The organism is Pseudomonas sp. ME-P-057, assembly GCF_030208975.1.
Taxonomy (GTDB): domain Bacteria; phylum Pseudomonadota; class Gammaproteobacteria; order Pseudomonadales; family Pseudomonadaceae; genus Aquipseudomonas; species Aquipseudomonas lutea.
The window spans coordinates 1-43,563 of record NZ_JARVSX010000052.1; the positions used below are offsets into that span (position 1 = coordinate 1).

The 43,563-nt window shown below is 63.3% G+C and carries 26 protein-coding genes; 15 read left to right on the forward strand and 11 right to left on the reverse strand.

The features are described 5' to 3' along the window. Positions 1-254: 254 nt before the first annotated feature. A complete protein-coding gene (locus QRN48_RS25510) occupies positions 255-746 on the reverse strand; it encodes a helix-turn-helix domain-containing protein (RefSeq protein ID WP_191943960.1) in 492 nt (163 codons plus the stop codon). A 617-nt stretch (positions 747-1,363) separates the two neighbouring features. Here QRN48_RS25510 and QRN48_RS24395 point away from each other — a divergent pair. The 4 genes from QRN48_RS24395 (at position 1,364) to QRN48_RS24410 (ending at position 19,368) form a co-directional block, all read left to right on the forward strand. Further along, entirely contained in the window at positions 1,364-14,491 is a 13,128-nt protein-coding gene (locus tag QRN48_RS24395) for a BapA/Bap/LapF family large adhesin (RefSeq protein ID WP_285353909.1), read from the forward strand. A 106-nt stretch (positions 14,492-14,597) separates the two neighbouring features. Beyond that, on the forward strand, positions 14,598-16,001 hold the full coding sequence (locus tag QRN48_RS24400) for a TolC family outer membrane protein (RefSeq protein ID WP_285353941.1): 1,404 nt from the start codon (positions 14,598-14,600) through the stop codon (positions 15,999-16,001). Next, positions 15,998-18,163: a type I secretion system permease/ATPase gene (locus QRN48_RS24405; RefSeq protein WP_285353911.1), complete on the forward strand. Its 2,166-nt coding sequence runs from the start codon at positions 15,998-16,000 to the stop codon at positions 18,161-18,163. The genes QRN48_RS24400 and QRN48_RS24405 overlap by 4 nt, the downstream gene beginning before the upstream one ends. Continuing rightward, entirely contained in the window at positions 18,160-19,368 is a 1,209-nt protein-coding gene (locus QRN48_RS24410) for a beta-barrel domain-containing protein (RefSeq protein ID WP_285353913.1), read from the forward strand. Before QRN48_RS24405 ends, QRN48_RS24410 begins: the two co-directional genes overlap by 4 nt. On the opposite strand, the gene QRN48_RS24415 is transcribed toward QRN48_RS24410, so the two are convergent. After that, positions 19,369-19,965 (reverse strand): trypsin-like peptidase domain-containing protein, encoded by a 597-nt coding sequence (locus QRN48_RS24415; protein ID WP_191943956.1) that lies wholly within the window; start codon positions 19,963-19,965, stop codon positions 19,369-19,371. 394 nt (positions 19,966-20,359) lie between these two features. Between QRN48_RS24415 and proP the strand changes: the two genes are divergently transcribed. From proP to QRN48_RS24430, 3 genes are all read left to right on the forward strand, one after another. Next, a complete protein-coding gene (gene proP, locus QRN48_RS24420; protein WP_037012863.1) occupies positions 20,360-21,862 on the forward strand; it encodes a glycine betaine/L-proline transporter ProP in 1,503 nt (500 codons plus the stop codon). Between the two features lie 94 nt (positions 21,863-21,956). Then, entirely contained in the window at positions 21,957-22,631 is a 675-nt protein-coding gene (locus QRN48_RS24425; RefSeq protein ID WP_191943955.1) for an HAD family hydrolase, read from the forward strand. Positions 22,632-22,722: 91 nt separating this feature from the next. Next, on the forward strand, positions 22,723-23,742 hold the full coding sequence (locus tag QRN48_RS24430; protein ID WP_285353917.1) for a UV damage endonuclease UvsE: 1,020 nt from the start codon (positions 22,723-22,725) through the stop codon (positions 23,740-23,742). A gap of 95 nt (positions 23,743-23,837) precedes the next feature. On the opposite strand, the gene QRN48_RS24435 is transcribed toward QRN48_RS24430, so the two are convergent. Together QRN48_RS24435 and QRN48_RS24440 are read right to left on the reverse strand one after the other, a co-directional pair. Beyond that, positions 23,838-24,962, reverse strand: a complete 1,125-nt coding sequence (locus QRN48_RS24435; RefSeq protein WP_285353919.1) for an alkene reductase — start codon at positions 24,960-24,962, stop codon at positions 23,838-23,840. 1,069 nt (positions 24,963-26,031) lie between these two features. After that, on the reverse strand, positions 26,032-27,633 hold the full coding sequence (locus QRN48_RS24440; protein WP_285353921.1) for a lactate dehydrogenase: 1,602 nt from the start codon (positions 27,631-27,633) through the stop codon (positions 26,032-26,034). A 238-nt stretch (positions 27,634-27,871) separates the two neighbouring features. Between QRN48_RS24440 and QRN48_RS24445 the strand changes: the two genes are divergently transcribed. Together QRN48_RS24445 and tspO are read left to right on the forward strand one after the other, a co-directional pair. Further along, a complete protein-coding gene (locus QRN48_RS24445; RefSeq protein ID WP_037009936.1) occupies positions 27,872-28,120 on the forward strand; it encodes a hypothetical protein in 249 nt (82 codons plus the stop codon). Positions 28,121-28,213: 93 nt separating this feature from the next. Next, complete coding sequence (tspO, locus tag QRN48_RS24450) at positions 28,214-28,654, forward strand: tryptophan-rich sensory protein TspO (RefSeq protein ID WP_037009934.1); 441 nt, start codon at positions 28,214-28,216, stop codon at positions 28,652-28,654. A gap of 6 nt (positions 28,655-28,660) precedes the next feature. Here the strand turns inward: tspO and QRN48_RS24455 are convergent, their stop codons facing one another. Next, complete coding sequence (locus QRN48_RS24455) at positions 28,661-29,866, reverse strand: MFS transporter (RefSeq protein WP_285353925.1); 1,206 nt, start codon at positions 29,864-29,866, stop codon at positions 28,661-28,663. 105 nt (positions 29,867-29,971) lie between these two features. Here QRN48_RS24455 and QRN48_RS24460 point away from each other — a divergent pair, with 105 nt between their 5' ends. Then, entirely contained in the window at positions 29,972-30,520 is a 549-nt protein-coding gene (locus tag QRN48_RS24460; protein ID WP_037009931.1) for a TetR/AcrR family transcriptional regulator, read from the forward strand. Positions 30,521-30,651: 131 nt separating this feature from the next. Beyond that, positions 30,652-31,941: a leucine-rich repeat-containing protein kinase family protein gene (locus tag QRN48_RS24465; protein ID WP_285353928.1), complete on the forward strand. Its 1,290-nt coding sequence runs from the start codon at positions 30,652-30,654 to the stop codon at positions 31,939-31,941. Between the two features lie 557 nt (positions 31,942-32,498). Here the strand turns inward: QRN48_RS24465 and QRN48_RS24470 are convergent. From QRN48_RS24470 to QRN48_RS24495, 6 genes are all read right to left on the reverse strand, one after another. After that, positions 32,499-33,203: a YebC/PmpR family DNA-binding transcriptional regulator gene (locus tag QRN48_RS24470; protein ID WP_037009927.1), complete on the reverse strand. Its 705-nt coding sequence runs from the start codon at positions 33,201-33,203 to the stop codon at positions 32,499-32,501. A gap of 266 nt (positions 33,204-33,469) precedes the next feature. After that, on the reverse strand, positions 33,470-34,243 hold the full coding sequence (locus tag QRN48_RS24475; protein ID WP_285353930.1) for an enoyl-CoA hydratase: 774 nt from the start codon (positions 34,241-34,243) through the stop codon (positions 33,470-33,472). 85 nt (positions 34,244-34,328) lie between these two features. Further along, entirely contained in the window at positions 34,329-35,540 is a 1,212-nt protein-coding gene (locus tag QRN48_RS24480) for an acetyl-CoA C-acyltransferase (RefSeq protein WP_191943947.1), read from the reverse strand. Between the two features lie 16 nt (positions 35,541-35,556). Continuing rightward, positions 35,557-36,324 carry an SDR family NAD(P)-dependent oxidoreductase gene (locus QRN48_RS24485; protein ID WP_285353932.1) on the reverse strand — a complete coding sequence of 256 codons (768 nt, stop codon included), beginning with the start codon at positions 36,322-36,324 and terminating at the stop codon, positions 35,557-35,559. Between the two features lie 145 nt (positions 36,325-36,469). Beyond that, on the reverse strand, positions 36,470-37,864 hold the full coding sequence (locus tag QRN48_RS24490) for a DHA2 family efflux MFS transporter permease subunit (RefSeq protein WP_285353934.1): 1,395 nt from the start codon (positions 37,862-37,864) through the stop codon (positions 36,470-36,472). Positions 37,865-38,056: 192 nt separating this feature from the next. After that, on the reverse strand, positions 38,057-38,944 hold the full coding sequence (locus tag QRN48_RS24495) for a DMT family transporter (protein ID WP_285353936.1): 888 nt from the start codon (positions 38,942-38,944) through the stop codon (positions 38,057-38,059). Between the two features lie 219 nt (positions 38,945-39,163). Between QRN48_RS24495 and QRN48_RS24500 the strand changes: the two genes are divergently transcribed. From QRN48_RS24500 to QRN48_RS24515, 4 genes are all read left to right on the forward strand, one after another. Then, positions 39,164-40,075, forward strand: coding sequence for a LysR family transcriptional regulator (locus QRN48_RS24500; RefSeq protein WP_191943943.1), 912 nt, complete (start codon positions 39,164-39,166; stop codon positions 40,073-40,075). Positions 40,076-40,145: 70 nt separating this feature from the next. Further along, entirely contained in the window at positions 40,146-41,054 is a 909-nt protein-coding gene (locus tag QRN48_RS24505) for a LysR family transcriptional regulator (protein ID WP_285353938.1), read from the forward strand. 131 nt (positions 41,055-41,185) lie between these two features. Continuing rightward, positions 41,186-41,464, forward strand: a complete 279-nt coding sequence (locus QRN48_RS24510; RefSeq protein ID WP_191943941.1) for a DUF2790 domain-containing protein — start codon at positions 41,186-41,188, stop codon at positions 41,462-41,464. A gap of 133 nt (positions 41,465-41,597) precedes the next feature. Then, positions 41,598-42,362, forward strand: a complete 765-nt coding sequence (locus QRN48_RS24515; protein WP_191943940.1) for a 2-keto-4-pentenoate hydratase — start codon at positions 41,598-41,600, stop codon at positions 42,360-42,362. Positions 42,363-43,563 lie beyond the last annotated feature (1,201 nt).

A 43,563-nucleotide genomic window follows, 5' to 3' on the forward strand; every position in this document is an offset into this window, starting at 1 on the left:
GCAGCGGCATCATCGTTGCCTGACACACCGCATCGCGGGCAAGCGCGCTCCTACAAAAGCTGGCATGAGCATGCAGTGGTGACGGACACGAAAATCCGTAGGAGCCGGCTTGCTGGCGAACGCGATTCCCCTCGCGACATCACCCGCCCCTGACCACCCGCTGTCTCGGCACGTCAACACCCTCAGGTTTTCGTGCAACTTGCGATCCAGGCTGGCGCAAGACCGCTGTGCGCCGGGAGCACACGGCTGCCAGGTCAAACGCTGTGTTGCACCTTCATCATTGCCAGCCCGATGAAGCGTCGCGAGTCTTCCTGAAAGTCCCTCACCTGCGCGGCGAACTGTTCCTCGCGGTTGTCTGGCGGGCGCGTGCCGAAACAGGTCGCAACGTCGGCGATGACTTGCGTGGTGTGATTCAGACTTTGATGCAGCGTTCCCAGAATGCCGACCGCGTTGCGGTTCGAGACAAGCACTTCGCCATGGCTGCCGGCCAACAAGCGCCCCACGCGGGATGGCTCCCGGGGTTCGTAGCCTTGCGGATCAGCCCGAACCGCCCCGCCGGAAAACAGGTAATGCATGTCCACTCCCGCATCACACACCCGCTGCAGATAATCCGCCTTGGGGGAACGATGACCGCTCTCGTAGTGGCTCTGCGCGTTGGGTTCGACACCGCCGATGCGGGCGAACGCAATCTGCGTCAGGCCCAACCGTTTGCGTTCTTTTCTCAATCGCGATCCAAGGGGTTCCATGGGCAAACTCCTGCTGAATTCACGCCACACGATGGACCGGTGGGTGCAATGGGGGGCTGGAGTGCGAGCTTCCTGAACTAGCGAAACAGCCTCGTACGGTAGGGGGCACTACCTTACAGCGTTTAAATACGGCGCGAGCAGGTATTTACCGAACCCGAGCAACGTACTTTCTCGCCTTTTGTTCTCGCGAAATCATTGCGAGCGCTAAAAATCTCTTGGCAGCGCATGGCGTGCCGGGCATTCACATGAATGTGCCGGTTTATAACGCAAAGAGCCCGATGCCATTCGTCGGGACCGGCTTAATTCAAAGGGTCAACGCAAACGTTTTCCCCCCGATCGAATGTGTTTGCGCAAACGCCCCGACGACCGGTAGATCCCTATCTAAGTTAGTTTTTAAATAACGAAATCAGCGAGTTGCCATCCCCTATTTCCGCCATCTGCATATCCGTCAAACAATATTCCGTTGATATTGGGTGGATCCAATCTAAATTAATGGCAAACGGCTTCCACTCATAAGAACGAAATGCACCTGACTGGGAAGCCGAAGTCAGGCGGCTGGTATGACACGCCACTCACCGCGTTGTTGTAGTGCTAAAAGCGAAGAAAGGGACTGTCACATGGACAATATCGTTGTAGCCAATAAAGCAACCTCCGAACTTACCGCAAAGACCTGGGGGAATCTGTCCCTCGACACGCCCTCCGTTGTTCAAATGCCCGTTCCCCCCAGTCAAGTCGCCTCAGTGAGCCGCAATGGCCAGCAACTTGTGGTAAATCTGAAAAATGGCGAACAGATCAAAGTTGCCAACTTTTTCAATGCGACCGCGGACGGCGTCAACAGCGACATGGTTTTTCAGGGTGAGGATGGCACCCTTTGGCAGGCCCAATACGATGCCCAGTCCTTTAACGGTTTCACATTTGATGAAGTCAATTCGCTGGACACACTCATCGCAGACGCGGGCGTAGTCAGCGGCGCGACGCCGACCTGGGCGTTTGCCGGCCTCGGCCTGCTCGGTGCCGGCGGTGCCGCTGCAGCAGGCGGGGTAGCTGGAGGCGGTGGCGGGGGCGGTGGTGGTGGCGGCAGTCCGGCCGACACTTCGGCCCCCGTCGCACCGGGCAATCTCCTGGTCAGCGCTGACGGCTCCCTCCTGACCGGCACCAGCGAAGCTGGCTCGACCATTCAGGTGCGCAACAATAGCGGCGTCCTGCTGGGCAGCGGAGTCACCGGGCCGGACGGCAACTTCAGCCTCACGCTCAGTCCGCCACAAACCAGCGGCCAGCCATTGCAGGTCAGCGCAATCGATGCTGCCGGCAACGTATCGCCTCCTGCTCAGACTACGACGCCGGTTGTCGACGATGGCCAGCCCGGCGCAGACACTACCCCTCCCGCTGCGCCAACCAACCTTGCAGTCAATCCAGGCGGCACTGTCCTGACCGGCTCAGGCGAAGTCGGCGCGACTGTTCAGGTGCGTGGGGCCGACGGCACCCTGTTGGGCAGTGGCATCGTCGGCGCAGACGGGACGTTCAGCATAGGCCTGAACCCTGCGCAGACTGACGGCCAATCGTTGACCGTCAACGCGATCGACGCTGCGGGCAATGTGTCCGTACCGGCGCAGGCACTGGCGCCGGACCTCGACGTCACGCCACCCGCCGACACCACCCCGCCGGACGCGCCTGCCAACCTGGCCGTTAGCGCAAACGGCACACGATTGACCGGTTCGGGCGAAGTGGGTGCCACGGTCCAGGTTCGTGCTGCGGACGGCACGCTGCTCGGCAGCGCTGTGGTCGGCGCGGACGGGACCTTTAGCGTCGGGCTTAATCCTGCGCAGACTGACGGCCAATCGTTGACCGTCAACGCGATCGACGCTGCGGGCAATGTGTCCGTACCGGCGCAGGCACTGGCGCCGGACCTCGACGTCACGCCACCCGCCGATACCACGCCGCCAGACGCCCCGGGTAATCTCGCAGTCAGTGCCGACGGCATTCGGCTGAGCGGCTCGGGCGAAGTGGGCGCAACCATTCAAGTGCGTGCCGCCGATGGCACCTTGCTGGGAAGCGCTGTCGTCGGCGCCGACGGCACATTCAGCTTGGGTCTGAACCCACCGCAAACTGACGGCCAGTCGCTGACCGTCAACGCAGTCGATGCCGCCGGCAACGTATCGGTACCTGCACAGGCGGTGGCGCCGGACATCAATGTCACCCCGCCCGGCGGCGACGTTACTGCGCCGGACGCACCTACCGATATTGCCATCAGCGGCAACGGGCTTATTGTCAGCGGACGCGGCGAACCCGGCAGCACGGCGAGCGTCATCGACATCAATGGCAACGTATTGGGGACCGCAGTCGTCGGCACCGACGGCCTGTTCAACGTCAACCTGAGCGCGGCGCAAAACGCCGGTCAGGTGCTTCAGCTCACCCTCACCGACGCTGCAGGCAATACGTCAGGCAACGTGCCTGTGCTGGCGCCGGATACTACGCCGCCATTGGCACCCTCGGCGTTTGCATTGTCGGCAGACGGCTTGACCCTCACCGGCCGGGCGGAGGCAGGCTCGCGTGTGCTGGTGCGTGATGCATCAGGTCGGGTGATTGGCGCAACGCGTGCCGAGCTGGACGGTAGCTTCAGCGTCCTGTTGGACGCCGCGCAGCGCAACGGCGAAAAACTCAACATCAGCGCGACGGATGCGGCGGGCAACTCGGCGTCGGCGGAGCTGAGCGCGGCTGACACCACTGCGCCGACGCAGGTGCGCGATGTGGTGATCAGCGCAGACGGTACGCAAATTTCCGGCAAAGGCGAGATCGGTGCGACCGTTTCGATCGTCAGTGCCGCCGGTGCACCCTTGGGCACGGCGGTTGTCGGTGCCAACGGCACGTTTGAAACCACCCTCTTCCCAGCCGCCAGCGCCGGTAATCAGCTGCAAATTACCCAGACTGATGGTGTCGGGCTGGTCTCGCCCGCGCTGGTGGTTACAGCACCCGATGCGAACGGTCCTGCGACACCTTCCGCATTGGCCATCAGTGCCGACGGAACGCAGTTGACCGGTACCGCGAGTGCCGGCTCGCTGATTCAGGTGCGCGACGCCAACGGCGTGTTACTCGGCAGCGCAACCGCCGCCGGCAATGGCAGCTTCACGGTGACGCTGGTGCCCGCACAAGCCAATGGCGAAGTGGTTGACGTGGTTGCCGTGGATGGACTGGGCGAAAGCTCGGTCACCGTGCCGGTCACTGCGCCCGACATCACCGGCCCGACGGCCGCCACCGATCTCGGCGTGGCCAACAACGGCCTTACGCTGAGCGGCCGTGGCGAACCGGGCGCCAGCGTGTCGGTGCTTGATGCCCAGGGCAATGTGATTGGCACCGGTGTGACCTCGGCCACCGGCAATTTCACTGTCACCCTGAGTACGCCGCAAACCAATGGCCAGGCCCTGCAAGTGGTGCTGAGCGACGCTGCCGGCAACCCGTCGCCCGTGACCCCAGTCAGCGCGCCGGACCTGGATGGCCCGTTGCAGCCGGGCGCCATCAACATCGACGTCAGCGGCACGACCCTGAGCGGCGTCGGCGAGGCCGGCTCGACCATTACCGTCAGCGCGACCAATGGGGCCGTGCTCGGCACCGCCATTGCGGCAGCGGACGGCAGCTTCACGGTGGTCCTGAGCAGCCCGCAAAATAACGGCCAGACGTTGGTGGTCAGCGCCACTGACACGTCGGGCGGCCCGGCGTCCAGCGTCAGCTTTGTGACCCCTGACACCCAGGCGCCTGCAGCACTGGTCACCCCGACGCTTGATCGAACCGGCCTGATTCTGACCGGTACCGGTGAGGCCAATGCCAGCCTGACGGTACGCGGCCCTGACGGCAGCATCATAGGCAGAGGCCAGGTTGGCCCCGATGGTCGCTTTACCCTGACGCTGGACCAGGCGCAAACCGACGGCCAACTGTTGCAGGTGACTCAGGCCGATGGCGCAGGCAACCAATCGCCCCCCGCGCCGGTTATCGCGCCGGACCTCAGTGCACCGCCTGCCGTGACCAATCTTGATTTGTCAGCGAACGGTCTGATCGTCACCGGTAACGGCCAGAGCGGTGCCACCGTGACCGTCACCGGGCCCCTCGGCGCAACGTTGGGAAGCGCCGTGGTGGGCAGCGATGGACGTTTTGAGATCACCCTGTCCAATCCGCAGATCAATGGCCAGGCCCTGAGCGTGACCCAAGTCGACGCCTCGACCCTGGTGTCTCCGGCGGTTCCCTTGCAGGCGGCAGATATCCAGCCTCCCGCCGCCCTCACCGGGCTCATCCTGAGCACCGATGGCCTGACCCTGAGCGGCCAGGCCGAGCCCGGCGCAACTGTCACCGTCCGCGATGCTAACGGTAACCCGCTGGGCACCGCCGTCGCCGACTCGACCGGTGGTTTCAGCTTCACCTTCACCTCGGCCCAGGACAACGGGCAGCTGCTGCTGGTCACCCAGACAGACCTGGCAGGCAACACCTCTGCTGCCACCTCCTACACCGCGCCGGATACATCGGTGCCGAGTGCGCCAACCGGAGTCAGCATCAGCAACGACGGTCTGACGATCTCCGGTACCGGTATCGCTGGCGACACGATTGTGGTTCGCAACGCCGCCGGCCTTTTGCTGGGTTCGGCCACCGTCGCAGGCAACGGCAGCTTTACCGTGACGCTAAACGCGCCGCAGCTGGACGGGCAGCGCCTTGATGTGATCCAGACAGACGCCGGCACCCAGCCCTCGGTGGCCGTTCCTGTTACGGCCCCCGATGTCACCGCGCCGCCTTCGCCAACCGGTGTGACGCTGGATGGCAATGGCGAGTTGACTGGCATTACCGTGCCCGGCAGCTCGGTCAGGGTGCTTGACGCCAATGGCGCACAGATTGGCACCGCTACTGTCGCGCCAGATGGCACATTCAGCTTCACCCTCCCCACGGCGCTGAGAAACGGCGAGACGCTTCAAGTGGTAGCGAGCGACGGGACGAATCTGTCGCAGCCAACACAGGTCGTGGCACCCGACACTACCAACCCGGTTGCCATTACCGATCTGGCCATCAGCCCTCAGGGTGACGTGGTTTCCGGCGTCGGCGAGCCTGGCACCACCATCACCATCCGCGGACCGGGCAACCAGCCAATCGGAATCGGGACCGCGGGCCAGGATGGCGCATTCGTTATCACCCTCACCCAACCCGTCCCGAGCAACACCACCGTGCAGGTCATCAGCACCGATGACGCCGGCAATTTTTCGACGGCTATCCTGGCCGGCCCCAACGGCACTGAATTGGCAACGCCCAACAGCATGACCATCAGTCCGGATGGTTTCATCCTGAACGGCGCCGCGACGGCGGGTAGTACGGTCACCGTCCTCGACAGTAACGGACTGAATCTGGGCAGCAGCAAGGTCAACAGCTTTGGACGCTTCAGCATTCTGATGCGGTTCGCGCAATTGAATGCCCAAACCCTGCACGTCACCGCCACCGACGACACCGGCCACTTCTCGGTCACCGCCCTGGTAGTGGCCAACGACCTGACCGCGCCTGAAGCGCCTGCCAGCCTGACCATCAACGCCGACGGCAGCGTGGTCTCGGGCAGCGGTGAAGCGGGCGCGACGGTCGCCATCAGCAACAGCGGCGGCACTGTGCTCGGTCTGGGGACCGTTGCACCCAACGGCACGTTCGCGATTACCCTGACGCCTTCGCAACTGGACGCCCAGCCGTTGACGGTCACGCAAACCGACATTGCCGGCAACGTCTCGCAAACCGGCAGCGTCATCGCCCCGGATCTCAAGGCGCCTGACGCGGCGACCGGCCTGAGCATCAATAACGTGGGCACGGTGGTCAATGGCGCCGGCGAGCCCGGCGCGACCGTGACCATTCGCGATGCCGCCGGCAACATCCTCGCCACCGGGCTGGTTAACCAGAGCGGCCAGTTCCAGGTCACGCTGCCCAACGCCGTGACCACTGGCGAGGCGCTTTCGGTAACCCTGACCGACGCTGCCGGCAACGTCTCGACCGGCGCAGGCATCACGACCGTGGACACCACACCACCGGCGACGCCGCAAAGTCTGCTCATCAGCGGAAACGGCAGCACACTGACCGGCCTTGGCGAACCGGGCGCGACGGTGAGGGTTCTTGATGCCAGCGGCGCGTTGCTCGGCAGCGCAGTGGTGGCCGGCGACCGCACCTTCACGGTGACGCTGGCGCCCGCCCCCAGCAATGGCGAAGCCCTCGACATCAGTCAGACCGATGCGAGCGGCAACGTGTCGCCGTCGGCCAACCTGACGGCGCCGGACATCAGCCCGCCCGCTGCCCTGACTCAAGTGGCAGTGAACGCTGACGGGCTGAGCGTGACCGGTCGAGGCGAGCCCGGTGCGCTGGTGACAGTGCGCAATGTTGGCGGGGTTGCGTTAGGCACCGGCCGGGTCGATGCGGCCGGGGCGTTCAACGTCACGCTCAACGCCGCGCAAATCAATGCACAGGTGCTGACCGTTACTCAGGAAGACCCGCCCGGCAATGTATCGACGGCGGTCAATGTAACCGCCTCCGACCTTACCGCACCCGACAGCCCGGCCTTGCTGGTGCTGAGCGGTAGCGGTCTGCAACTGACCGGCAATGCCGAAGCCGGCAGCTCCGTCACCGTGCGCGATGCGTCCGGGGTGATAGTGGGTTCGGCGGTTGCCAGCGTAAACGGCACCTTCCAGCTCACCCTCTCCAGCCCGCAGCTCAATGGCCAGAGCCTGAGCGTGACGGCCACCGACGCCGCCGGCAACGTCTCGGTGCCGACGCCTTATCTGGCCGCAGACACCCTTGCTCCGCTCGCCCCCACCAATCTGGCCATCAGTGCCGACGGCGTGACACTGGGCGGCAGCGGTGAGGCCGGCGCCAGAATAGAGGTGCGCGATGCCGCTGGCACCCTGATCGGCAGCGGCACCGTCGCAGCCAATGGCGGCTTCTCCGTGACCCTGAACCCGGTAGCCAGCACGGGCACAACGCTGAGCGTGGTCCAGACCGACGTGGCGGGCAATGCATCCGACTTCGCCCAAGTGGTTGCCCCGGGCAATCTGGCCGAGCCTGCGCCGGTGAACCTGGCCCTCAGCACCGATGGCCTGAGCCTGACCGGTAACGCCACTGCCGGCAGCACGGTCAGCGTGCGCAATGCCGACGGTGCGCTGCTGGGCACAGCGCTGGTCGACAGCAACGGTACGTTCACTGCGCAGCTTAACGCCGCCCAGCTCAACGGCGAGTCGCTGTCGGCAGTTGCCACCTCCAGTGACGGGATCAATTCGCTAGCCACCGCTTACCTGGCAGCCGATGTCACCGCACCGGGTCAGCTCACCGACCTGGTGCTCACTGCCAATGGCTTGACTCTGACGGGTCATGGTGAAGCCGGTGCGACGGTAACGGTGCTCGGTGTTGGCGGATTGATCGTCGGATCCGGCCAGGTCGGTGCTGACGGCACCTTCACCCTGGCGATCAACCCGGCGCAGATCGCCGGACAATCCCTGAACCTCAGCCAGACCGACGCAGCCGGTAATGAGTCGGCCAGCGCCAGTCTGATCGCCAGAGACCTGCTCGCACCCGACGCGCCGCTCGGTCTGGCAGTGACGCCCGATGGCGCCGTGATCTCCGGCACCGGGGAAGCGGGTGCCACCGTTAACGTCTTCAACGCCAGCGGCGCCTTGGTGGGCTCTGGCAGTGTGCGCATCGACGGGACCTTCCAGTTCACCCTCAACACACCGCAAGCCAACGGCGAAAGGCTGGCCGTGACGCTGACCGATGCCGCCGGAAATATCTCCCAGACCACCAGCCTGACGTCGGTTGACACCACGGCGCCGCTGGCGCTGAGCCAACTGAGCATTTCCAGCGACGGCGCCACACTGACCGGCCGCGGCGAAGCCGGCGCCATCGTTACCGTCAGCAACAGCGCGGGGCTCCCGCTAGGCACCGCGACGGTGGGCAGCACCGGAGCGTTCACGCTGGTGCTGACGCCTGCCCTGACCAACGCCGAGGTGCTGACGCTGGTGCAGCGCGACGCCGTGGGCAATGTGTCACCGCAGGCCAGCCTGACCACACCGGACTTCACCCCGCCGGATCAGCTGGATAACGTCAACATCAACCCGGCCGGCGCCGTGGTGACCGGTACCGGTGAGGCCGGTGCCACTGTCACTGTGCGCGATGCAAGCGGCACTCTGCTCGGGACCACGCTGGTGCTGGCAGACGGTACGTTCAGCGTCACCCTGACGACGCCGCAGATCAACAGCCAGGTGCTGAGTGTTCAGCAGGCCGACCCGCCCGGCAATGTCAGCGTACCGGCCACCGTCACGGCGCCCGACCTGACTCCGCCAGCGGTCGCAACCGATCTGCGGTTCAATGCCTCAGGCAGCGAGCTCACCGGCAGTGGCGAAGCCGGCGCGAGCGTGCGCGTCACGGTGGCCGACGGCACCGTCGTCGGCACCGGCAGCGTGGGCCCGGACGGCACGTTTCAGATCACTATGACGCCGCCCCAAAACGCCGGCCAGACGGTATTCGTGGTGCTCACCGATGCAGTCAACAATGCCTCGGCCGCCGGCTTGCTTGCGTCACCCGACAGTACGCCACCGGCGCTGGCAACCGGCCTGAGCCTGGATGCCGCAGGGGCGATTGTCAGCGGTCGCGGCGAGGCCGGCGCCAGCCTGCTGGTGACCGACCGCGCAGGCAACCTTTTGGGGACCGGCGTGGTCGCGGCGAACGGCAACTTCGCCGTAACGCTGTCGGTGCCGCAACTCAACGGCCAGGAACTGTTGGTCATTCAGCGCGACGCGGCGGGCAACCCCTCCCTTGGCGCGCCTGTGCTGGCACCTGACATCACGCCGCCCGCCGCCCCGGCGGTGACGGAGCTGAGCCCGAACGGTCTGACGCTGAAAGGCACAGGCGAGATCGGTGCCACGGTCACTGTAACCAGTGCCAGCGGTGCCAGTCTTGGCTCCGCAACGGTCGGTACCGACGGTATTTTCACCGTCACGTTGACGTCCGCCCAGCTCAACGGCGAGCGTCTCAATCTGACTCAGACGGACATTGCCACGAATGTGTCCGCCACCGCGGTCTATCAAGTGGCCGATGTGACCGATCCGGCCGCAGTGACGAATCTTGCTGTCAGCCAGGACGGGGTCATCCTGACCGGCCTGGGCGAGCCTGGCGCGACGATTCGGGTGTCGGTGGCCGGTACGCCTCAGCTCGGCACGGCAATCGTGCGCGCAGACGGGACGTTCAGCGTGACATTGGCGCCTGCCCAGCTCAACGGCCAGTCGCTGTCGGTGGTGCAGCTCGATGCGGCGAACAACGACTCGACTCCAGTACCCGTCACTGCGCCCGACTCCACGCCGCCTGCGCTTCCAGTGATCACTTCGCTGAACCCGGCGGGCACCGTCCTGCAAGGCACCGCCGAGATCAACAGCATCGTGACTGTCACCTCGGCCACCGGCACGGTGTTGGGCACTGCCACCACCAACGGCTCGGGTCAGTTCTCGGTCAACCTGGTGCCGGCGCAGATCAACGGCCAGCTCATTTCCGTTGTCGCCACGGATGCCAAAAGCAACGCCTCCACGCCGCTCCTTTATCCGGTGAAGGACACTCAAGCACCCGATGCCGTCAGCAACCTGTCCATCAGCGCCGATCACGTGAATGTGGCTGGACGCGGTGAAGCGGGTGCGACGGTGACTGTGAAAGATTCCGGTGGCGTCACCCTCGGCGATGGCCTGGTCGCGGCCAACGGTACTTTTGTGGTCACGCTGAGCGCTGCGGTGCCCGCCAATGCCGTTCTGACGGTCACTCAGTCGGATGCCGCCGGTAACCCGTCCGGGGTTGCCAACCTCACCGTGCCGGTGAGCCCGCCACCGGATGCCCCGACCAATCTGCTGGTCAGTGCCGACGGCCTGACGGTCACCGGCAGCGCCCCGACAGGCACTACTGTCACGGTTTACAGCGCAACGGGCGTGGTACTGGGCACTGCACCCACCGGAGCGGGCGGCACGTTCAGCGTCACATTGAATGCGGCTCAGACCAATGGCCAAAGCCTCGGCGTGATAGCCAGTTCGATCGCCGGCGGCGCGTCCTTGCCAGCGGCTGTGGTGGCCGCCGACAGCACGCCGCCGGCCGCACTGAGTGAGCTTGCGGTCAACGCCACCGGCACTTTGGTGACCGGTCGGGGTGAAGCCGGGGCAACGGTGACGATAACCGGCGCTGCCAACGCCATCCTGGGCACAGCGCTGGTCAACGCCAGTGGTGCATTCAGCGTCACGCTGACACAGGCTCAGGCCAATGGTCAGGTACTCGGCGCGTATCAGACTGACCTGGCGAACTTGAATTCCGCCACGCTGCCGGTCACCGCACCCGACATCACCGCACCCAATGCACCGACAGCGCTTGTGCTCAATGGCGCGGGCACGGTGCTGAGCGGGGTGGGCGAAGTGGGCGCCACCGTGACCGTGCGCAACGCGTTGGGCGCCTCGTTGGGTACCGCCGTCGTCGGGCCGGACGGCACCTTCAGCGCCAACCTTTCGGCGGCGCAGCTCAATGGCCAGGTGCTGACCGTCACCCAGCGAGACGCGGCCGGCAACGTTTCCCTGCTGGCCACTGCCAATGCCATCGACACGACCCCGCCTGCCAACCTGACCAACGTCGCGCTCAACAGCGCTGGCTTGCAGGTCAGCGGCAATGGTGAAGCCGGCGCGACCGTGCGCGTAACCAATGCGGCCGGCGTGGTGCTGGGCACTGCGCTGGTCAGCGCTGCGGGGACCTTTGTGGTGTCGCTTGCCAGCGCGCAGCTCAACGGCCAGGTGCTGAGCGTTCAGCAAACGGATGCGGCCAACAACCCGTCTGCGGTGGCGATCGTCACGGCGCTCGACGTTCAAGCCCCCAACGCCCCTGTCGCGCTGGTTCTGGCCCCCAATGGCCTGACGCTCAGCGGCAGCGGCGAAGCGGGCGCGACCGTTAACGTGTTCAACGCCGCCGGTACCCAGTTGGGCACCGGCACGGTGGGCGCTGGCGGGACGTTCAGCCTCACCCTGACTGCCGCGCAACTGGACGGCCAGGCGCTGACGGTCCGTCAGGTTGACGCCGCTGGCAACGTTTCCGTGGCCGGCAATCTGCTGGCGCCGGACACCACTGCACCGGCAGCACCCACGACCGTCAGCGTCAATGCCAGCGGCACCGTGGTGTCGGGCACAGGCGTCGCCGGCTCAACGGTAACCGTGCGCAATGCGTTGGGGGCTGTGCTCGGCACCACGACCGTGGCCGCCAACGGCAGCTTCACGGTCGCGCTGAGTGCTGCGCAGATCGATAACCAGGTGCTCAGCATCACGCAGGCCGATGCCGCCGGTAACGTATCGCAGGCCGCCAGCGCCATTGCGCCAGACCTGACGCCGCCCGCGCCACCGTCCTCGATGCAGGTGAGTGCCGATGGCCTGACGGTGTCGGGCACCGGTGAAATCGGTTCTACGGTGCAGATCAAGTCGTTCAGTGGCGCGGTCATCGGTTCGGGCACCGTGGGTGCGAACGGCACTTTCAGTGTCACGCTCGCCCCTGCGCAGATCAACGGCGAAAGCCTGTTCGTCAGCCTGACCGACAACAAGGGCAATCTGTCCGCGGCCGCCAACGTTACCGCGCCGGATATCGACGTCAACGCGCCGGTGGTGGCAAGCGATAACCTGGCCACCGCCACCGTCACGCTGACGCCGGCGAAAGCTTCGCAAACCTACGCAGACTCGTTCACCACCCTGTTGGCCGGTTTTTCCAAGGCGTTCGTGTTCACCGTTGCCAACGGCACCAGCCTCGATCCAACGCTGACGCTGACGACCAACAGTCTGGTATCGCTGCTGGACGGCGTGGTCTATACGCTGCAGGTCAAAAATGCCAGTGGCAACTGGGTCACCCTCGACGTCAACGGCAGCGGCGGTTTGCTTGACCTGGTTGCGCTCACCGGCCAGGGTGTGCGGGTGGATATTGGCGACTTGCTAAGCGGTGACTACCGGCTAGTGGTGTCGAGCACCGGCATCGGGGTCGCGACTACTGTCAACACTCAGCTGCAGCTCGACGTCACCAGCCTGACCCAGTTCAACGGCACCGCCGGCGCGCCGGTGACGGGCAACGTCATCAGCGACGTTGGTGTGGACGGCCAGCGAGACCTGACCGGCCCGGACAATGGCGCGGTGCTGCAGGTGTTGAAAAACGGCAGCTACGTCACGGCGACCGCCGGGCTGACGGTTCAGGGCCTTTACGGCACCCTGACCATCGATGCCAGCGGCAACTACAGCTACAAAGCAGACGGCTCGGCCAGCAGCGTCGGCAAGGTCGATGTCTTCACCTATCAGTTGGCGCACCCGAACGGCCTGACCGACACCGCCAACCTGTACGTGCGCATCGACAGCCCTCAGGCGACCGAGGTGTGGAGCAACAGCAATCTGGCGAGCCCGGCCTTCTTGGTCGACGCGACCAATGATGTGGCGTTCAGCGACATTACGCTGGTGAACAAGGAGGTGATCACCAACACAGCGCTGGGTAACGTCACGCTGCCAGTGGTAGGCACAGGCACTGGTGCGTGGACAGCCAGCGTGGCTGCCGGCACCGTCAGCGACCTGACCGTGGTCATCAGCGCCTCCAATGTGCTCAGCCTGCTGGGGAACACAACGGTGGCCCTCTACAAGCTCAACACCGCCACTAACCAATACGTCCTGGTCAAGAGCTACGCAGGTACAACGCTTGCGGCCCTCGGGGGCAACGACTATGGCGCCCGCTTCGATGATCAAGGCCCCGGCAGCTACCAGGTAAGGGTCGCATCGAGCGGAGTCAACCTGGGTGCCGGTATCGCAGTCCGGCTGGTCAACGATGCCACCTTTACCAACCAGTTCGTGGTCGGCAGCTCCACCCCGGTGGCCGGCAACCTGCTCACCGACACGGCGGGCGGCGGCGCCGATGTACTCGGCTCGGCCTTCACCGTGCTCAATGTGCTGGCGGCAGGCAGCTACGTGACGCCGGGCTACAACGGCACCACGATCGTCGGCACCTACGGCTCGTTGCTGGTCCAGGCCGATGGCCGCTACACCTACACGCTGACGCCAGGGCAATCGGATGCCGTCATCGGCAAAGAGGATGTTTTCACCTACCAGCTCAAGCATCCAAACGGCACCACTGACACCGCCACCCTGACCATCGATCTCGATAAGGCCGGGGCCCTCGCCAGCACCTCGTTTGCCGCGTTCTCGGTGGCGGCAACAGGTGAAGACCACAGCGCAGCGACGGCGGTTGCAGCCCACGGCGCCGAGCTCATTCAAGGCACGGCGGGCAACGACACGCTGGACGGTTCGCACGGCGGTGCAGTGACCCTGCAAGGCGGCGCCGGCAACGACACGCTGATCATCGCCGACCAGCATTTTGCCTCGGTCGATGGCGGCACCGGCACCGACACGCTGTTGTGGGCGGGCGGCGATGCGACCATCAATCTGGGCGATCTGCAAAGCCGTATCCATAACATCGAGGTGCTGGACTTGAACCACACCAGTGCGGTTGCGCTGACCATCAGCCTGGCCGACCTGGTTTCCATTACTTCGTCAGACAACAACACCTTGCTGATCAAAGGGGGCAGCGAAGACACCGTGCACATGAGCAACACCTGGATTGCCGGCGGAGCGCAGCAGGCCGATGGTGTTGATTACACCCAGTACACGCCGCAGGAAGATCCGACCCATCACTTGTGGGTACAGAACGGGATTCACGTCGTTTGATTGAACAAAGGGAAGCCCTGTATTCGTACAGTAAGGAAGCCATGTGAAGCGCGTTCGCAAGAAGAAATGGCCGGTGGTCGTCTTGACCATCGGCCTGTGTCACCCGATGTATTCCACTGCGTGGGCCGACGATCAGATCGACCCCAGCCTGCGCAGCATCAGCCCGTCGCGGCTACAGGCCAAACCCGACGAGCCGCGCCGCAAGAACAGTCGCAACGCTGGCGGTGACGGGGGTTCAGCCGCGGCGCCAGTGGCCGTCAAGGAGGACAGCCAGACGCTGGGCCTGGAACAGGCAGTCAGGCTCGCCGTTGACTGGCACCCCAGCATCAGCGAAGCGATCGGCACGCTGTATCAGCAAGCCGAGGGCATCAACGTGGCCGAAGCCGGTTATTACCCGCAGATTTCCGGCGGGGTCAAAGGCGGGTATACCAGCGGCTACGGCAGCGATGCCGGCAGTCAGTCGGTGAGCATTTCGCTCAAGCAGATGCTGTATGACTTCGGCAAGGTCTCCAACTCGGTCGAGGCGGCAAGAGCCAAGGCAGCGCGCAGTCAGGCGAGTATCCTGCTGGCGATCGATCAGGTCAGCCGCGACACCGCGTTCGCCTACATCGAGGTCCAGCGTTATCAGCGTTTGGTGGACGTCGCCCGCGAACAGATTCGCGGGGTCGGCGATATCGTCGAACTGGCCAGGCAACGCAGCGACATGGGCGCCAGTACCCGCTCGGATGTGGTGCAGGCGCAATCCCGGGCCGAAGGCGCGATGGCCACGTTGCAGGAGTACAAAGCGCTGTATGCGCGCTGGCAGTCGACCTTGACCAACCTGCTCGGTCGGCAGACACCGCCGCAGGTCAGCGACAGCTCCAGCCTTTCAATGAACAATGCCTGTAACGCGCCGGTGATCACCGACGCCCTTCCCGCCGTGCTGCAAGCAGCGGCCCAGCGCAATCAGGCTCAGGCCGAGCTGGCCCAAGCCAAGTCCGAGGCCTACCCGACACTGTCGTTGCAGCCGTCGATCAACCAATACCTGGACGACCATTACGACGACCAGAACTCGACCATCAATCGCACTCAGGCCGGAATCTTCCTCAATCTGGAAGTGCCGATCTACCAAGGGGGCGCTACCAGTGCTCGCAGCCGTGCCGCCGGCTACGCGCTGACAGCGGCTGATTCGGCCGAAGACGCCGCACGCTTGCAGGCCCGCCAGGGGCTGGGCGAAGCGCAGGCGCAAACGGCTGGCCTGACGCGCAGGCTCAGCTCCCTTGAATTGCGGCAGACCAGCATCACCGAGGCGCGTGAGTTGTATGGCCGGCAGTATCTGGAGCTGGGCACGCGGCCGCTGCTCGACCTGCTTAACGCCGAACAGGAAATTCATCAGTCCCGCTTCGATCTGGCCAACACCCAGGCCGACCTGCGCCGTCTGCAAATCGACTGCCTGTATAACAGCGGTGCCCTGCGCCGTGCGTTCGGCATCGACCACAGCACCATCCAGCACGTGGAGATCCTGCCATGACCGAGACCATCGTCATCCCTCAGGATGCTGCTCCATCGGCAGGCCCCGAGCGCGCCGACTACTCGCCCTGGCTCGAAGCCATTCTCAAGGTGGCGCGGCATTACCGCCTGGACGTTTCACCGGAAAGTATTCGCCTGGTCTCGGTCCGCAGCGAGGGCCGGGTTGAAGAAGTGGTTCGGCACATGGCGCGCCAGGCCGGGTTAAGCGTCAAGTTCGCCCAATACGACCGCAAAAGCCTGTCCCGCTGGCGCACGCCATTGCTGGTGCAGATGCGCGATGGCCAGGTCGGCGTCATCGAAAGCGTTGGCGAACAAGGCGAACTGGGCATCGCCTACAGCGGCGACCAGGGGCTGCAAAGCCGCATCGACCCCGGCGTACTGGCCGAGCAGGCGCTGCGCACGGTGGTGCTGCGGCCGGTTCAGCCACTGAGCGATGTGCGCACCGACGACTACATCAAACCCTACGACGAGCACTGGTTCCGGCGCATCGTGCTGAGCGACTTGCGCCCTTACGGCCAGGTGATGCTGGCGTCGCTGGTCGCCAACCTGCTGGGCATGGCCGGTGTGCTGTTCTCCATGCAGGTCTACGACCGGGTGATCCCGGCCGAGTCGTTGCCGACCCTCTACGTGCTGTTCGGCGGCGTGATGCTGGCGCTGGTATTCGATTTCGTCATGCGCATCATGCGCCTGCGCATCACCGACGTGCTGGGCAAGCGTGCCGACCTGCGCGTGTCAGACCTGGTGTTCGGCCATGCCTTGCGACTGCGCAACTCCGCGCGACCGAAATCCACCGGCTCGTTCATCTCGCAGTTGCGCGAGCTGGAGCAGATACGAGACCTGATCACCTCCAGCACGGCGACGGCACTGGCGGACATGCCGTTCTTCTTCCTGTTCCTGCTGGTGTTTTATCTGATCGGCGGATCGCTGGTGCTGATTCCGCTGATCGCGCTGGTGGCGATGGTGTTGCCCGGTCTCCTTGCTCAACGCAAGCTGGCGCGGCTGGCCAATGCCTCGATGCGCGAAGCGGCGTTGCGCAACGCTATGCTGGTGGAGACGGTGCAGGGCATGGACGATATCAAGGCGCTGCAGGCCGAGCAGCGTTTCCAGCAGCAATGGAATCACTACAACGCCGCTTCGGCCGACAGCAGCCTGAAGCTGCGTTCGTTGACCAACAGCCTGGTCGCCTGGACGCAGAACGTGCAGGGCGCCGTATTTGCCGTGGTCATTGTGTTCGGCGCGCCGATGGTGATCGCCGGCGATTTGACCACCGGCAGCCTGGTGGCGGCGTCGATGCTGGCCTCGCGAATGATGGCGCCGATGGCGCAGCTCACCCACGTGCTGACTCGCTGGCAGCAGGCCAAGGTGGCATTGCAAGGGCTCAATCGCCTGATGCAGATGCCGGTTGATCACCCCGAAGGCAGCCAGCGCGTGCACTTGCCGTCGATCCGTGGCGATTACGTGTTGCGCCAGGCCGGGTTCAAATACAGCGAAGAGGCCTCGCCTGCGCTGAGTGGCATCAACCTGACCATCCGTCCCGGTGAGCGCATCGCCGTGCTGGGTCGCAACGGCGCCGGCAAATCCACGCTGCTGCAGGCGCTGGCCGGCGCCATGGACCTGGCCACCGGCGAGACCAGCCTGGACGGCATCGCCCTCGCCCACATCGACCCGGCCGACCTGCGCCGGGACGTCGGGTTGATGTCGCAACAGGCGCGGCTGTTTCACGGCACGCTGCGCGACAATCTGACCCTCGGCGCAGGTCAGGCCAGCGACCAGGAAATCATCGCCGCGCTGGCAGTCACCGGCGCGCTGGAATTCGTGCGGCAACTGCCCAAGGGCATGGACCATCTGATTCTTGAAGGCGGCCTGGGGTTGTCCGGCGGGCAACGCCAGAGCCTGCTGCTGTCGCGCCTGCTGATTCGCCAGCCACAGATTCTGCTGCTGGACGAACCCACCGCCTCGCTGGATGACATCACCGAGCGGCAATTGCTGGAAAAGCTGTCCACCTGGTGCCAGGGCCGAACGCTGATCGTCGCCACCCACCGGGTGAGCATCCTGCAACTGGTGGAACGCATCATCGTGCTGGACAACGGCCGGGTGGTGATCGACGACCAGCGCGACGCCGCCCTCACCCGGCTCAAGCAACCGCAAGGAGCGAAGGCATGAACGCACTGACAACCGGGCAGACGCCCAGGCTTGCCGATCAGGTGTCCTACCTCGACGGCCAGGACGAACGAAGCATCGCCGGTGGCGTGCGGGTGATCTGGGTCTGCGCGCTGATGCTGGCGTGCTTTCTGGCCTGGGCGGCGTGGTTTCAGGTGGTGGAAGTGTCCACCGGCACCGGCAAAGTGGTGCCCACCTCCAAAGAGCAGCTGATTCAGTCCATGGAGGGCGGGATCATCAAGGAGCTGAACGTCAGCGAAGGCACGCTGGTCGAGCGTGGCCAGGTGCTTGCGCAACTGGATGCGGTCAAGAGTGAATCCAACGTCGGCGAAAGCGAGGCGAAATACCGGGCCGCGCTGGCCAGTGTCAACCGGCTGCAGGCCGAGGTCAGCGAGAAGGCGCTGGTCTTCGATGCGTCGCTGGACAAATACCCCGAGCTGCGACGCGCCGAAACCGACTTGTTCAACGCCCGACGCAAGGGCCTGAGCGAGACGCTCAACGGTATAGAGAGTTCGCTGAAACTGGTGCGCAGCGAACTGGCCATCACCGAGAACCTGGCGAAAATCGGCGCATCGAGTCGGGTCGAAGTCCTGCGCCTGAACCGTCAGCGGTCGGAGCTTGAACTCAAGGCCAGCGAGGCGCGTTCGGAGTACATGGTGCATGCCCGCGAAGACCTCGCCAAAGCCAATGCCGAGGCGCAGATGCTGTCCGCGGTGATTCGCGGCCGTAGTGACTCGCTGTCACGTCTGACCCTGCGATCGCCGGTGCGGGGCGTCGTCAAAGACATTCAAGTCAGCACCATCGGTGGGGTTGTGCCGCCCAACGGCCAGCTGATGCAGATCGTCCCGCTGGATGAGCAACTGCTGATCGAGACGCGCATCTCGCCACGTGACATCGCGTTCATTCATCCCGAGCAGCAGGCCAAAGTGAAAATCACGGCCTATGACTACTCCATCTACGGCAGCCTGGACGGCAAGGTGGTGACCATTTCGCCGGACACGATTCAGGACGAGGTCAAACCGGAGATTTTCTACTACCGCGTATACATCCGCACGGACTCGGACGTGCTGCGCAACAAGGCGGGCAAAACCTTTGCCATCGTCCCCGGGATGATCGCCACCGTGGACATCCGCACGGGCGAGAAGACCGTGCTGGATTACCTCATCAAGCCGCTGAACCGAGCCCGCGAAGCGTTGCGCGAGCGTTGATCAGTTCGTCGCCAGATGGACCGCTGCCGGCGTGGCAGGCTTGAGCTGCGCCGTGTAGCGGGTCCACTCGCGATTGATTTCGTTGTACGGCATGAAAATGCTGACACGTGGCTGGGTGGCCAGGTCCGGGCGCTTGATCTTGGCCAGGTCGCTGGAGGTCAGCAGTGCCACGGTAATCCCCACCACCTTGCCGTCTGCCGCGAAAACCGGACCGCCCGACATACCCTTTGCCACCGGGCCATCATGGGTGCCATACATCACGTTGCCTTCTTTGGCGTCCAGACGAACCATGGCCGGCAGCGCATGGCCGCTGCCTTTCACCGACATGTAAGCAGAATTGAAGCCCACGGAAGTCAGCTCTTCGCCCGGCTGGTACGAGCGCCACATCGGCACGTGATCTGCCTTGTGCTTAAAGAACTGCACATCGCCCTGCCCCTGAAACACTGCGCCCGGGATGTACGGAATGTGCTTGACGGTGACGGCGTAATCTTCGTTCCACTGGATCGCGGTGCCCATCAACAGATAAGGCAACGGTGCGCCGGAGTGGACGACGAACGCTTGGTCAAAAACAGGATCCTGGTTAAAAGCGGTGGGCATTCCATTGCACCCGCTGATCAGCACGCAAGCTGCAACAAGTGACTTAAAGGGGCGCATTTTTTTCACGTGGGGGTGGGTGGATGACGGGAGTGAATATGTCATTGAGCCATCATCAATGCAATAGGCTTACTCTACCGTTTGTCTACTGCTAATGCACTGAGGTTATTGGATCCAACCTTTCCGAAGACATTCGAACGCTGAAAAGGTTCGTTTGCCATTCATTTGCACGGTGTTGCGAAAAAACCAGCCCCTTTGATGAATTATTTGCCGCTTCGCCCGCTCTCATGCAGCACACCCCTCCGACACCACTACAGCATGCAGCGTCCCGCGCCTCCGCGTGCCGGACACCGGCATGGATTTTCTGCACCACGACACTCAAGCTGCCGAGATTGATATGAGATCACGCAAGAAGACCGTCAACCCGATCGGGTTGCAAGACATCACTATCGTCGACGACGCCAAGATGCGGAAGGCCATCACCGCCGCCGCCCTGGGCAACGCAATGGAATGGTTCGACTTCGGCGTCTACGGCTTCGTGGCCTATGCACTGGGCAAGATCTTCTTCCCCGGCGCCGACCCCAGCGTGCAGATGATTGCCGCGCTGGCGACCTTCTCGGTGCCGTTCCTGATCCGCCCCATTGGCGGCGTGTTTTTCGGGGCCATCGGCGACAAGTACGGACGGCAGAAAGTGCTCGCCGCCACCATCGTGATCATGTCGCTGAGCACCTTTGCCATCGGCCTTATCCCCTCTTATGAGTCGATTGGCATCTGGGCGCCGATCCTGCTGCTGCTGGCGAAGATGGCCCAGGGCTTTTCGGTCGGTGGCGAATACACCGGCGCGTCGATCTTCGTCGCCGAATACGCCCCTGACCGCAAGCGCGGGTTTCTCGGCAGCTGGCTCGACTTCGGCTCGATCGCCGGGTTCGTGCTGGGCGCCGGCGTTGTGGTGCTGATTTCTTCGGTGATCGGTGAGGAGAAGTTTCTTGAGTGGGGCTGGCGCCTGCCTTTCTTCCTCGCGCTGCCGCTGGGGATGGTCGGGCTTTATCTGCGTAACGCGCTGGAAGAAACCCCAGCCTTCCAACAGCACGTCGAGAAGCTGGAGCAAGGCGACCGCGAAGGTCTGGCCCATGGCCCTAAAGTGTCGTTCAAGGAAGTGGCCACCAAACACTGGCGCAGCCTGCTGACCTGCATCGGCGTGGTCGCAGCCACCAACGTCACGTACTACATGCTGCTGACGTACATGCCCAGCTACCTCTCGCACAACCTGCATTACAGCGAGGATCGCGGGGTGCTGATCATCGTCGCGATCATGGTCGGCATGCTGTTCGTGCAGCCAATCATTGGTTTCGTGAGCGACAAGATCGGCCGTCGGCCTTTCATCATTGCCGGCAGTATCGCGCTGCTGTTGCTGTCGATTCCGGCCTTCAAGCTGATCAACAGCGGCCAGCTGGGTCTGATCTTTGCCGGCCTGTTGATCATCGCGGTGATCCTCAACTTCTTCATTGGCGTAATGGCTTCAACGCTACCGGCGATGTTCCCCACCCACATTCGTTACAGCGCACTGGCCAGTGCCTTCAACGTCTCGGTGCTGATCGCGGGTATTACGCCAACGGCGGTGGCCTGGCTGGTCGAGACCACCAACGATCTGTATATGCCTGCTTACTACCTGATGGTCGTGGCGGTCATTGGCCTGATCACCGGCCTGACCATGAAAGAAACCGCCAACAAGCCTTTGCGTGGCGCCGCCCCTGCCGCTTCGGACCTCAATGAAGCACGCGAGCTGCTGCAGGAGCATCACGACAACATCGAGCAGAAGATCGAAGACATCGACACACAGATCGCCGAGCTGCAGGCCAAGCGCGAAAACCTCGTTCAACAGCACCCGCGTATCGACTGACCGGTCATACCGAACGGGCCGCCCGGTACTGCCGGGCGAGCCCACTTTCACGTTCATTGTCAGCGGATGACACCTGTACCCACGGAGCATCACCATGCGACCTAAAACCTCTTTCCTGTTTGACCTGGACGGCACTTTGACCGACAGCGTCTACCAGAACGTCACCGCCTGGAAAGAAGCCCTCGATTCGGAAAACATTCCCCTGGCCATGTGGCGAATCCATCGCAAGATCGGCATGAGCGGCGGGCTGATGCTGACGATGCTGTCCCGCGAAACGGGCATGAAGATCAGCGAAGCCCAGGCCAAACGCCTGAGCGAAAAACACGCCGAGGCCTACGAGCGAACCCAGGGCCAGATCATTGCACTGCCAGGCGCCGTTGAACTTCTGCAGACCCTGACCAAAGAAGGCTTTGAGTGGTGCATCGCCACCAGCGGCGAGATGGACACGGCGAAGATCAACCTCAAAGCGCTGGACCTCAAGCCCGATCAGATCAATCTGGTGACCCGCACCGACGTCACCCATGGCAAGCCTGACCCGGACCTGTTCCTGACCGCAGCTGAAAAAATCGGCGCGAAGATCGAAGACTGTCTGGTCATTGGTGACGCCATCTGGGACATGCTGGCGGCGCGCCGTTGCAAGGCGACGGGCATCGGCCTGCTGTCCGGCGGCTACGACACCAGCGAACTGGAACGTGCCGGCGCGCTGCGCGTCTATGAAGACCCGCTGGCGCTACTGGAACATCTGGACGAGGTCGCCACACGCAGCTGACGGCCCGGTCTGGTGAAATACGGCGAGCCTGGCTCGCCGTGTTTGTTTGGGGTTCAGTACCGTTGAGCCTGCTTTGAGATGAGGAAACGCCATGTCTACCGCACGCATCGGCTTTGCATGCCAGTACCGCCACCCGCAGCGCAGCCTGGCGCTGAGCGAGCTGAAAGTGATCGAGTCGGCGCTCAACCCGCGTACCACCACCCTGCGCTGGATGGACAGCGTGGCCGTAGAAGTCGCTCGGGCGCGGCTGCTCGAGGTGGTCTCACACAACCTGAAGGCCCAACTGGCCCTGCTCGCCTACGTGGCAACTTTGCCGCCGGCGTTGCGCATGTTGCGTCTGAGCAGTGACCTCTTGCCATTTTACAGCCACCCGAAAGTCAGCGCGTTTTACCGGCAACCCGAGGTTCAGGACGTCCTGATTGGCGGGTTTGCGGCCATCGGCAACGCCGCGCGCGATGCGGGGATTCGCCTGTCGATGCACCCGGGCCAGTTCTGCGTACTGGGGTCCGATCGCCCCGAGGTGGTGGAGAACAGCATTGCCGAGTTCGAGTACCACGCCGACATGATCCGCATGATGGGGTACGGGCGGCAGTTTCAGGATTTCAAATGCAACGTGCACATCGCCGGGCGCCTGGGTGCCGACGGCATTCGGGCGATATGGCCACGGCTGTCGCAAGAGGCGCGCAACACCATCACGTTCGAAAACGAAGAGAAAACCTACGGGGTGGACGATTACCTCGGGCTGGCGGACCTGGCCCCGGTGGTGCTGGATGTGCATCACTGCTGGATCAACGAGAACGACTACATCGCGCCGGACTCGGAGCGTGTCCAGCGGATTGTCGAGAGCTGGCGCGGCGTGCGCCCGGCGATGCATTACTCGCAGCCCCAGGAGCGTTTGCAGGAGCTGGGTTTTGCTGCCGATGCGAAGCTGGAAATGGATGCGCTGCTGCAGGTCATCCCGAAACGCGAGCTGTACGCCCACAGTGCGCAGATGTGGAACCGCTGGACCAACCTGTACGTCACCGAGTTTCTGGACCGCTTCGACGTGATGTTCGAGGCCAAGGACAAGAATCTGGCAACGGCGGCGTTTTACGAGACGTACATGCGCTGAGCCGTCGGACCGGGGTTCGGCCCCATTCCGCGTTCAGCGCATCAGCGTGTCGATGAACCGGGCAGCGCCGGGGAGGCGCTGCCGCTGAGGCTCATTTATTCGGTGTAGGTCGGGTAGTCCGTGTAGCCCACTTCCGTCCCGCCGTACAAGGTCGCGGGGTTGACCGGGTTCAGCGTCCAACCGTTGGCGATGCGCGCTGGCAAGTCCGGGTTGGCGATGAAAGGACGGCCAAACGCGATCAGGTCGGCAAGGCCGGCATCAATCAGGCGATTGCCACGCTCTGCCGTGTATCGGCCAGCGTAGATGATGCGCCCGCTGAAGCCCTCGCGAACGGCCCTGCGGAAGGTCTCCGGCAGCTCGGGGGCGTTGTCCCAGTCGGCTTCGGCGATGGAGACGTAGGCCACGTCAGCGTTCTCGAGGACCTTGATGGCTTCCAGGTAGGTGTGATGGGGATCGCTTTCCACCAGGCCGATGTAAACCCGCTCTTCATCCGTGCTGGCAAACAGTGGCGCAAAACGCACCCCCAGGCGATCGCCGCCGACGGCGTCAGCCACAGCCGTGACGATCTCGCGCAGGAAACGCAGGCGGTTTTCCAGCGAGCCGCCGTATTGGTCTTCACGGTGGTTGGAGTGCTCGGAAATGAACTGGTTGACCAGATAACCGTTCGCCGCGTGAATCTCCACGCCGTCGAAGCCCGCTTCGATCGCATTTTTGGCGGCCTGGGCGTACAGCTCCACCAGCTCGCGGATTTCCTCGACGCTCAGCGCGCGCGGTACCGGCGGCACGACCAGCTGCCCTGCACCTGGCGCGGTTTCAATGAATGCCTTGGCATTGGCCGCAGCGATGGCGGACGGCGCAACCGGGGCCTCGCCATCGGGCTGCAAGGCATGGTGCGAAACGCGGCCCACGTGCCACAGCTGGGCGAAGATCACGCCCTCTTCGGCATGCACCGCGTCGGTGATCTTGCGCCAGCCTTCGACCTGCTCGGGCGTGTAGATACCCGGGGTCCAGGCGTAACCCTGCCCGCGCGGCTCGATCTGCGTGCCTTCGGTGATCATGAAACCGGCCGATGCGCGCTGCTGGTAATAGGTGGCCATGAGGTCCGACGGAATATTGCCCGGCTGCAGGCTCCGTTGACGCGTCAACGGCGGGAAGGCGATACGGTTTTTAAGCACGTGTCGGCCGAGGGTGACATGGGTGAGCAAAGGCTGCTTGGGCATGGGTTGAACTCCAGAAAAGTCAGAAAGTTTTTCGCGCACTGGATCAGCGGCGGCAAAGGGGTCTACCGAGATCTTGTGAATCCGGACGCCGCTTTGATCGGCGGTCCGGTGAAGACGTCAGGTCATCTACATGACTGAGTAGACCAGTCATCTAGTGGATTGACGCGAGTGTAGAGGCCATGCTTAAGCCCGGCAATGTCAGATCTGCAATGATTCCGGACATCGGCCAATTGCGCACATCCGGCAGCGAAGACATCCCCGCCGGCGCCTTCCCGCCTGAAGCCGGTCCCACTATGAATCGCATGTAGTGAGGGAGATGGCAAATGGCACGCGGCTCTGTAGGACTGGCTTTAGCCGGGAAGACTGATTGCGTCACGCCGCAGCAGCAAAGGTGTACCCACCAACGCCTTCCCGGCTGAAGCCGGTCCTACACTTGGGGTTGCATGCAGTCAGTGAAATGGCAGGCTGCACGCGGTCTTGTAGGACTGGCTTTCGCCGGGAAGACTGATCGCGTCACGCCGCAGCAGCGAAGGTGTACCCACCGACGCCTTCCCGGCTGAAGCCGGTCCCACAATTGGAGTTGCATGCAGTCAGTGAAATGGCAGGCTTCACGCGGCCCTGTGGGACCGGCTTTAGCCGGGAAGACTGATCGCGCCACGCCGCAGCAGCAAAGGTGTACCTCCCGACGCCTTCCCGGCTGAAGCCGGTCCTACTATTAGAATTGCAGGCAGTCAGCGAAATGGCAGGCTCCATGCGGCCGTGCAGGACTGGCTTGGCCATGAGGGTCGCACGCGGCCCTGTGGGACTGGCTTTAGCCGGGAAGACCGATCGCGCCACGCCGCAGCAGCAAAGGTGTACCCACCGACGCCTTCCCGGCTGAGGTCGGTCCACACTTGGAGTTGCATGTGGTTAGGGAAATGGCAGACTGCACGCGGTCTTGTAGGACTGGCTTTAGCCGGGAAGACTGATTGCGCCGCGCCGCAGCAGCGCAGGTGTACCTCCCGACGCCTTCCCGGCTGAAGCCGGTCCTACACTTGGTAGTCAGGGAGATTGCAGGTGGCACGCGGTCCTACATAAGGTTCGAGGGCTCGCTCTGCAGCAACACCTTCGCATGGAGGCTGGCCAGAGTGGCGTCCAACGTGGAGACGCCTCGACCCTGCCTGGCTTCCTTGTCCTGCTGCAACGCTTGCTGCAGCACGCTGAGGAAGCTTTGGGATTTAGAACGCCAAACCGGTGTATGCGTGTCTGACTCAAGGCGACCCATCACGTATTTGGAGATCCGCGTCGACTGGCTCGCAGACTGGCTCAACGTCGCATCCACCAGTGCGCCCTTTTCATAGCCGATGCTGGTTTTGCTGCTGGCCTGATCGCTGATCTGGTAGTACAGATAATTCTGCGTCGCAGGGTCGGTGGTCAGTTCCAGCTTGCGCGCACCTGGCAACGCCTTGTGATAGCTGGCAACCAGCGACGACTGCTGGTCCTGCACGATCGTCCGGTTGAGCTGATCGCGGCCTTTGGATTGCGTGGTCTGCGACAAGGTATACGCGAAGGTGTCCAGCTCGCCCGGGCGACCCGGGTTGCCCTCCACGCTCTTCTCGCTGACCGATGCAGTGAAGTCCCCGAGGCCCGTCAACAGGCCGTGATCCGTGTCGGTCAGTTCGATCGAACTCACGGTCTGGGCGGCGGCGGAGACCCGGGTATCCGGGTAATGGCTGTGCAGCGTCTTGAAAGCGTCCTCGAACATCGACAGCAACTTCGCGTCACCGTCACCGCGTTTGCGGGCCGACTCGATCTGACTGACGTAACCGGCAAGCGCCTTATCCTGCTGAGCGCTGTCACCGCGGACGGCTGCGTTCTTCAGGTCCACCGACAGATCCAGATTGCCCAGCGCGCCGCTCATGCTGACCGAGCGCCGGTCGGCATCGGCGTGCAGCGCAAGGGTCTGGGCGCTGCCGTCCTCAAGTTTGAGCGAGGTTTTCAGGTCCACCGACGCAAAAGCCTTCGCGTCGAACTGAGTCAGCGCATCCAGCTTGAGCGTCGGCGGCTTGGAGGTGAGCCCGTCAATGGCTGACTGGAAGCCGTCAGCCATGGCACCCAGTGCGCTCATTTCCTCGTCCGTGAGTGCGCCACCGCTGACCTGCGCCTGCACCGCCAGGCCATCGTCCTGGCTGGAAAGGCTCAATTCGATGGTTTTGCCGCTCGCGGTTTGCAGCGTCAGGCTGATGCTGTTGGCCGGATTGCTGTGCAACCGGTTCTGCGCGGCTTCCAGTTCCGAGGGTTCCAGCGCTTTGCCGGTAGACGAACGCAGCACGGATTGGGAGATATTCTGGCCGGTCTGGGCGAGTTGGCTGAGCAAGGTCGCGCCCAGGCCCTGGAAACGGCCCGCAGTCGCCGAGGTGCCGAAATTGCCCGTCATGACGACCGACACTTTATCCTGCCGCGAGTACTCCCACGCCGGCGGCACGATGGCATCGGGCATCAATCCGCGAACGTTGTAGGTCAGCGCGTCGCTGACGGCGGTGTCCTGACCGAGCATGACCACCGTCGACGGCGAGCTGACCGATTGACCGGGTACGGCGGTGTCATTCACCGCCACGCTGGCGACCGGCCTGGTGACCGGCTGGGTCATCAACGCCAATGGCGCCGGGCTAACAGAAGAAATCGCTGACATGTCACGTCCCTGTTCGAGTGAGTGCGGGCTTCCTGAACAGGGTGTCGGCGCGTTCGTTTGTAACTTGAGCGATACCTACCCGACATCGGCGGCGGCATTCACTCCCTCCCGGCCGTTCACTATTTTGTTTCCTCGGGTGGGATCTGCGCCGTAACTCGGCCACAATACGCGCCTATCCCAGGCTCCAGGGCTCACCGCCTTTCGGTTCGCCGCCCCACCCGATACCCAGGACTGTGCAATGCCCCAAGAGCGAATTGCTGCACTAAGGCTCCCGAAACCCATTCAGGGGCCGATCGACGATCTGGTACGCGCGCTGAACGCCGCCACCACCAAAGAAGACCTCGAACGCGAGGGCGCCATGGAGATCAGCTTTATCCTCGGCCTGGAAACGACCAAGCGCCTGCGCCCGGCCGATGTGGAAGCGCTTTACATGATCTTCGACGACGCGGTGCAAGACCGCCTTCGTCAACTGGCCGAGCAGAACTAATCCACGTTCGCGCGGACCTTTCCCGCGCAGACGCATCCAATGCTGAGACGGCCGAGCGGTCGGCAACCCAACGGTTTCAGCAAAGGACCCCACATGACTTTTTACATCTTCCTCATCGCCTGCTGCGCTGCCGGCAGCACCGGCATCCTCTTCCAGCCCGGCAGTTGGTACGACGGGCTGCAAAAGCCCCGCTTCACCCCGCCCAACTGGTTGTTTCCGGTGGCCTGGACGACCATTTATCTGTTACTGGCGTGGGCCGGTTATCGCCTGACCCTCATCCCCGGCAGCCAGACAGTGCTGGCCTTATGGGCCGCGCAGATTGCGCTGAACACCTTGTGGACGCCGGTATTCTTCGGCGCCCACCGGATCTTCGCCGGGATGGTCATCATCGTAGCGCTCTGGCTGGTGGTGGCGGCCATGGTGGTGATGGCGATTCAGCTGGACCTCATCACCGGGCTGATTCTGTTCCCTTATCTGGTGTGGCTGACCGTTGCCGCCGCCCTGAACTTCTCGATCCTGCGTCACAACCGCTAACCCCACTCACGCCGCTCGGGTGCGGCCGGCCTGTTGGACCAGCAGGCCGGCCAGTGCCGACAAGGCCAGCAGGACCACCATCCCACCGTAGACGTTGGTGGTGGTCACCAGCCCCGCCGCTTTAATCGAAACCCCCGCAATCAATGCCGGCACGCAAAAGGCCAGGTAACTCAGGGCCAGAAAAGCCGCCATCAATGCGCCCCGCTCGTGGGCGTGCGCCAGCGGCAGCAGCAGGCGCAAGGCGCCAAGAAAGCTGGCGCCGAAGCCGACCCCGGCGACCACCGCCCCCGTGAAAAACAACCACAGCCAGCCAAGATTGACGGCCGCCAGGATCACCGACACCCCGATTGCCAGAAAACTGCAGCCAACCAGCAAAGCCAGCCGGGGCGCCCGCAGCCTCAGGCTATGGATGGACAAGGCGCCACTGATGGTCAGCGCCGCCACCGCGAATCCGCCATTGAGTACCGACGTCGAGCCCGTGGCTGCCGCCAGCAAAGAAGGCGCCAGTGACAGGAAAAACCCGCCCAGCGCCCAGGCGGCGATGTCCGCCGGCAGCACCAACAACAGCATCGACCGCGCCTGGGCCGGCACCGCCAGCCTGGGTCTCAACGTTTTTAGAACGCCGGGCTGCGGTGTCACCGTCTCGGCCACACGCAGCAGGTAAAGCGCCTGCCCCACGAACGCCGTCAGCAGCAGCCCGTAAGCCAGGGCCATGGGCAGTGGTGCATACGCCACCAGCGCGCTGGTGCCCAGAGCGCCCAACGCCATTCCGAACATGGGTGTGATGCTGTTGAGCAGCGGGCCTTGCCGGGCGTCGCTGTCCAGCATCGCCGCGCCCAGCGCACTGGACGCGATCCCCGTCGCCACGCCTTGCAGCACCCGGGCGAGGATCAACCCGCTGACATCGGTGGCAGTGATGAACACCAGCATCGAGACGATTTCCAGCAGCAGCCCAAGGAAGATGACCGGTCGCCGGCCGAGGTAATCCGACAGCGAGCCGAACACCAGCAACGTGGCCAGCAGGCTCAACGCATAAACCGCAAAAATGATCGTCAGCAGCGCCGACGAAAACTCCCAGGCCTGCTGATAGAGGTGGTAAAGCGGAGTGGGCGCACTGGAGGCCGCGAAGAAACACAGCAGCACGAACGCCAGGAATCCAAGGTGACTGCGCCTCCGGCCATCGACATGCGGGTACTGCAAAGAATCAGACACGGGTACACTCTCCCAAAAAAGCACGCCACAAAAGCTATTAATTAGCGTTTGGAGTGTGCGAGCAGCTTCCGCTTAAAGCAAATACTTTGTGTTAAGGTCCGCACCATGGCTATCAAAGAAGGCATTCGCACCGGCGGCCGCAGTGCGCGGGTGCAGACATCGATTCACGCAGCCGTGCGCGACTTGCTCCAGGAGCAAGAGCGTTCTGCCCTCAGCGTGCCCATGATTGCGGCCCGTGCCGGCGTCACGCCGTCGACCATATACCGGCGCTGGGGTGACCTGACCTCGCTGTTGGCCGACGCCGCTGTTGAACGCCTGCGCCCGGACGAACCCGTCGATTGCGGCAACCTGCGCGATGACCTGCGCACGTGGGTCGAGGTCTATCTTGAAGAAACCAATTCCGCCCCAGGCCGGGAAATGATGCGCGACGTGGTTGCGAGCAGTGCCACGCTGTGCTCGGGCAAATGCCTGAACATAGTGCGCGACCAGCTGCAGATCATCATCGACCGCGCCCGGGAACGCGGCGAACACAGCCCTTCGGCCGATGATCTGGTCGACGCCGTGGTGGCACCGATGGTTTACCGCATTCTGTATGCCGAATCGGCGCCGAGCCTTGAACGCGTGCATCAATTGCTGGACCGCTGCCTGAGCTGATCGCCCGAACGGCACAACTCCGCGCAGGGTCCCGCGCATGGTTGCGCTGCGGTACCGGCCTCACCGGCCGAGCGCGCAGGACGATGAGCCGCTATCATGCCGGCTCATCGATCATAGGTGCCCTTCCCCCCATGCATACCCTTGCAGACCTGCGTTCCGGCAAACTGGCCGGCGTCACGCGGCTAACCCTCAAAGACGGCCTCAGCACATTCCCCGAGGAAATCTTCAGCTTGGCCGATTCGCTGGAGGTGCTTGATCTGAGTGGCAACCAGCTCACTGAATTGCCGGCTGATCTGCATCGCCTCAAGCACCTGAAAGTCCTGTTTTGCTCCAACAGTCCTTTCACCCGCTTGCCCGAATGCCTGGGCCAGTGCGAGGCATTGTTTTTCGTCGGTTTCAAGGCCTGCCAGATCGTCGAAGTGCCCGCCAGCGCCCTGCCGCCGAACGTGCGCTCGCTGGTGCTGACGGACAACCGCATCGAAACGCTGCCCGACGCTATCGGAGGGTGCGCGCAGCTGCAAAAACTGATGCTTGCCGGCAATCGGCTGAGACAATTGCCTGAATCGCTGGCCGGCTGCCAGCGCCTCGAATTGCTGCGCATCGCGGTCAATCAACTGCATGAGCTGCCGCGCTGGCTGCTGGAGATGCCTGCGCTGGCCTGGCTGGCCTTCGCCGGCAACCCGCTGAACGACATTCATACCGAGGCGCCGGTCCGGCAGATTCCTTGGCAGCAGCTCACGCTGGGACAGGTGTTGGGAGAAGGCGCTTCGGGGGTGATTCAACAGGCAGTGTGGCGCGCAGACGACGTCACCCCGGCAGTCGACGTGGCGGTGAAGCTGTACAAGGGCGACGTCACCAGCGACGGTTCGCCGTTGAACGAGATGCAGGCGTGTATCGCAGCGGGTCGGCATGCGCATTTGATCCCGGTGCTCGGGCAGATCGAAGACCATCCGCAGGCCGTACGGGGTCTGGTCCTGGAACTGATTGCGCCCTCCTTCATGACCCTCGCCCGCCCGCCGACCCTGGAATCCTGCACCCGAGACACTTATGGTGGCACGCAGCTCAGCCTGTCGAGCGTAACGCGAATGGCTGCCGGAATCGCCGCCGCCTGCGGGCACTTGCACGCCCGCGGCATCAACCACGGTGACCTGTACGCGCACAATATTCTGTGGAATGAACACGCCGACACGTTGCTCGGCGACTTTGGCGCAGCCGCGTTTTATCCCGACGTTGAAACCGGCCTCAGGCTGGAACGCATCGAGGTCAGGGCATTCGGGATACTGTTGAGGGAATTGCTGGACTGTTGCGAGGCGAGCGACCCGCACACTGCGCAGCTGCAGGAGCTGGCACAGCGCTGCGTGCAGGCGGACGTGATGCAGCGGCCCGGATTTGCGGAGATCGAGCGGCAGCTTGATGCCTGAATATTTGGGGTTTGAAGCGGGTTGCAGCGTGCAGAGGTCGTTAGACCTTGCCTCGGATTAAACGTAGGGGCCGGCAAACACTGCTGCAGCCAGGCACACCACCGTCAATCGGCTGAGAACCCATTCTGTAGGAGCCGGCTTGCTGGCGAACCGGTCGTGTCAGTCGACATCTATATCGCTGGTTGACCGGGTTCGCCAGCAAGCCGGCTCCTACAGGTTTTTGCGCTGCGTTCGGGATCTGTGCCAGCCTGAAAATCAGGCTGAAGCAGCCAGGCACATCACCGTCAGGCGGATGAGATCCCTTCCTGTAGAAGCCAGGCACACCACCGTTATTCGATGAAACCCCATTTCTGTAGGAGCCGGCTTGCTGGCGAACCCGTCGTGTCAGTCGACATCTTTATGGCAGATACACCGGGTTCGCCAGCAAGCCGGCTCCTACAGGTTCTGCGCTGCGTTCAGGATCTGTGCAGACGGCGCGTTATGCCGAGGTCCTTGAGGCATCAGGTTCAACGGCTGATAGCCAGCACCGGCAGGACCGATCCCCACCCACCGCAGCGTTAACCGGCGAGCCCCACGTAGACGTTCTGCACGTCATCGTGGCTGTCGATGGCTTCAAGGAATGCTTCAACCTCGGCCATTTGCTCCTCACTCAGACCCTCGACCGGATTCTTCGGGCGGTAGCCGATTTTCGCGGACTCAACGGTGAAGCCGAAGTCAGGCAGCGCCTTGCACACCGCGTCAAGGTCAGTGGTATCGGTATAGAACGTCGCGACGCCCTCTTCGCCTTGTTCAACGTCCTGCGCGCCGGCCTCGATGGCGGCTTCTTCGGCATCGGCATCGGCGGACGTAGCCGCCGCGTCGATCATGCCCAGGTGATCGAAGTCCCAGGTGATCGAGCCCTCGGCGCCCAGCTGGCCCTTGCGGAACAGCACGCGAATCTCGGACACGGTCCGGTTGATGTTGTCGGTCAGGCATTCGACGATGACCGGCACCTTGTGCGGCGCAAAGCCTTCGTAGGTGAGCTTCTCGAAGTGCACGTGCTCGCCCAGCAGCCCGGCGCCTTTCTTGATGGCGCGCTCAAGGGTTTCGCGCGGCATGGAGGCCTTTTTGGCCTGCTCGACCACCAGACGCAGGCGGGCATTCATGTCGGGATCAGCCCCTGAACGCGCGGCAATCATGATCTCTTTGGACAGCTTGCCGAAAATCCGCCCTTTGGCGTTGGCAGCCGCTTCTTTGTGTTTGACCTTCCACTGTGCGCCCATGATTGCTCTCTTGTTCCGATGGCGATAAACCGCTCGCAGCCCGCGCACTTCGCACGCCAGGCCAGTAGCGGTAAACGCTGAAAATGGGTAATCGATGATGACTTGCCGGGGTGCAACCGCGGCGACCGGCGCATTTTATACACGCCGGCGCCAGAACACACCCCTGCCAAGCGCTGGCCTGCCACTGCCTGACTCAGAGACCTGCCCCCGGTGCCTAACATCACCGCACATAAGCAGACATTCAGGGGAAAAAGCGTGCGACTAAATCAACGGTGCTTGAACGCCGGTTCGCGCTTTTCAATGAACGCCGCCATGCCTTCCTTCTGGTCTTCACTGGCAAACGCGGCATGAAACACCCGGCGCTCGAAACGAATGCCCTCGGCCAGACTGACTTCAAAGGCGCGGTTGACGCTTTCCTTGACCATCATCGCTACCGGCAAGGATTTCGCGGCGATCACCGCCGCGACTTTCAGTGCTTCATCAAGCAATTGCTCCTGAGGCACTATCCGCGCCACCAAGCCGGCGCTTTCCGCCTCCACGGCGTCGATCATGCGCCCCGTCAGGCACATTTCCATGGCCTTGGCCTTGCCGACCGCGCGGGTCAGCCGCTGCGTACCGCCCATTCCCGGCAACACGCCCAGCTTGATTTCCGGCTGGCCGAATCGTGCGTTGTCTGCCGCCAGGATGAAGTCGCACATCAACGCCAGTTCGCAGCCCCCACCCAGGGCAAAGCCGGACACGGCGGCGATGATGGGTTTGCGGCGATTAGCCACCCGGTCGCTGTCGCTGAACAAATCGTCCAGGTAGATCTGCGGGTACTTGAGCTCGGCCATCTCTTTGATGTCCGCGCCGGCAGCGAACGCTTTGGCCGAGCCGGTGAGCACGATGCAGCCAATCCCGTGGTCACGCTCCAACTCGTCGAGGGCGTGGTTGAGCTCGCTGATCAGCTGCGCATTGAGGGCGTTTAGCGCCTCAGGACGATTGAGGGTCAGCAGCGCGACACGACCTTTGATCTCTTTGAGGATTGTCGAGTAACTCATTGATTTTTGTCCTAATTATTCAAGTAGAAAACTTGGCCGGCAACGCGACTATCTAGATTGATTACGACCTGTAACCCGTTGATTTTTAGTCAACAAGTTCAACCGCCATCGCAGTCGCCTCTCCACCGCCGATGCAGATCGCTGCCACACCGCGCCGCAGCCCGCGTTGCTTCAGGGCCGACAGCAGCGTCACCAGAATTCGCGCACCCGATGCACCGATGGGATGCCCCAGGGCACAAGCTCCGCCGTGCACGTTTACCTTCTCGTGTGGCAGCTGCAGACGGCTCATCGTCACCAGCGCTACCACTGCGAATGCCTCGTTGATCTCGAACAGGTCGACTTCGCTCAACGACCACCCGGTTTTGCTCATCAGCTTGTCAATTGCCCCCACCGGAGCCGTCGGAAACAGGCCGGGCTCGTTGGCGTAAGCGGCGTGGCCGTGAATGACCGCCAGGGGAGCAAGGCCACGTCGGCGGGCTTCGGATTGGCGCATCAGGGTCAACGCCGCCGCGCCATCGGAGATCGAGCTTGAGTTGGCCGCCGTCACTGTGCCGCCTTCACGGAACGCAGGTTTGAGCTGAGGGATCTTGTCCAGCCGGGCCTTGGGCGGTTGTTCATCCTGGCGGATGGTTTTGCGCTCCTTGCCCACGGTAACTTCAACCGGGACGATTTCAGCATCGAACCAGCCCCGCGTCATGGCTTCCTGCGCACGGGTCAGAGACGCGACGGCAAAGGCGTCCTGCGCCTCCCGGCTGCAATTCTCAAGGCCTGCGCACTCCTCGGCAAAGGTGCCCATCAGGCGACCGCGGTCGTAGGCGTCTTCGAGGCCATCGAGAAACATGTGATCGATGATTTTACCGTGACCCATGCGATAGCCGCTGCGGGCTTTTTCCAACAGATACGGCGCGTTGGTCATGCTTTCCATGCCACCGGCGATCACCACCTCGGCGCTGCCTGCCAGGAGCATGTCGTGGCCAAGAATGGCCGCCTGCATGCCCGATCCGCACATCTTGTTCAACGTCGTGCATGGGGTCGCGTCGCCCAGACCGGCGCCCAATGCGGCCTGGCGCGCCGGCGCCTGGCCGAGACCGGCCGGCAGCACACAGCCGAACAGCACCTCGTCGACGTCGGCGGGCTCGATACCCGCTCTGGTCACGGCGGCGCGGATGGCTGCGGCGCCCAGCTCCGGGGCGGTCAGGCTTTTCAGATCACCCTGAAAAGCCCCCATGGGCGTGCGCGCGGCACTGACGATCACCACGGGGTCGTCATTCGGAATCTGGCGTTTGTTCAGTGACATGATGAAGCCTCCTCGATTAGCGCGCAGCCATGCGCAGGGCACCGTCGAGGCGGATGACCTCGCCGTTGAGCATGCTGTTGTCGATGATGTGGCGCACCAGCGCTGCGTATTCTTCCGGCTTGCCGAGCCGCGGCGGAAATGGCACCCCGGCGGACAGGTTCTCGCGAACCTGCGGGGTCATGCCGGCCATCATCGGGGTTTCGAAGATCCCCGGGGCGATGGTCATGACGCGAATGCCGTAGCGCGCCAGTTCACGGGCGGCCGGCAGCGTCAGGCTGACAATGGCGCCTTTGGACGCTGCATAGGCGGCCTGGCCGATCTGGCCGTCGTACGCTGCAACCGAAGCGGTGTTGATGATGACGCCGCGCTCGCCGCCCGCATCAGGCGCGCTTTCGGCAATCGCAACCGCAGCGAGGCGCAACAGATTGAAGCTGCCGATGAGGTTGACGTTGATGACGCGGCTGAAACTGTCCAGAGCATGAGGGCCTTCTTTGCCCAGGATCTTTTCGGCGCCGACGATGCCTGCGCAATTGACGACGCCGTTGATCTGGCCAAACGCAGCCAGCGCATCGTCCAGCGCCGCTTGCACCGCGCTTTCCTGGGTGATGTCGCACACAGTGCCGCGGGCATTGGCGCCTAGCGTCTGCACCTGGGCGGCGAGCGCCTGGGCGTTGACGTCGACCAGCATCACCCTGGCCCCTGCGTCGATGAGCATCTGTGCGGTGGCCGCACCCAGCCCGGACGCGCCGCCACTGACCAGAAACACCTTGCCTTCGATCTGCATGATTGTGTCGTCCTTAGACTTTTATTGTTGGAGTGACGAAATACTCCGCTCTGGCGCGCCGATGGGCAATAGTCAAAGCGCGCAGAACGCCTGACGGTTTTGGCCAGTGCGGGGGCTCGTTACCGGGCCCGCGGCCGCAAGCCTGTCAGGTCTTGGGTTGCAGCAGCGCCTCACCCGCCCGCGCCGACACACGGCGGTTGTCCAGCAACGCCAACGCCGCAATCAGCGCCACGCCGAGGAACGTCAGCTGGAAATCGGCGGTCATGGCGTGCCCGTCATTGCCATGCACGTACATCGCACCGCGCAGCAATAACGCGGCGATCGCCACGCCCAGGCCCATGCTCAGCTGGAAACACATGCTGAACATCGTCGACGCATCGCTCATCTGTGGCTTGGGCACATCGGCGAACCCCAGGGTGTTGAAGGCGGTGAACTGCATCGAGCGCGACAGCCCGCCGATGAACAGGATCAGCAGAATGAGCGGCCAGCTCATGCCCGGCCCGAGCAACGCGCAGGCGGCGATGGCCGCCACGCCGATACACCCGTTGACCAGCAGCACATGGCGAAAACCCCAGCGCTGCATGATGACGCTGGTGAAGGGTTTCATCGCCAGATTGCCGGCAAATACGCCCAGCACCAGCAAGCCGGCGTCAAACGCGGACAGGCCGAAGCCCAACTGGAACATCAGCGGCAGCAGGAACGGCAAGGTGCTGATGGCAATGCGAAACACCGAGCCACCCAGCAGGCTGACGCTGAACGTGCGGATGTGCACCACCGCCACGTTCATCAGCGGATGCGGGTGAGCGCGCATGTGCCGCCAGGCCAGGGCGCCGCTGACAATGCCAAGTGCTACAACGGCAAGACCCGGCCATTGGCTGCCGTGGCCCTGCCCAAGCCGCTCCATGCCGAAGAGCAGCGCGGTGCAGGCGATGCCCAGCAACAAAAATCCCTTGAGGTCGAACGCCCGTGCGCGGGTCTCGTTGTGCCTGGGGATGAGGATCAGCGTGGCGATCAAGGCCAGCACGCCGAGGGGCAAATTGAGGTAGAAGATCCATGGCCAGGAGGCATGGGTGACGATGAACCCGCCCAGTGGCGGCCCGAGTATCGGCGCCACCAGCCCCGGCCAGGTGATCAGCGAAATGGCCCGGACCAGGTCCTTTTTCTCCGTCGCGCGCATCACCGCAAGCCGCCCCACCGGCACCATCATCGCGCCGCTCATGCCTTGCAGCACCCGGGCAGCGACGAAGGCTTCGAGGCTGCTGCTAAGACCGCACAACATCGAGGACGCGGTGAACAGCACGATCGCTGCGCCGAAGACACGTCGCGACCCGAAACGATCGGCCAGCCAGCCGCTGAGTGGAATGAACGCGGCAATCGCCAGCATGTAAGCGCTCATGCCGATGTTCAGATCCACCGCCGCCACACCGAATGTCCTGGCCATCTCCGGCATCGCCGTGGCGATCACCGTGGCGTCGAGGTTCTCCATGAAAAAGGTGACGGCCACCAGCAGGGCGATCAGCGTGGACTGGCGTTGCGACATCGTTCGGCCTCAGGCAAAAAGAGCGTGTGGGTCGGGTGTGACTGTGAAGATGCGCGTGGACGCGGAAAACGACGCATGAAGCTCGCCGGACTCAGGCGTTGAAAAAAACGACTTCAGCGCGGCGCGATTGCAGGCGCGTTGACCCGCGAACAACACGTCGTGATACCGCACCAACCGTGAAGCCATTCGGCATCAACCGCCCTTCTTTCGTTGTTGCCAGGCAGCCGCCAGGCCGCTGAGGCAGATGATTGCGATGCCGGCCTGCGCCGTCAGTGACGGCGCGTGGTTGAACACGATATAGCCCCATACCCCGGCAAAGACGATCTGGCAGTAGCCGAATGGTGCCAGCATCGCCGGCGCTGCAAAGCGGAACGCCTGGGTGAGCATCAAGTGCGCGACCATTCCGCAGCTGCCAAGGGCCAGCATGAACGGAATGTGCTTCCATTCCGGCGACTGCCAAAAGAACGGCACGACCGCGCTCATCAACAGGCTATTGAACAGGCCGGCAAAAAAGTTGCTGGTGGTCGGGCTGTCGTGGGCCGCGACCAGACGGGTCAGCAGCTGGTAGCAGGCAAAGCACAAGGCCGAGCCCAGCGGCAGCAACACCGCCGGCCTGAACAGTTCGCCGCCAGGATGAACGATGACCAGCACGCCGCTGAAGCCCACCAGCACAGCGATCCATTGACCACGGCTGACCTTCTCCCTGAGCAACGGCACCGATAAGGCCGTCACCAGTAACGGCGCGAGGAAGTTGACCGCCGTGGCTTCGGCGATGGGGATGAACATCAGGCCGCTGGTGAACAGCAAACTGGTGCCCAGCAGGCACACCGCCCGCAGCGCCTGCAGCCCGGGGCGCTTGGTGCGCAGCACGCGCAGCCCGGAGGACGGCATGAAAATGCACGCCATCAGCCCGGTGTGCACCACGTAACGGACCCAGACCACCATCATGATCGGGTAAATGCCGGAAAGGTATTTGGACAGGGTGTCGTGGCTGGAAAACAGAAAGGTCGCAAACAGGATCAGTGCGATGCCCTTCAATGGCTGGTTGACGCCGGAGAGCGGCGTGCTGGTGGTGCTCATCAGCGTTCCTTTGGCCTTGCGTGAATGCGGGTGTCCATTGCCGTGCCGAATGCCGGCCAGCCGTACGAGAAGTCCAGCGTCAGCAAGAATATAGAAGCCGTGCACGGATCACCAAGCAAACATGACCGCACGGTCGTTTTTCCGGCTGGCTGGAACAGCCCTTTCCGCTCGCCCGGATTTCCCTCAGACTGCCGTTCTTGTCGGCTCGAAGGACGCTCAGTGGACCGCATCCAGGAAATGACCCTCTTCGCCGCTGTCGCCGAAGGCCCCAGCTTCGCGGCGGTGTCGCGCAATCTGAACGTGTCCACGGCCACCGTGACCCGCGCCGTCGCGCAGCTTGAAGCGCGGCTCGGCACATTGCTCATTGTGCGCACCACCCGGCAGTTGCGGCTGACCGAATCCGGCCAGCGCTTTGCCGAAGACTGCCGGCGCCTGCTGGCCGACCTGCACGAGGCCGAAAGCGCAGCCGCCGGCATCCACGCCACGCCGCGCGGGTTGCTGACCATCACCGCGCCGCAGGTGTTCGGTGACCTGCATGTCACCCCGGTCATGACCGATTACCTGAGCCACCATCCCCAAGTGCAGATTCGCGGCCTGTTGATGGACCGCGTGGCGGGTCAGCTGGAAGAAGGCATTGACGTGTCGGTGCGCATCGGCGAACTGGCCGACTCTTCCATGACCGCCATTCAGGTTGGCGTTGTCCGCCGCATGGTCTGCGCCTCCCCTGACTATCTGGCGACCCACGGTACGCCCTTGCACCCGCAGGAGCTGGTCGAGCGGGAAACCGTCTCCGTCTTGATCGGCGGGCGCAGCCCCGCATGGACGTTCCGGATCGATGGCCAGCATCAGGAGCTGAAGGTGCAATCACGGCTGTCGTTGACCTCGTTTACGGCCTCGATTCATGCCGCTCTTGATGGTTGGGGTCTGACCCAGGTGCCGTCGTATCAGATCCGTCAGCACCTGCAGGCGGGCACACTGCGTGCGGTGCTCGAAACCTTCGAGGTCACGCCCTTGCCGGTTTACGTGGTCTACGTCGAGGGCCGCCGGGGTTCGTCCAAGGTGCGCTCCTTTGTCGACTTCTGCGTCCAGCGTTTACGCGAAGATCTGAACTACAACGCCGGACCACGCTGACCCGCCGCGCGCCCGGCTGCGACTGTCGGCAGCATTGCGCATTGCACTCACCGCACAGGAACACAGACTCATGGACAAGCTGCTGGCGCTGAAGATGTTCGTGGAAACGGTCGATGTGAAAGGCTTTTCCGCAGCCGCTCGACAGCTAGGCGTCGCCACCTCCAGCGTCACGCGCATGATCGATGCCCTGGAAGCCGAACTGGGCACGGTGCTGCTCAATCGCTCGACGCGGCAGGTCACGATCTCCGATGCGGGGGCGGCGTATTACCTGCGCGCGCGCAAGATTCTGGATGATCTGGCAGAAGCCGACGCCACCGTGATGGACAGCCAGGACGAGCCTTCCGGGCCGCTGCGGGTGTCAGTGCCGACCGCATTCGGGCGCCGGGTCATCGCGCCACACCTGGCGCGCTTCATGGCACGTCATCCGCGCCTGGAGCTGGACATCACGCTGACTGACACGGTCGTCGATCTGTTTGCCGATCGCGTCGATGTGTCGATCCGTCTGGGAACGCCTGCGGCCATGGATGGCGTGGTCTGTCGACCGGTCGGCCAGTTCCGCCGACGGGTCGTGGCCAGCGCGCACTACCTCGCCGACCACGGCCAGCCGCAGATACCGCAAGACCTTGCCGGTCACGATTGCCTGCGTTTCAACTTTGGCAATCCGCAGCAGGCGTGGACGTTCATTGCTGACAGTGGCGAGGTTCGCGTGCCGGTGCGCGGGCGCTTCAAGAGCAACAACGCCGAGGTGCTGCGCGAACTGGTGCTGGCCGGCTCGGGTGTCGCGCTGCTGCCGGACTGGCTGGTGGGCCAGGACATTGAAAGCGGCCAGTTGCTGGAGCTGTTCGCTCACCAGCCGGCGCATCCCGATAATGCCAAGGGTCACGTGTCCGCGCTGTTTCTGCCGAACCATCGCCGGTCACGGCGGGTGAATGCATTCATTGCGCTCATCCACGAGATTCTCGGGCCTCTGCCGGGCTGAAGATCATCAGCTGCACTGATGGGCGCTATCGACACGCACCATTTTTCGCCACACGTGCGGCTGCCTAAGATGGCTCCATCAGCGAGCCACTCCCCTGCGCTCGCCTTCCACGGACCTGCGAGTAGCCCCCCATGAAACTTCCCCTGTTTGTCGCGCTTTCCCTCACCAGCCTGTTTGCCTTTGCCGGCGAGCCGGGCTCACCCCAGAGCTCGACTGCAACGTCGGCGCAAACGGCCCAGTATGATTACAGCGAAGACCTGGACATTGCCAAGGTGGTGCGTATCACCAGTGCCAATAACGCCGCCAACCCTTGCGCCCCGGTCAAGGCACAGATGGAATACATCGACAGCAAAGGCGTGGCCCACAAACTGGAGTACACACGTCTGGGTGACGCGTGCGAGCACAGCTAACGCCCTTTTGTGCTTGCGCTGGGATGTGATGCCGCAAATCGGGTTAGAGTAGTCACGCTGGCTCCGAAAGGCCCTCGCCGTTACGGCGACCGGCCCGGAGCGCTTTCCATCAATGGCCTGAAGGAAGACCCGCGTGAATCCATCGTCTCACCCAGCGAACATTGCCCAGTTGATTGTCGATGCCATGCATCGCGGTCAGAAAATCACCGAAATCCCCGCTGACAGCGTGCCTGTCGATGCCGCCAGCGCCTACGCGTTGCAACGGGAAATCCTTCGATTGCGCGAGACCTCGGTCGGCGGCTGGAAGGTCGGCTCCAAGTCGCCCACCGGGCCAATCAACGGTGCGCTGTTGCCGGACGACGGTATTTTTGCCAGCGGCAGTCAGGTCGAATGCGTCGATTACCCTTCGCCCATCCTTGAGCTGGAAATCGCCTTCCGCCTCAGCCGCGCATTCACCCCACGCGAACAGCCCTATTCGGATGATGAGGTGCTGGGCAGCATCGCCTCGATGGGCGCGACCATTGAAGTGGTGTCGAGCCGCTTTGCCGCCTGGCCGAAAATCGAACCGCTGCTGGCGTTGGGCGATCTGCTCAACCACGGCGCGTTGATCATTGGCGAGTTCGTTGACTACGACCCGCACTTCCCCTTCGTCGAGCCTGCCCTGACCTTCACCTTCGCGGATGAAGACATCGTGCCCGGCGACGGCGCCAATCCTGCTGGTGATCCACGGCGCCTGCTGCCGTGGCTGGTCAACCACCACACCCAGAACGGCTTGACCGTGACGCCGGAGATGGTGATCACCACCGGGTCGTATACCGGCATGTACAAAACCTCCGGGCCAGGCCTGGCCGTAGGCGAGATCCGTGGTCTGCCGCCGGTGGTTGTCGAGCTGATCTAACCGGCTCCGCCTTCGGGTATCTATTCACCGATCGGTAGGAGCCGGCTTGCTGGCGAAAGCGTCGGCTCAGTCGATATCAACGTCTTTGAGCCACCGCTATCGCGAGCAAGCTCACTCCTACAGTTTTTGCGTCGGCCCCAACATGCCCGCCGACAGGATATGCGCCGACCTGTAGGAGCCGGCTTGCTGGCGAAGGCGTCGGCGCGGTCGATATCAACGTCGCTGAGCCACTGCCATCGCGAGCAAGCTCACTCCTACAGTTTTTGCGTCGGCCTCAACGCGCATGTCGACAGGATATGCACCGACCTGTAGGAACCGGCTTGCTGGCGAAGGCGTCGGGGCCGTCGATATCATAGTCGCTGACCCACCGCCATCGCGAGCAAGCTCACTCCCGCAGTTTTTGCGTCGGCCTCTACATGCCCGTCAGCACACCGACCTGTAGAAGCCGGCTTGCTGGCGAAGGCGTCGGCGCGGTCGATATCAACGTCACTGAGCCACCGCGATCGCGAGCAAGCTCACTCCTACAGTTTTTGCGTCGGCCTCAACGCGCATGTCGACAGGATATGCACCGACCTGAAGGAGCCGGCTTGCTGGCGAAGGCGTCGGCTCAGTCGATATCATCGTCGCTGACCCACCGCCATCGCGAGCAAGCTCACTCCTACAGTTTTTGCGTCGGCCTCAACGCGCATGTCGACAGGATATGCACCGACCTGTAGGAACCGGCTTGCTGGCGAAGGCGTCGAGTCAGTCGATATCATCGTCGCTGAGCCACCGCGATCGCGAGCAAGCTCACTCCTACAGTTTTTGCGTCGGCCTCAACGCGCCTGTCGACAGGATATGCACTGATCTGTAGGAGCCGGCTTGCTGGCGAAGGCGTCGGGGCCGTCGATATCATCGTCGCTGACCCACCGCCATCGCGAGCAAGCTCACTCCCGCAGTTTTTGCGTCGGCCTCTACATGCCCGTCGGCACACCGACCTGTAGAAGCCGGCTTGCTGGCGAAAGCGTCGGCTCAGTCGATATCAACGTCGCTGAGCCACCGCTATCGCGAGCAAGCTCACTCCTACAGTTTTCGCGTCGGCCTCAACATGCCCACCGACACACCGACCTGTAGGAGCCGGCTTGCCGGTGAATCGCAGTCTCAACGTGTAGGAGATCCCCCGTCGTCCAGACGCCGCGCTGTCGCGCAGCAAACGGGGGTG

Bases quoted from the DNA above. Each gene is read 5' to 3' on its own strand.
- QRN48_RS24395 (WP_285353909.1), top strand. From the start codon at position 1,364: ATGGACAATATCGTTGTAGCCAATAAAGCAACCTCCGAACTTACCGCA.
- QRN48_RS24480 (WP_191943947.1), bottom strand. From the start codon at position 35,540: ATGTCACTGAACAAACGCCAGATTCCGAATGACGACCCCGTGGTGATC.
- tspO (WP_037009934.1), top strand. From the start codon at position 28,214: ATGACTTTTTACATCTTCCTCATCGCCTGCTGCGCTGCCGGCAGCACC.
- QRN48_RS24410 (WP_285353913.1), top strand. From the start codon at position 18,160: ATGAACGCACTGACAACCGGGCAGACGCCCAGGCTTGCCGATCAGGTG.
- QRN48_RS25510 (WP_191943960.1), bottom strand. From the start codon at position 746: ATGGAACCCCTTGGATCGCGATTGAGAAAAGAACGCAAACGGTTGGGC.
- proP (WP_037012863.1), top strand. From the start codon at position 20,360: ATGAGATCACGCAAGAAGACCGTCAACCCGATCGGGTTGCAAGACATC.
- QRN48_RS24405 (WP_285353911.1), top strand. From the start codon at position 15,998: ATGACCGAGACCATCGTCATCCCTCAGGATGCTGCTCCATCGGCAGGC.
- QRN48_RS24440 (WP_285353921.1), bottom strand. From the start codon at position 27,633: ATGTCAGCGATTTCTTCTGTTAGCCCGGCGCCATTGGCGTTGATGACC.
- QRN48_RS24435 (WP_285353919.1), bottom strand. From the start codon at position 24,962: ATGCCCAAGCAGCCTTTGCTCACCCATGTCACCCTCGGCCGACACGTG.
- QRN48_RS24425 (WP_191943955.1), top strand. From the start codon at position 21,957: ATGCGACCTAAAACCTCTTTCCTGTTTGACCTGGACGGCACTTTGACC.
- QRN48_RS24490 (WP_285353934.1), bottom strand. From the start codon at position 37,864: ATGTCGCAACGCCAGTCCACGCTGATCGCCCTGCTGGTGGCCGTCACC.
- QRN48_RS24495 (WP_285353936.1), bottom strand. From the start codon at position 38,944: ATGAGCACCACCAGCACGCCGCTCTCCGGCGTCAACCAGCCATTGAAG.
- QRN48_RS24430 (WP_285353917.1), top strand. From the start codon at position 22,723: ATGTCTACCGCACGCATCGGCTTTGCATGCCAGTACCGCCACCCGCAG.
- QRN48_RS24470 (WP_037009927.1), bottom strand. From the start codon at position 33,203: ATGGGCGCACAGTGGAAGGTCAAACACAAAGAAGCGGCTGCCAACGCC.
- QRN48_RS24505 (WP_285353938.1), top strand. From the start codon at position 40,146: ATGGACAAGCTGCTGGCGCTGAAGATGTTCGTGGAAACGGTCGATGTG.
- QRN48_RS24485 (WP_285353932.1), bottom strand. From the start codon at position 36,324: ATGCAGATCGAAGGCAAGGTGTTTCTGGTCAGTGGCGGCGCGTCCGGG.
- QRN48_RS24415 (WP_191943956.1), bottom strand. From the start codon at position 19,965: ATGCCCACCGCTTTTAACCAGGATCCTGTTTTTGACCAAGCGTTCGTC.
- QRN48_RS24475 (WP_285353930.1), bottom strand. From the start codon at position 34,243: ATGAGTTACTCGACAATCCTCAAAGAGATCAAAGGTCGTGTCGCGCTG.
- QRN48_RS24400 (WP_285353941.1), top strand. From the start codon at position 14,598: ATGTATTCCACTGCGTGGGCCGACGATCAGATCGACCCCAGCCTGCGC.
- QRN48_RS24465 (WP_285353928.1), top strand. From the start codon at position 30,652: ATGCATACCCTTGCAGACCTGCGTTCCGGCAAACTGGCCGGCGTCACG.
- QRN48_RS24460 (WP_037009931.1), top strand. From the start codon at position 29,972: ATGGCTATCAAAGAAGGCATTCGCACCGGCGGCCGCAGTGCGCGGGTG.
- QRN48_RS24445 (WP_037009936.1), top strand. From the start codon at position 27,872: ATGCCCCAAGAGCGAATTGCTGCACTAAGGCTCCCGAAACCCATTCAG.
- QRN48_RS24510 (WP_191943941.1), top strand. From the start codon at position 41,186: ATGAAACTTCCCCTGTTTGTCGCGCTTTCCCTCACCAGCCTGTTTGCC.